Raw genomic sequence first — 57,263 nt, 5'->3', positions numbered from 1 at the left:
GCCGGCGCCGGGCAGAACCCGGCACGCCAGGCCGCGATCAAGGCCGGCTTGCCCTACAGCGTACCGGCGCTGACCCTGAACAAAGTCTGCGGCTCGGGCCTCAAGGCCTTGCACCTGGCCGCCCAGGCCATTCGTTGCGGTGATGCCGAGGTGGTGATTGCCGGTGGCCAGGAGAACATGAGCCTGGCCCCCTATGTGATGCCTTCGGCCCGCACTGGGCAGCGCATGGGCCATGGCCAGCTGATCGACAGCATGATCACCGATGGCCTGTGGGATGCCTTCAACGACTATCACATGGGCATCACCGCCGAGAACCTTGTGGACAAGTACGGCCTCAGCCGTGAGCAGCAGGACGCTTTTGCCGCCGAATCGCAACGCAAGGCCGTGGCGGCCATCGAGGCCGGCCGCTTCCTTGATGAGATCACCCCAATCGTGCTGCCACAGAAAAAGGGTGAGCCCAAAGTGTTCGCCCAGGACGAACAGCCACGCCCGGACACCTCCGCTGACTCCCTGGCCAAACTGCGTCCTGCGTTCAAGAAGGATGGCAGCGTTACCGCTGGCAACGCCTCCAGCCTGAATGACGGCGCCGCTGCCGTGCTGCTGATGAGTGCCGCCAAGGCCAAGGCCCTGGGCTTGCCAGTACTGGCGAAGATCGCCGCCTATGCCAGTGCAGGGGTAGACCCGGCAATCATGGGCATCGGCCCGGTTTCAGCGACTCAGCGTTGCCTGGACAAGGCCGGTTGGCAACTGGCCGAACTGGACCTGATCGAAGCCAACGAAGCCTTTGCCGCACAGGCGCTGGCAGTGGGCAAGGTGCTGGAATGGGATGCTGCGCGGGTCAACGTGAATGGCGGGGCCATTGCCCTGGGCCACCCGATTGGCGCTTCCGGGTGCCGGGTGCTGGTGACCTTGCTGCACGAGATGATCAAGCGGGATGTGAAGAAGGGCTTGGCCACCTTGTGCATTGGTGGCGGGCAAGGGGTCGCGCTGGCGATCGAGCGCTGAGTCAGGATTGATGCAAGCAGGCCCGGCCCTATCGCCGGCAAGCCAGCTCCCACAGGGACCGCACACATTTCAGAGTTTGTGCAGTATATGTGGGAGCTGGCTTGCCGGCGATAGGGCCGGGCCTGTCTACGTGGCCAACTCAGCCTTCAGAACCGCTCATCAGCAATAGCCGGCAAGGTCAGCTCCCGAACATAACTGGCCGCCGAAAGCTCCAGTAGCGTACGCACCATCAGCACCACATCGTGCAGCGGTATCAGCCCCCCCTCCCCACGCGTCGCAGCCTCGGCCACCGGCACGTCCAGGCTGTCTTCGGTATTCAGGTACCCCAGGTTCAGGCAAGTCACCCCAAGGCCCTGCTCCCGATAGCCTTCGCGCAACGCTTCGGCAATGCCGCGCAGGGCGAATTTCGAGGCAGCGAAGGTCACTTCCGGGCGACCACTCTGGGGCAGGCCCGAGGTTGAACCGGTGAGAATGATCCGTGGTTTTTCGCTTTTGAGCAGCAGCGGCAGCAGGCGCTTGATCAGCAGGATGGTCGCGGTGATGTTGCAGTCGACCATGCGCTGCAGCTGCGCATCATGGTCATCAAGGAAGCTGTAGTGGGCCTCGAAGGCTTCGGCCTCCCACAGGCCGAGGTTATAGATCAGCGTATCCACACCACCCTCGGCCAGGGCCCGGAAAATTGTCTCTACGGCGGTGGACGGCTCGCCGAGGTCGGCTTCGATCCACTGGGCCTGGACATCCTTGCCCACGTCCACTGCCGCTGGCCGGGTGCGCGACACCCCAATCAACGTATCGCCCGGTTTGCCCAGCCCTTGCATGAACGCCATGCCCAGGCCCTTGCTGGCGCCGACTACCAGAACTCGCATCGCATCACTCCCTGTCGATTTGAACCAGAGTCGGCATTCTAGGGAGTTTTGCAGTGCCTGTGCCGGCCTCTTCGCGGGTGAACCCGCTCCCACAGGGGCCGCATTTGTTTCAAGGTTTGTGCTGTACCTGTGGGAGCCAGAGACCGCAGGAATTTCAAGGTTTGCACTGTACCTGTGGGAGCCAGAGACCGCAGGAATCTCAAGGTTTGCACTGTACCTGTGGGAGCGGGTTTACCCGCGAAGAGGCCGGCACAGGCAGCCGATGATCAAGCCGCAGCCCGGTTCTGTTCCAGCGCAGCAGCCAGCATCGCGACTTCATGGCACTTCTGCAGAGCCAGGTCCAGCGGGCAGCTAAACAGCGCGCAAGATGGCGCCAGCCACAGCCGCTCTCCCAGGCGCTCATGGGCATCGTGCAGCAGGTCCAGGGTCTCGCCCAGGTCGCAAGGCGCGGCGTTGCCGCCGTCGACCAGGCCCAGTGACAGCACTTTGTAGGCCGGCAGGCGGTCGAGAATGGTCACGTACTGGTCGGGTGCCTGCACCAGGTCGATGTGCAGGCCGTCGACCGGCAGGTTCGCGGCCAGGCCGAGGTTGCCGCCAAGGCCACCCGAGTAGGTGGCAATCAGTTTCTTCAATGGCGCGCGCTGAAGGATGTTATAGACGCGCTCGAAAGCGTTTTTCCAGTCCTGCGGAAGGTCTTCGGCGAGAATCGGCTCATCGATCTGCACCCACTCGACACCCAGGGTAGCCAGGCGGTTGAGATGCTGGTCATACAGCGGCAGCAGGCGTTCGAGGCGCTCCAGCGTGTCGATGCCGTCGTTGGTTTCGCCCTGCCACAGATAGGTCAATGGGCCGATCACCACTGGCTTGACCGCATGACCCAAGGCCTTGGCCTGTGCCACTTCGTCGAAAAGTTGCGCCCAGCTCAGGTCGAACGATTGGTCAAACCAGGCAAAGTCGCCCACTGGCAGCAGTTCGATGCCGGCCTCTCTCTGCACCTGCCAGTGGCGGGCACGCAGCTCGCTGTCGTGGTCGATGCGTGGAAAGCCCAAGTTGTGTGCCAGTGCCATGTCTTGTCCCTTCAGCCTGCATAAATGAATGAGGCGATTGTCCGGTTGAGACCGGTTTGAGACAAACTCATTAAATTTGAGATGAACCCAAGATTTTTTCATGATCATGATGATGTCTCATTCAGAGCACCACCCTGCGCATCCGGACATGACCCCGCCCGCCTTCTGCCGCACAATGCCACCCTGACCACACCAGGTGCCCGGCCACATGAGCCTGCTGAAAACCGCGCTGCGCGAACAGAACTTCGTCTGCGTCATGGAGTTCGTCCCCAAGCCTTCTGCAGAACGCTTCGCCGCCATGGAAGCGATCATGGCCCGCGCGCACCTGTGCGGCTGGCCAATGACCGTGGCCATCGGCGATCGCGTCGGCAGCCCGCTGGACATGTCGCCGCTGGACGCCCTCGCCTCGTTCAGCAACCCGGTACCTGCCCTGCCGCATTTTTCCGGCAAGGACCGCGAGCGTCACCACCTCCTTGCCCAACTGCAGCGCATGGACGCCGCGGGCCTCGACCAGCTGTTGCTGCTGACGGGCGACCGCCTGCCCGGCCACGAGCCCGGCCAGCGCCCGGTGCGCTACCTGGAATCGGTCGCCGCCCTGCTGATTGCCCGCCAGGCTTGCCCGCACTGGCTGCTGGGCGCTGCACTGAACCCGTTCAAGTACTGTGAGGAAGAAGGCGGCGCCCAGTATTTCAAGGCCGAGAAAAAACTCGCAGCAGGCGCCGACTTCCTCACCCTGCAACTGGGTTTCGATGCCGCCAAGCATCAGGAAGCCATGCACTGGATGCGTCGCCAGCCCACGCCCAAGCCGATGCTGGCCTGCCTGATGAGCCTCACCCACGGGCGCGCGGCAATGCTCGACCACGTGGCCGGGGTCACTGTCACACCGTCCATGCGTGGCATGCTCGAAGCGGAGACCGCGCAGTCCAAGGCCTTTGCCCAGGCACGCAGCGTCGACCGCCTGGCGTTGCAGATCATTGGCGTGAAACTGATGGGCTACGCCGGTGTGCACCTGTCAGGGGTTCACGAACTGAAACAACTGCTTGCCCTTGAAGGCCGTATCGAGCACTGGCAAAACCAGGTCCACACGCTGGAGCAGTGGGCGCCCGCCTGGCAGGCCAGTTGGCAGATGCCCGGGCTGCCGGCAGTGATATTCCACCCGCCACAAGCGGCCTGGCGCCAGGGCGAGTCGCGGGTCGATGCCTCGTTCAAAGAGAAAGCACGCTATCACCTGATGCACGGCATGCATTCACTGCTGTTCAGCCGCCGCAACAGCCTGAGCAAGGCATTTGGCTGGGCGGTACGCCGGCCGCTGTGGGCTACGCACCTTGGCGCACAAGTGCTGCATAAGGTGGAACGTGCGGTGAAACGGCCGCTGGTGGGTTGCGATACCTGCGGCCGCTGCCGCCTGGAAGACACCCTGTACGTCTGCCCGGAAACCTGCCCCAAAGGCCTGGCCAATGGCCCCTGCGGCGGTACCGCGCTGAACCGCTGCGAATTCGGCGACCGCGAGTGCATCCACAGCGTCAAATACCGCACGGCAAAGGCAGTGCGGCAAACGGCGGTGCTGACCGAACGCCTGATCCCGTGCATCGAGGTGGAAACCCGCCACCGCAGCTCATGGCCGCAGTGGTTCCAGGCCGCAACGCCGCGCCGGCTCAGCCCGCAGCCAGCGCCTCGAAGCCAGCCCGAATCGTAGCCTCGGGCAGTTCATCGGCGATGAACACCATTACACTCTCGCGGGCTTCACCCTCGGCCCATTCTGCATCCCAGTCGAAACCGTAAAGCTTGAGCACGCCCTGAAACACCAGCTTGCGGTCTTCACCGGCAATGTTCAGCACGCCCTTGTAGCGCAGCAGCTGTTTGCCGTGGGTTTCCAGCAGCTCATTCATGAAGCCGCTGAGGCGGTCGATGTCCAGCGCGGTTTCCGTGCGCAGCACCATGGTGGAGATACGGTCGGGGGTGGCGGGCTTGAGCACCGGGCGAAGCATCGGTTTCAGGTTCGCGCCCAGGTCAGGGTTGAGGTTGAAACCACGCACATCCAGTAGCTCCGCCAGGTCGATACGGCCGTGCTCGACCACACGGATTGCAGCCCGGCCATTGATGCGGGCCAAGCGTTCGCAAAGGGCTTCTACCGTAGCCGGCTCGACCAGATCGGTCTTGCTCAGCAGCAGGCGATCGGCAAAGCCGACTTGGGCCTGAGCGATGGTCTGGGTCAGGTGCAGTTCGGCATGAACAGCGTCGACCAGGGTGATGATGCCGTCGAGGATGTAGCGCTCACGCAAGTCCTCGTCGATGAAAAAGGTTTGCGCCACCGGCGCCGGGTCGGCCAGGCCGGTGCATTCGATTACCAGCCGGTCAAAGGCGATCTCGCCTGCGTCAAGGCGCTCAAGAAGCAGGTACAAGGCGCGGGTGAGGTCACCATGGATGCTGCAGCACACGCAGCCATTGGCCAGGGTCATCACCTGCACCGGCTCGTCGCCCAGCAACTGGCTGTCGATGCCGGCCTCGCTGAATTCGTTTTCGATCACGGCAATCTTCAGGCCGTGCTCGGCCTTGAGCATGTGCTTGAGCAAGGTGGTCTTGCCAGCGCCGAGGAAGCCTGTGAGTACGGTTACGGGAATAGGCGTCTGCACGCAAAACATCTCCTGTGCGGAAAAAACAGTGGCCCCATCGCCGGCAAGCCAGCTCCCACAGGTACTGCACAGACTGGTGGCCTATGGAGCACTTGTGGGAGCTGGCTTGCCGGCGATGAGGCCGGACAGGTCAACGCTTAGGGTTCAACAGCATTTGGGCCCGGACTTGCCGCCGTAACGGGCTTCCTGGCGTTCGCGGAAGAACGCCTCGTAGCTCATCACCGGCTTGTCCGGATGCGTCTTCTGCATGTGTTCGACATAGTTGTCGTAGTCGGGCATGCCGACCATCAGGCGGGCTGCCTGCCCCAGGTATTTCCCCAGTCGACCCAAGTCGTTGAACATAACTGCAGTCCTCTCGATTACGCGTCAGGCAGGGCCTGGAACGGGGTTTCCTTGTCGCTGCGCTCCTTGCGGCCCCAGGCGCCGTAGCCGACCTTGAGGGCGAAGAACAGGATGCTGAAAACCACCAGCAGGAACAGAATCGTCAGGCCCGCGTTGGTGTAGGCGTTGAAGATAACGTGCTGCATCTGCCCGATGTCCTTGGCCGGGGCCAGGACCTGGCCGGCGTCCAGCGCAGTGCTGTACTTCTTGGCCAGGGCCAGGAAGCCAACGGCCGGGTTCGGGTCGAACAGCTTGATCAGCCCTGCAGCAGTGGTGCAGATCAGCAGCCAGACGGCCGGCAGCAGGGTGACCCAGATGTAGCGTTGACGCTTCATCTTGATCAGCACCACAGTACCGAGCATCAAGGCGATACCGGCGAGCATCTGGTTGGAGATGCCAAACAGCGGCCAAAGGGTGTTGATGCCACCCAGCGGGTCGATCACGCCCTGGTACAGCAGATAGCCCCACATTGCCACGCAGCCAGCGGTGGCGAGCAGGTTGGCCCCCCACGATTCGGTACGTTTGAGTGCCGGTACGAAGCTGCCCAGCAGGTCTTGCAGCATGAAGCGCCCGGCACGGGTACCGGCGTCGACTGCGGTGAGGATGAACAGTGCCTCGAACAGGATCGCGAAGTGGTACCAGAAGGCCATGGTGTTTTCACCTGGCAACACCTGGTGCAGGATCTGCGCGATACCGACTGCCAGGGTTGGCGCACCGCCGGCACGGGCCAGGATGGTGTGCTCACCAATGTCACGGGCGACGGCTTCAAGCTGCTCAGGGGTAATCAGGAAGCCCCAGCTGCTGACCGTCTGCGCCACCGACGCAACGTCTGCGCCCACCACGGCGGCCGGGCTGTTCATGGCGAAGTACACGCCCGGCTCGATCACCGAAGCAGCGACCATGGCCATGATGGCCACGAACGACTCCATCAGCATGCCGCCGTAGCCGATGTAGCGGGCGTTGGTTTCGTTGTCCAGCAGCTTGGGCGTGGTGCCCGAAGAGATCAGCGCATGGAAGCCGGACACCGCACCACAGGCAATGGTGATGAACAGGAACGGGAACAGGGTGCCCTTCCACACCGGGCCTGTGCCGTCGGTGAACTGGGTCAGCGCCGGCATTTTCAGCTCGGGCGCAATGATCAGGATACCGATGGCCAGGCCAACGATGGTGCCGATCTTGAGGAAGGTCGACAGGTAGTCACGCGGCGCCAGCACCAGCCACACCGGCAGCACCGCGGCGACGAAGCCGTAGCCCACCAGCATCCAGGTGATCTGCACGCCGGTGAAGGTGAACGCCGGGCCCCAGACCGGATCCGCAGCGATCACGCCGCCCAGCCAGATCGAGGCCAGCAGCAATACCACGCCAACCACCGAGATCTCGCCAATGCGGCCCGGGCGGATGTAGCGCATGTAGATGCCCATGAACATCGCGATCGGGATGGTCGCCATCACCGTGAACATGCCCCACGGGCTCTCGGCCAGGGCCTTGACCACGATCAGCGCCAGCACCGCAAGGATGATGATCATGATCAGGAAGCAGCCGAACAGGGCAATGGTGCCCGGAATGCGGCCCATCTCCTCGCGCACCATGTCGCCGAGCGAACGGCCGTTGCGGCGGGTGGACATGAACAGGACCATGAAGTCCTGCACCGCACCGGCCAGCACCACGCCGGCGATCAGCCACAGCGTGCCGGGCAGGTAGCCCATTTGCGCGGCGAGCACCGGGCCGACCAGGGGGCCTGCGCCGGCGATGGCAGCGAAGTGGTGACCGAAGAGGATATGTTTGTTGGTCGGGACGTAGTCCAGGCCGTCGTTGTTGAGCACCGCCGGGGTGGCGCGGCGCGGGTCCAGTTGCATCACCTTGGTGGCGATGAACAGGCTGTAGTAACGGTAGGCAACCAGGTAGATGGCCACCGCCGCGACCACGATCCACAAGGCGTTGATTGCCTCACCGCGACGCAGGGCGACCACACCCAGCGCGCAGGCCCCTATGACTGCCAGCGCCAGCCACGGAATGTGGCGTAGCAGGCTATTATTGTTGTTCATGGTTAGCTTCCAGCTGGTGGATTGGAAAGACCGCCCACCGAGTCTAGGGCGAGTCAAGGCGCATTGCCACACTTGCTTTGGTCTAGAGCCTCTGCGGCCAGATTGCAGTACCTGATGCACATACCCTTCTAACTATAGTCAGGATGTCACTTTAGGACCTACCCGAGGATCCACGCCATGAGCGATCACGACGAACGCCGCCGTTTCCAGCGTATCCAGTTCGACGCCCCGACCAGGCTGTGCCAGGGCGAGCGTTGCTGGGAGGTGAAACTGCTCGACCTGTCCCTCAAGGGCCTGCTGGTCGAATGCCCTAAACCCTGGGATCCCGACCTGAGCCAGGATTTCGAAGCCTACATCCTGCTCAACGACGAAGTGACCGAGGTGCAGATGCAGGTCGAACTGCGCCACGAAGAACCGGACCGGCTGGGCTTCATCTGCCTGTACATCGACATCGATTCGATGAGCCACTTGCACCGTCTTGTGGAATTGAACGTGGCCGACAGCACCGAAATGATGCGTGAGCTGCGCGAACTCATCGAATAATGAAATCTCTTAGCTAGCTAATAGCCTCCCTGCGATGTGTTTCCTGTCTACCCAGACAGCTTTAAGCCTGGGTAGCAGCACTTTGTACACACCCCTCTAATACAGCATTTGATGAGTTGGTACGCCTTCTGCATTGGGTTTTCGCACATCCGGCGGTCGCCCTTGTGCGCGCTCCGATCAAAATATTGTATACAATTCTTGTGGTAATCATTTGCCGGAACTGTCTACAGTAGCGACACAAAAATAAACAGAGAGCCTGCTCCATGACTACGTCCCCTAGCACGTCTCCCGCCAAGCGCCCCGAGGATGAAAACCTCGGGCTTGGTGCCAACCTGGCTTACGGTCTGCAGCATGTGTTGACCATGTACGGAGGGATCGTCGCGGTACCCCTGATCCTGGGGCAGGCCGCAGGCCTCAACGGCGCCGAAATAGGCATGTTGATTGCTGCCTCGCTGTTTGCCGGTGGCTTGGCCACCCTGCTGCAAACCCTCGGCCTGCCGTTCTTCGGCTGCCAGTTGCCGCTGGTGCAGGGCGTGTCGTTCGCCGGTGTGGCGACCATGGGGGCGATCCTCAGCAGCGAGGGCGGCGGTGGCCTGCCAGGCGTGCTCGGCGCCGTCATGGCAGCATCGCTGATCGGCTTCCTGATCACCCCGGTGTTCTCGCGCATCACCAAGTTCTTCCCGCCGCTGGTGACCGGTATCGTCATCACCACCATCGGCCTGACCCTGATGCCGGTGGCTGCACGCTGGGTGATGGGTGGCAACAGCGCCTCGCCGGAATTCGGCAGCGTGGCCAACATCGGCCTGGCGGGGCTGACCTTCGCCATCGTGCTGCTGCTGAGCAAGCTGGGCAGCGCGACCATCTCGCGCCTGTCGATCTTGCTGGCCATGGTGCTCGGTACCCTGATCGCCTGGGCGCTGGGCATGACCGACTTCAGCAAGGTCACCGAGGGTGCGATGTTCGCCTTCCCCACGCCGTTCCATTTCGGCATGCCGGAATTCCACATCGCCGCGATCCTGTCGATGTGCATCGTGATCATGGTCACCCTGGTGGAAACCTCGGCCGACATCCTCGCCGTGGGTGAGATCATCGACACCAAGGTCGACTCCAAGCGCCTGGGCAACGGCCTGCGCGCCGACATGGCATCGAGCATCCTGGCGCCGATCTTCGGCTCGTTCACCCAGAGCGCGTTCGCCCAGAACGTTGGCCTGGTGGCCGTGACCGGGGTCAAGAGCCGTTACGTGGTGACCACGGGCGGTGTGATCCTGGTGGTGCTCGGCCTGCTGCCGGTCATGGGCCGGGTGATTGCTGCAGTACCGACCCCGGTACTGGGCGGTGCGGGCATCGTGCTGTTCGGAACGGTGGCGGCCAGTGGTATCCGCACCCTGTCCAAGGTCAGCTACAAGAACAACGTCAACCTGATCATCGTCGCCGCTTCGCTGGGCTTCGGCATGATCCCGATTGCCGCGCCAACCTTCTACCACCACTTCCCGAACTGGTTCGAGACCATCTTCCACTCGGGCATCAGTTCGGCGGCGATCATGGCCATCCTGCTGAACCTGATCTTCAACCACTTCACCACCGGCAACTCGGAAAACCAGTCCGTGTTCGCCGCAGCGTACGAACGCACCATCCAGTACTCCGACATTTCCGCACTGCGTGATGGCGACTACTTCAAGGATGGCAAGCTGTTCGATGCCGAAGGAAACGAAGTGCCATTGCTGGAACTGGACGAGCATGGCAACCAGACGGTCAGGCGTGCGGCAGTTGCCGAACATTGACCGCTGACTGAGCGGTGAGAGGGGGGCCGACGCGCATCGTCGGCCCCTTTTTCGTTTGCCTGTACTGGCCCTTTCGCGGGCTTGCCCGCTCCTTGTAGGAGCAGCCTTGTGCTGCGAAGAGGCCATTGCTGCCCATACAAATCTGCTGGCCATATCGGCCTCTTCGCAGCACAAGGCTGCTCCTACAGGTACCGCGCCATCCTGAGGCGGCGAGTCCCCTGACAAGTCATGAATTACTCGAACAATGCATCCAGGGCCTGTTCCAGGCGGGTGACGGCAATAACCTGCAGCCCCGCCGGCGACTCTTTCGGCGCATTGCCCTTGGGCACGATGGCGCGCTTGAAGCCATGCTTGGCCGCTTCCTTCAACCGCTCCTGGCCACTGGGCACCGGCCGCACCTCGCCCGACAGGCCGATCTCGCCAAACACCAGCAGCCCATGGGCCAGTGGCCGGTTACGCAAGCTGGACATCACCGCCGCCAGCAATGCCAGGTCCGAAGCCGTCTCCAGCACCTTCACACCGCCCACCACGTTGAGGAATACGTCCTGATCATGGGTGGGAATACCGCCGTGGCGGTGCAGCACCGCCAGCAACATGGCCAGGCGGTTCTGGTCCAGGCCCAGGGTTACCCGGCGCGGGTTTGCCAAGTGGCTGTCGTCGACCAGTGCCTGTACCTCGACCAGCATTGGCCGGGTGCCCTCCCAGGTCGCCATCACCACACTGCCCGGCACTTCTTCCTGGGTACGGTTAAGGAAGATAGCCGACGGGTTGGACACCTCTTTCAGGCCCCGGTCGGTCATGCCGAATACGCCCAGTTCGTTGACCGCGCCAAAGCGGTTTTTCACCGCTCGCAACAGGCGCAGGCGGCCGTCGGACTCACCTTCGAAATACAGCACGGTATCGACCATGTGCTCCAGTACCCGCGGGCCGGCCAGCGAGCCTTCCTTGGTCACGTGGCCGACCAGGAAGATCGCCGTGCCGCTCTGCTTGGCGTAACGCACCAGCAGCGCCGTGCTCTCACGCACCTGGGCCACGCCGCCGGGTGCCGACTGCAATTGCTCGGTGAAGATGGTCTGGATCGAGTCGATCACCATCACCCGCGGTTTCTCGACGCGTGCCGTGGCAATGATGGTTTCGATGCAGGTTTCGGTCATTACCTTGAGCTTGTCCTGGGGCAAGCCCAGGCGCCGCGAGCGCATGGCCACCTGCTGTTGCGACTCCTCACCCGTGACATACAGCGCCGGCATGCCCACGGCGATGTTGCACAAAGTCTGCAGCAGGATGGTCGACTTGCCGATGCCCGGGTCGCCACCAATCAGCACCACCGAGCCATCCACCAGGCCGCCGCCCAACACGCGGTCCAGTTCGGTGCTGCTGGTGGTGAAGCGCGGGATTTCCTCGACGCTGACTTCGGCCAGGGTCTTGATCTGCGCTTGCTGCCCGGTCCAACCGGCGCGGCCAGTACTGGGCGCAGCAGCACCGCCGCTCTCGATCATGGTTTCGACCAGGGTGTTCCAGGCCCCGCATTCGCCGCACTGGCCGGCCCATTTGGGGAAGGTCGCGCCGCACTCGGTGCAGCCATACAAGCGCTTGGCCTTGGCCATGGATGGGGTCTCCTGGAAAAAACCGCCATGATAGCCGAGCCGGAAGTGTCTCGAACGCTTCGGGATGCGACAAAACTATTCGTTCTAACCGCAGTCACTACCCCTGAACACGACGCATGAAGCGTTTAAGTGGCTTACACTGCGTTAACCTTACCTTTTGTTACAAGGAACCAAACATGGGCATGATCAGTGAGTTCAAGGCCTTCGCGGTCAAAGGCAATGTCGTCGACATGGCGGTCGGTATCATCATCGGCGCAGCCTTCGGCAAGATCGTATCGTCCTTCGTCGGAGACGTGGTCATGCCGCCACTGGGTCTGCTGATCGGTGGGGTGGACTTCAGCGATCTGGCGATCACACTGAAGGCTGCCCAAGGTGACATTCCAGCGGTGGTGCTGGCTTATGGCAAGTTCATCCAGACCGTGATCGACTTCGTGATCGTTGCCTTTGCCATCTTCATGGGGGTGAAGGCAATCAACAGGCTCAAGCGCGAAGAAGCTGTGGCACCGACTGTGCCGCCAGTGCCTTCGGCTGAAGAAACCCTGTTGACCGAGATTCGCGATTTGCTCAAGACGCAAAACCAGAATCGGCTGCCTTGAGGTTGCTGGGGGCGCTGTGCGCCCCTATCGCATTACCAGTAGTTTTCCACAGCCACCTGCCCCGGCCGCTTGCTCAGGCTCAGTTGCAGGTCACGCGCCTTCAGCACCTTGCGCGTCTCGTCGATCATCTCCGGGTTGCCGCACAGCATCACCCGCGAATGTTCCGGCGACAGCTCCAGCCCTGCTGCCTTCTCAAGCTCGCCATTCTCGATTAGCGTGGTAATGCGCTCATTCAGGGCCCCCGGGTGCTGCTCACGGGTCACCACCGGAATGAACTGCAACTTGCCGGCGTACTCAGCCAGGTAATCGCGCTGCTCCAACCCGGCGATTTCATCCACGTAGGCCAGCTCTTTCGCTTCGCGCACCGAATACACCAGCTTTATGCTGTCGAAACGCTCCCAGGCCTCGAAGTCCTGCAGGATCGACATGAATGGCGCAATTCCGGTCCCGGTCGCCAGCAGCCACAGGTCGCGGCCACCCACGAAGCGGTCAAGGGTAAGGAAGCCAAAAGCCTGGCGGTCGATCAGCAAGGTATCACCCGCCCCCAGGCGGCTCAGCTCACTGGTGAACTCCCCGCCTGGCACCACTATGGAGAAGAAGTCGAGGTGCTCGTCATGCGGTGCGCTGACCATGGAGTAGGCGCGCCACACCACGCTGCCATCGGCCTTGGTCACGCCCAGGCGGGCGAACTGGCCGGAACGAAAGCGGAACCCTGCATCGCGCGTTACCCGCAGGCTGAAGAGGTTCGGCGTGAGCGGCTGAACATCGAGCAGGGTCTGGCGGGTGAACTTTTCGGCGCTAGCGGTCATATCGGGCTCCAGGTTTGACGTGCGCACAGTGTCGCGCAAAGTGGCCCGGATAAAAACCACTGCTTTGTAGGGCCTCATCAAGGGTGATCGTGCCGAAGTTGCAGAAAAACCTGATCGCTATAACAAAATAATCCCAACGCCATGGTAGGTCTTTTCCTACAATGACCCCGGTACCCAAATGGATTGGGTCCGACACCCCGAGGAGTTTCAGATGCTTCAGTGGAATCCCGAACACCTTCAGGCGTTCGTCAACGAGCGCAGCCCACGGAAGCTGTTCGACATCGCGGTACATCTGGCACAAGACCTGGGCATGGAATACCTCGGCTTGAACATGCGCATCCAGATCGCCACTCAGACACCCAGGGTGTACCTCTACAGCAACTATCCGGCTGAGTGGATCGAGCGCTACCAGCGCGACGAGTTCTATAAGCAGGACCCGGCCGCCAACGTCAGCCATAGCTCGACCATGCCGGTGCTGTGGACCGACGAACTGTATCGTGAAGCCCCGCAGTTTCGCGAAGCGGCGTGCCTGTACGGCTTGCGCCATGGCTGGACGCAATCACTGCACGACCTGCAGCACAACGAGAGCCAGATCAGCGTAGCCAGGCCAGCCGAAAAGATCGACATCGTCGAGCTTTACGGCAAGGCCGGCAGTGTGCAGTGGCTGTGCCATACCCTGCATGCGGTACTCGGCGAGCACCACCTGAATGCACTGTGCCCATCGCAACCCAAAATGAGCGAGCGTGAACTGGAAGTGCTGAAATGGTCCGCCGCCGGCAAGACCGCAGCCGACGTGGCCTGCATCCTCTCACTGTCGCAGAGCACGGTGAACTTCCACATTCGCAGCGTGATCACCAAGACCAACGCCGCCAACAAGGCAGGCGCCATCGCCATCGCCGCCCTGCGTGGCTGGATCTGACCTTCAAACCTGCGACCTTGGGCAAAGCCCTGTAGAATTGCCCGGCAAAGCCCGGGGCGAACCGCATCGGGCAGTTTATACCCGAGCCAGACGCCATGCCCCTGTTGACCACCCCCTACGCCGAACTCGACCTGATCCGCCAGCCGGAACAGGCCAACGACCCGTTGCAGGCTTTCGATGCCGCCGACGAGTACCTGCTTGCGCAGTTGCACGCACAGGCGCCCGACGCCAACTGCCGGGTGCTGGTGCTCAATGACAGCTTCGGTGCCTTGGCGGCCAGCCTGGCAGGCCGGCTGCAGGTGGTCAGCAGCGGCGATTCGCACCTGGCGCACCTGGCCCTGGAAAAGAACCTGGCGCGCAACGGCTTGCCGTTCGACAGCGTCCCCTTCGTACCGGCCAGCGAACGCTGGCAAGGCCCGTTCGACCGGGTGCTGGTGCGCGTGCCCAAGACCCTGGCCTTGCTTGAAGAACAACTGATCCGCCTGCAGGGCCACCTGGCGCCTGGCGCGCAAGTGATTGCCGGGGCGATGATCAAGCACTTGCCACACGCAGCCGGCGACCTGATGGAAAAGTACATTGGCCCGGTGCAGGCCTCGCTGGCCCAGAAAAAGGCCCGTCTGCTGACCGCAACGCTCGCCGAACGGCCGGTAGCCCGCTCACCCTACCCGAGCCGCTACCGCCTCGACGCGCCGGCACTGGAGCTGGTCAACCACGCCAACGTGTTTTGCCGTGAAGGCCTGGATATCGGCACCCGGGCATTCCTGCCGCATTTGCCACGCGACCTGGGCAACGCGAGGGTGGCAGACCTGGGCTGCGGCAATGGCGTGCTGGCCGTTGCCAGCGCCCTGACCAACCCGGATGCCCAGTACACGCTGGTCGACGAATCGTACATGGCGGTGCAATCAGCGCAGGAAAACTGGCAAGCCGCGCTGGGCGAGCGCCCGGCGACTTTTGTCGCGGCTGATGGGTTGGCAGGGGTTGAGAAGCAGTCGCTCGATGTGGTGCTGTGCAACCCGCCGTTCCACCAGCAGCAGGTGGTGGGCGATTTTCTCGCCTGGCGCATGTTCCAGCAGGCGCGTGAGGCGTTGGTGGTAGGTGGGGCGTTGTATATCGTGGGTAACCGGCACCTGGGCTATCACAGCAAGCTGGCGCGGTTGTTCCGGGGGGTGGAGCAGGTGGCGGCGACGCCCAAGTTCGTCATCCTGAAAGCCCGTAAATAAGCGTTTGGGGCTGCTTTGCAGCCCATCGCGACACAAGGCCGCTCCCACAAGGGCCCGCGTTCGCCGACAATGTGGGAGCGGCCTTGCGTCGCGATGGGGCGCAAAACGCCCCCATTTCAATGGGTGGTAAGGCCCGCAGCCCCCATGAAAAGCCGCATCACCCATGCTGCCACCCCCAGGGCCGCAACGCTCATTGCCCAGATCAGCACCAGCCAACCCAGTCGCTGCCACAGCGGTTTCTTCTCTTCCAGGCCATGTTTGCCGGTCATCATGCGGCCCTCCTAGTGATAGCCGTCTTCGTGGGTCACCTTGCCGCGGAACACGTAGTAGCTCCAGAAGGTGTACATGAGGATGAACGGCAGGATGAACAGTGTGCCCACCAGCATGAAGCCCTGGCTTTGCGGTGGCGCTGCGGCATCCCAGATCGAAATCGACGGCGGGATGATGTTCGGCCACAGGCTGATGCCCAGGCCGCTGTAGCCGAGGAAGATCAGCACCAAGGTGAGCAGGAACGGCGTGTAGTTCGCATTGCGTGCCACTGCCTTGAGCAGCCCGTAGAAGGTCACCACTACCAGCAGCGGCACCGGCATGAACCAGATCAGGTTAGGCATGCTGAACCAGCGGTCGGCGATCTGTGGATAAGCGATCGGCGTCCACAGGCTGACGATACCGATTACTACCAGCAGTACCAGCGCCAGAGGCCGGGCCAGGTCATGCATCTTTTGTTGCAGCGGCCCTTCGGTCTTCATGATCAGCCAGGTGCACCCCAACAGGGTGTAGGCAACGATCAACCCCACGCCACAGAACAGGCTGAACGGGGTGAGCCAGTCGAGGGTGCCACCGGCAAAATGACGGTCGACCACTTTGAAGCCCTCGAGGAAGGCACCCAGGGCCACGCCCTGGAAGAAGGTGGCGACCAGGGAGCCGCCGATGAACGCCTTGTCCCAGATATGCCGCTTGTCGGCCGTGGCCTTGAAGCGGAACTCGAAGGCCACGCCGCGGAAGATCAAGCCCATCAGCATCAGGATCAGTGGCAGGTACAGGGCTTCAAGTACCACGGCATAGGCCATAGGGAACGCCCCGAACAGCCCGGCACCACCCAGGATCAGCCAGGTTTCGTTGCCGTCCCACACCGGGGCGACGGTGTTCATCATTACATCACGGTCCTGCTCGCCCTTGACGAAGGGGAACAGCATGCCGATCCCCAGGTCGAACCCGTCCATCACCACGTACATCATGACGCCGAAGATGATGATCACGGCCCAGATCAGCGGAAGGTCGATACCCATGGCTCAGTCCTCCTTGCTCAGGCTGGCAGTTTTGGCCTCATGGCCATCATCGGCGGCAGACAATGGCCGCGCCGGCGTGCGTTTCTGGCCAGGGCCGCCCGGTGTGTGCTCGTCGCCTTCGCCGGTCTGCGGCCCTTTGCGCACCAGGCGCATCATGTAGCCAAGGCCGGTGCCGAACAGGGCGAAGTACACCACCACGAAAGCCACCAAGGTGAAACCAAGCTGGGCGTAGCTGTGGTTGGACACACCGTCCGCCGTGCGCATCAGGCCATACACCACCCAGGGCTGGCGGCCGATCTCGGTGGTGAACCAGCCGGCCAGCAACGCAATCAGCCCCGAGGGCCCCATCCATAGCGCCACATACAGGAACGGGCGCGAGGTGTAGAGCGTGCCACGCTTGCGCAGCCAGAGGCTCCAAAGGCCAACGAAGATCATCAGCAAGCCCAGCCCGACCATGATTCGGAACGACCAGAAGACAATGGTGGAGTTAGGCCGGTCCTCAGGCGGGAATTCCTTCATCGCCGGCACCTGCTTGTCCAGGCTGTGGGTCAGGATCAGGCTGCCGAGCGCCGGGATCTCGACCTTGAAGCGCGTGGTCTCGGCCTTCATGTCGGGGATACCGAACAGGATCAACGGCGTCGGCTCGCCAGGCACATTCTCCCAGTGGCCTTCGATTGCCGCGATTTTCACCGGCTGGTGCTTGAGCGTATTGAGGCCGTGGAAGTCGCCGATTACCGCCTGGATCGGGGCAACGATCAACGCCATCCACATGGCCATCGACAGCATCTTGCGTACCGCCGGGTTGTCACGCCCGCGCAGCAGGTGCCAGGCCGCCGAGGCGCCAACGAAGAACGCCGTGGAAACGAACGCGGCCGTGGCCATGTGCATCAGCCGGTAGGGGAACGATGGGTTGAACACCACCGCGAACCAGTCCACCGGCACCACCCGGCCATCGATGATTTCGTGGCCTTGTGGGGTCTGCATCCAACTGTTGGAGGCCAGGATCCAGAACGTGGAAACCAGCGTACCGATTGCCACCATCACCGTGGAGAAGAAGTGCAGGCCGCGGCCGACACGGTTCCAGCCGAACAGCATGACGCCGAGGAAACCGGCTTCAAGGAAGAAGGCAGTGAGTACTTCGTAGGTGAGCAGCGGGCCGGTGACGGCGCCAGCAAAGTCGGAGAAGCGGCTCCAGTTGGTACCGAACTGGTAGGCCATGACCAGGCCCGAGACCACGCCCATGCCGAAGTTGACGGCAAATATCTTTGACCAGAAATGATAGAGGTCACGGTAGACCTGCTGGTGGGTCCGCAGCCAGAGGCCTTCGAGGACTGCCAGGTAGCTCGCCAGGCCAATGGTGATGGCCGGGAACAGGATGTGGAACGAAACGGTAAAGGCAAACTGCATTCGGGCGAGCTCTAAGGCCTCTATTCCGAACATGGTGCTTCCTCTTCAGATAATCCGGCGTCCGGGCTTGTGGCCCCAGTCGCCCACTGCCCCCACTTGGTCGAGTACGGCGCGTTGGAATTGTTCTGTTCGATCGCAGGGATTCCGGCCCAGAGGGCCAATTCGTTGAATCTGGAACGATTGACCCAGATCAACGAATGCTAGGAAGCATAGTCCCGAATAGACCGGCGGGCCGTGTGGCTGTTTGCCGCGTGACCGGTTGCCCCACCCTCTTTCATAACGCGTGAAAAAGTGCAGATCCGGGCAAACAGTAACCGCTTGTTACAAACAGGTGATACGCTGCGCCCCCCTCTACTGCGCCGAGGCCCCTGGTTTCCGATGTCCGATTCCGCACCGCAGTTGTTGCGTCACCACCGCCCCTTCCTGGCCTTCTGGCTGGCCCGTGTATTCACCGCCAGTGGCTTCCAGATGCTCACCGTGGCCATTGGCTGGCACCTCTACCAGTTGACCGGCAATGTGCTGGACCTGGGCCTGGTCGGCCTGGTCGAGTTCGCCCCGCGAGTGCTGTTCATGCTGCACACCGGGCATGTGGCCGACCGCTATGACCGGCGCAAGGTTGCCGCCCTGTGCCAGAGCCTGCAGGGGTTGATCGCCCTGGCGCTGGCGGTGGGCAGCGCCACCGACAACGTCACCCGCGAGCTGATCTTCGCCCTCGCCTTCCTGCTGGGCGCCACGCGTTCGTTCGAAATGCCGGCGACCCAGGCGCTGTTACCTAACGTGGTGCCGCCCGGGCTGTTCCCGCGGGCGGTGGCGGCTTCGGCGTCGGCTACCCAGTCGGCAACCATCGTGGCGCCGGCGGTGGGCGGCTTCCTGTATGCCTTTGGCAGCCTCTGGGTGTATGGCCCCACCGTGGCCCTGTATGCCATCGCCTGCGTGCTCACCCTGAGCCTGCAGGCGCGCGGCCAGGTGGTGCAGCGCGGGCGTGCCAGCATCGAATCGCTGCTGGCCGGCATTCGCTTCATTCGCAGTCGCCCCGACATCCTCGGCGCCATTTCGCTGGACCTGTTCGCCGTACTGCTGGGTGGGGCCACCGCGCTGCTGCCGGTGTTCGCCAAGGACATCCTGCTGACCGGCCCACTGGGCCTGGGCCTGCTGCGCTCGGCGCCAGCGGTGGGGGCGTTAGCCATGTCGCTCTGGCTGGCACGCTTCCCGTTCGAGCGCAACGTCGGGCGAACCATGTTCACCGCAGTCGGCGTGTTCGGCGTGGCCACCATCGCCTTCGGCCTGTCGACCTCGTTCTGGTTCTCGCTGGCGGTACTGGTGGTGCTGGGCGCGGCGGACATGATCAGCATGGTCATTCGCAGTTCGTTCGTGCAACTGGAAACCCCGGACGAAATGCGCGGGCGCGTGAGCGCGGTCAACGGCTTGTTCATTGGTGCCTCGAACCAGCTCGGCGAGTTCGAATCGGGGGTGACGGCGCACTGGTTTGGCACAGTGCCGGCGGTGGTGATGGGCGGGGTGGGCACACTGGTGGTGACGGGGCTGTGGATAAAAATGTTCCCGACACTGGCCAAGCGGGACCGGTTGCATAACGGTTGATCAGTTGCCTGTGCCGGCCTCTTCGCGGGACAAGCCCGCTCCCACAGGGCCGGTACCGGCTATGGAAACCCATTCCCCAACGGCCATAGGCCCCTGCCAAGCATGCTGGTATGATGCGCGGCTTTTTTCCTCCCCACACAAAACCACGGCAACCGGTACGGTCTGTGCTTTGCTGATGGGGTCGATACATTCATGGCGCCGGGGGCGCCTTGGGGAGCGGGCATGCTGGAAAGGCTGTTTCAACTAAGAGCACACAACACCAACGTGCGCACCGAGATTCTCGCGGGCGTCACCACCTTCCTGGCCATGGCCTACATCCTGTTCGTCAACCCGAGCATCCTCGGCGAGACCGGCATGGACAAGGGCGCGATCTTCGTCGCCACCTGCCTGGCAGCGGCCATCGGCTCTGCGACCATGGGCCTGATTGCCAACTACCCGATCGCCCTGGCGCCGGGTATGGGCCTGAACGCGTTCTTCACCTACACCGTGGTGCTGCACATGGGCCACACCTGGCAAGTGGCGCTGGGCGCGGTGTTCCTGTCGGCGGTGATGTTCTTCCTGTTGTCGATCTTCCGCATCCGCGAATGGATCGTGAACAGCATCCCGCTGCCGCTGCGTTCGGCTATTGCCGCCGGCATCGGTCTGTTCCTGGCATTGATCGCCCTGCATAACGCCGGCATCGTCGTTGATAACCCGGCCACCTTGGTGGGCATGGGCGACCTCAAGCAGCCGTCGGTGATTCTCGCCACCCTGGGCTTCTTCCTGATCGTCGGCCTGGAGTCGCTGAAGGTGCGCGGCGCGGTGTTGATCGGCATCCTGGCCGTCACCGTCGCGTCGATCGCGATGGGCGTCACGCCGTTCGGCGGTATCGTGTCGATGCCACCTTCGCTGGCACCTACCTTCCTGCAACTGGACATCGCCGGAGCCCTCGATGTAGGCCTGATCAGCGTGATCTTCGCGTTCCTGTTCGTCGACCTGTTCGACAACTCCGGCACCCTGATCGCCGTGGCCAAGCGCGCCGGCCTGATGGGCAAGGACGGCCACATGCCAAAGATGGGCCGCGCCCTGATAGCCGACAGCACCGCCGCCATGGCCGGTTCCCTGCTGGGCACCTCGACCACCACCAGCTACATCGAGTCCGCTGCGGGCGTGAGCGCCGGTGGCCGCACCGGCCTGACTGCCATCGTGGTTGCCGTGCTGTTCCTGCTGGCGCTGTTCTTCGCCCCCCTGGCTGGTAGCGTGCCGGCGTTCGCCACCGCGCCGGCGCTGCTGTTCGTCGCCGTGCTGATGGCCTCTGGCCTGGCAGAAATAAACTGGGACGACGTCACCGAAGCCGCACCTGTGGTGGTGACCGCCCTGGCCATGCCGCTGACCTACTCGATCGCCAACGGCATCGCCTTCGGCTTCATTTCCTGGACCGCCGTCAAGCTGATCTCCGGCCGCCACCGCGACCTGAACCCGGCCCTGGTGATCCTTTCCATCCTGTTCGTCATCAAGCTGGGCTGGTTCAACGCATGAGTGCTGCTTTCGACCCCTCCTCCTACGCCACCCAGCTGGACGCCAAGGTGGCCCGGCTGCGCGAGCTGCTGGCGCCATTTGGCGCGCCGGAACCGGCTGTTTTCGACTCGCCGCGCGAGCACTACCGCCTGCGCGCCGAGTTCCGCCTGTGGCGCGAGGATGGCCAGCGCCACTACGCCATGTTTGCCCCGGGCGACAAGCACAAGGCGATCCTGATCGAGGATTTCCCCATCGCCAGCCAGCGCATCAATGCACTGATGCCGCGCCTGAAGGCGGCATGGCAGGCCAGCGAGGAACTGGGCAACCGCCTGTTCCAGGTGGAGTTCCTCACCACCCTGGCCGGCGATGCGATGATCACGATGTGCTACCACCGCCCGCTGGACGAGGCTTGGGAAGCAGAAGCCCGGCAACTGGGTGAAGCGCTGGGCGTGAGCGTGATCGGCCGCTCCAAGGGCAAGCGCCTGGTGATCGGCCGCGACTACGCGGTGGAAAAACTCGACGTGGCTGGCCGTGTGTTCAGCTATCGCCAGCCGGAAGGCGCGTTCACCCAGCCCAACGGCGCGGTGAACCAGAAGATGCTGAGCTGGGCCTTCGAGGCCATTGGCGAGCGCCAGGACGACTTGCTGGAGCTGTACTGCGGCAACGGCAACTTCACCCTGCCGCTGGCCACCCGCGTGCGCCAGGTGCTGGCGACCGAAATCAGCAAGACCTCGGTCAATGCCGCGCTCAGCAACCTCGACGAGAACGCTGTGGATAACGTGCGCCTGGTACGCTTGTCGGCCGAAGAGCTGACCCAGGCGCTGAATGAGGTGCGGCCGTTCCGTCGCCTGGAAGGCATCGACCTGAAAAGCTACGACTTCGGCACGGTGTTTGTCGACCCGCCGCGCGCGGGGATGGACCCTGACACCTGCGAGCTGACCCGGCGTTTCGAGCGGATTCTGTACATCTCCTGCAACCCCGAGACACTGGCGCAGAACATCGCCCAGCTGCAAGATACCCACCGTATCGAACGCTGCGCGCTGTTCGACCAGTTCCCGTATACCCATCACATGGAAAGCGGCGTGTTGCTGGTCCGGCGCTGATCCGCTACCCGGTGGGGCCTGCAAGGCTCCACCGGGCGCTTCAGGAGAGCTGTACCGATGGACCAGTTGAACGCCATGCAGGCCTTTCGCCGGGTCGTCGACCTCGGCAGCTTCAGTGCCGCCGCCAGTCAGGCAGGCATGTCCCACACCGTGCTGTCACGCCAGGTGAAACAGCTGGAACGCCAGCTGGGCACGCAACTGCTCACCCGCACCACCCGCCGCCTGCACCTGACCGAAGCAGGAACACTCTTCTACCGCCACTGCGTGCAGATCCTCGAACAGATGCAGGCAATGACCCTGGAGCTTTCAGAGCATCAGCAGCAACCCACGGGTACCCTGCGCCTGGGCGTGGCAACTGCGTTCGGCGAACTTGAACTGGGGCGCTGGCTACCGGACTTCGTCGAGCGCCACCCACAGCTGCAGGTCGAGCTCAATTGCAGCGATCGCTTCATCGACCTGCTGGAAGAGCAAATCGATGTCTGCCTTCGGATTACCGATCATCTGCCCGACTCCAGCCTGGTAGCCCGCCTGCTGGCCCACAGCGAGGTGCTACTGGTGGCGGCACCTCGCTACCTGGAACGCCACGGCACGCCAACTTCCCTCGACACACTGGTTGATCATCCCCTTCTCGGCTACAGCAACCTGCCTCACCCACAGCGTCTGTATCTGACCAACCCAGAGGGTGAACAGCGCGATATCCTGATGCCCCGGCGCCTAAGCGCCAACTCGCCGATGGCCCTGCGCGCTGCTGCCATTGGCGGGCTGGGCATTGCCAGCTTTGATCGTTTTATCGTGCATGACGCCTTGCTGGACGGGCGCCTGGTGCCGGTGCTCCAAGACTGGAAACTGCCCCCACGCAACCTGTATGCGGTGTACCCGCAAAGCCGCTACCTGGCGCCCAAAGTGCGGGCGCTGCTGGACTACGCGCAAACCTACTACGCGCAGCCGAGATGGCAGGCCTGATCTGTGCAAGTTATGAACAAGTCATGCGCACCGAGCCCCGTATTTGTGCAGAAAGTGTTTGGTTAGGCTTCGTTGCACTGTCACTCAACGAAGGAACACCACCATGAAGGCATTGCAGGCAATCATTGCGGGCGTGGCGCTCGCCACCCTGGCCGTTGGCATCAACGCAGCAGAAAAAACCGTGTCAGTACCCGATAGCGCCGCATTGAAGTGGCAGGACGTACCCAACACCAACGGCGCAGTCAGCTACGCCAACGTTGAGGGGGACATTTTCGGCAAGGCGCCTTACTCGGCCTACGTGAAATTCAGGAAAGGGACCGACAACGGCCTGCACCAGCACAGCCAGGCACTGCCGACCGTGGTGCTGAAGGGTACTTTCTACGCGGTAATCGATGGCAAACGCACCGAGTTTTCAGCCGGGTCCTACTACAGGCTGCCGGCCGACCTGGTGCATGAAAGCGGATGCACTGCGGCGGCCGATTGCCTGCTGTTCCAGTACCAGGCCGATGCGTTTGACCTGAAGCCTGTGAACGGCTGATAGCCCCGGGGCCGCTGTGCGGCCCCGGGTTTCCATCAGAAGTCGAAGAACACCGTCTCGCCTTCCCCCTGGATACGGATATCAAAGCGATACGCCGTCTTCCCGTCCACTTCGCAACGCTTGGCAATCAAGGTTTCACGCCGCTGTGGCTGCTCGATCAGGTTGAGCACCGGGCACTTGGCGTTGGCCTGGGCTTCGTCATCGAAATACAGGCGCGTGTGCAGGTGGATGTTGATACCACGGGCAAACAGGCTGATGTTGATGTGCGGCGCCATCGGTACACCAGCCGAGTTGTTCACCACACCCGGCTTGACCGTGTGCAGGGTCCATTCACCGGCATCGAAGGTGGTAGCGGTGCGGCCAAAGCTGTTGAAGGCGTTTTCCAGGTTGTAGGCATCCTGGTACTCGCCATTGGCGTCGGCCTGCCACACTTCCAGGAACGAGTCGCGCACCAGGTGGCCGTTACCGTCATACACCTGGCCGAGCAGCAGGATGTGCTCGCCTGGCGCGTCTGGCTTGGCCAGGCGGTTCCAGATTTCCTGATCGCGGGTCGGGTTGCCGGCCGCTTCCAGGGCCAGGCCGATGTGCACGTAGGGGCCGGCGGTCTGCGAAGGGGTTTCCGGCAGCAGTTCGATTGGCATGGCGGGTTCCTCAGCAGTTTTCGAAGTGGGTCTTGCGCTGGCCGCGCAGCACGATGTCAAAGCGGTAGGCCAGGCAGTCCATCGGGTTGGCGTTGCTCATGTCGAGCTTGGCGATCAACTGCTGTACAGCTTCAGGATTGGCGATCGACTTGACGATCGGGCACATCGGGATCAGCGGGTCACCCTCGAAATACAGCTGGGTGATCAGCTTGGTGGCAATCGACGGGCCGCTGATGCCGAAGTGGATGTGCGCCGGGCGCCAGTCGTTCGGGCCGTTGCGCCATGGGTACGGGCCCGGCTTGATGGTGCGGAAGCTGTAATAGCCGTCACTGTCGGTCAGGCAACGGCCGACACCACCAAAGTTCGGGTCCAGCGGTGCCAGGTAACGGTCGTTCTTGTGCCGATAGCGGCCACCGGCGTTGGCTTGCCACATCTCCACCAGGGTGTTCGGCACAGGCTTGCCGTACTGGTCGACCACGCGGCCGGCAACGATGATGCGCTCGCCGATTGGCAGGCCACCGTTGTTGAAGTTCAGCAACAGGTCATGGTCGTGGGCGCCAAAGCCCAGGTGGGAGAAGTTCGGACCAGTGGTTTCGCTGATCGACTGTGGAATGCTGACCAGTGCCTGACGCGGCGAGCGGGCAATGGACGTTTTGTAGTCAGGCGTAAGGGCTTTGGGGTGCCAGTTGCGATCACGGATCACGAAGCGGCTGTTGTCCTGTGCGGGCATGCCGGTTTCCTCTCTTGGAATTATGTGAACGCCTGGGCGTGGCAGGCGGACTTACAGTTTCCGGCAGGTCGCGCGCGATGAATATTGAAATCGACCACCTTATACATAACCAAATGGTTATGGGTTAACACTTTGGCCTGACGCCTGCCGCCGTCGTGGACTAATCTTTGTCTTCTTGTTTCACGCTCCGGAGAGCATTCATGGAATGGCGAAAAGGCCGACGCAGCGACAACGTGGTCGATGCCCGAGGCGAAGGTGGCAGTGGCGGCGGTGGCATGCGTTTCGGCGGCGGCAAAGGGCTGGGGCTCGGGGCGATTCTGCTGATCGTTGGCATCGGCTGGCTCACCGGGCAGGACCCGTTGCAGATTCTTGGCCAGCTCACCGGCCAGATGGAACAGCAGCAACAGCAAACGGCACCCAGTGGCACAGGCGCCAAGGCGCCACCGGCCAACGACCAGCAGGCGGAGTTCGTTGCCTCGGTGCTGGGCGATACCGAGGACACCTGGAAAGCGCTGTTTGCCGAAGCCGGCAAGCAATACCGCGACCCCAAGCTGGTGCTGTTCAGTGGCCAGGTCAATTCGGCCTGTGGCTTTGCTTCGGCGGCGGTGGGGCCGTTCTACTGCCCGGCTGACCAACGGGTGTACCTGGACATGTCGTTCTTCCGCGAAATGGAAACCCGCTTCGCTGCGGCAGGCGACTTCGCCCAGGCCTACGTGATCGCCCACGAAATCGGCCACCACGTACAGACCCTGCTGGGTGTTTCGGCCAAGGTCGATGCCGCACGCCGCAACGGCCAGCGCATGGAGGGCGACAACGGCCTGTTGGTGCGCCAGGAACTTCAGGCCGACTGCCTGGCCGGCGTGTGGGCCTACCAGGCGCAAAAGCGCCTGAACTGGCTGGAACCGGGTGACGTCGAGGAAGCGCTGAACGCCGCCAACGCCATTGGCGATGACCGCCTGCAGCAGCAAGGCCGCGGGCGCGTGGTGCCGGACTCGTTCACCCATGGCACCTCGGCACAGCGGGTGCGCTGGTTCAAGGCCGGGTTTGCCCAAGGTGAGGTGAACAGCTGCGATACCTTCAGCGCACGCAGCCTCTGAAACTGCAGGGGCTGCTTTGCAGCCCCTGATTATCCAGTTACAAATCTGCTGAAAAAGCGTTTCAGCTTCCCTGATCATTGCCGATAACCCCTGCACGAATCAGCGGGCAGCCAGAACAACAACGCCTTGCGATCGAAGATCAAGAGAGCGAAAACTACTTCTGGAGAGCGTGCATGAACAGCTGGTTCGCTAACATCAGCGTCAACCTCAAACTTGGACTGGGCTTCGGCCTGGTGCTGATCCTCACCGGCCTGCTGGCCCTGACCGGCTGGACCAGCCTGGGCAGCCTGATCGACCGCAGCAACTGGATGGGTGACATCGGCCAGCTCAACAAAGACCTGACCGACCTGCGCATCGCGCGCCTGCAGTACATGATCGCCAACGGCGACGATGCTGCCGCCGCCAACACCCAGACCAAGCTGGATGCCTTCAGCAAGCAGCAGGCCTACCTGGCCAGCACCTTCAAAAGCCCGGACAACGTCAAGCTGCTGAACGAGCTGGGCGCAACCATCAGCGCCTACAAGGTGTCGCTGAACAAGATGCGCCAAGGCTACGACGCCACCCGCGCTGCGCGCGTTGCCATGGACGGTTCGGCCACCCGCGCCGACCAGGCCATGGACGCCCTCAGCCAGGAAGTCATGGCGCGCCCAGAGGCCGACAGCGTGCGCCTGGCCCAGTACCAGCTGATCAGCAAGGCCCGCCAGCAACTGCTGCAGGTGCGCATCGACGTACGCGGCTACATTGCCGACAACAGTGCTGCCAACGAGCAGGCCGCCCTGCGCCAGCTGGATGCAGCGCTAGCCGATATCGACAACCTCAAGCGCCAGCTGCCCGCCGAAGACGCCCGCCTGCAACAGTTCGAACGCTCGGTACTGGCCTACCGTGATGCCGTGCGCCAGTTCCGCGACGCGGTCGCCAACATCACCACCTCACGCGCCGAAATGACCGTGCAGGGCGCCGATATCGTCAAGCGCAGCGATGCGCTGTACCAGATCCAGCTGGAACGCCGCGACATCGAAAGCACCCAGGCCCGCACCCTGCAGGCCATCGCTACCCTGCTGGCACTGCTGGTCGGCGTACTGGCAGCGGTAATGATCACCCGCCAAATCACCGGCCCACTGCGTGAAACCCTGGTAGCGGTAGAAAAGATCGCCAGCGGCGACCTCACCCAGCATGCGCGCATCACCCGCCGCGACGAACTGGGCGTGCTGCAGCAAGGTATCGCGCGCATGGGCACCACGCTGCGCGAGCTGATCAGCGGCATCCGCGATGGCGTCACCCAGATTGCCAGCGCCGCCGAAGAGCTGTCGGCAGTGACCGAACAGACCAGTGCCGGCGCCAACAGCCAGAAGGTCGAGACCGACCAGGTGGCCACCGCCATGCACGAAATGGCCGCCACCGTTCAGGAAGTGGCGCGCAATGCCGAGCAGGCCTCGCATGCCGCCACCGGTGCCGACGACGAAGCCCGCGCCGGCGACCGAGTGGTAGGCGAGGCGATTGGCCAGATCGAGCGCCTGGCCGAGGACATGCACCGCTCCACCGAAGCCATGAACATGCTGCAGCAGGAAAGCCAGAAGATCGGTAGCGTGATGGACGTGATCAAGTCGGTGGCCGAACAGACCAACCTGCTGGCGCTCAATGCGGCGATCGAGGCGGCACGTGCTGGCGAGGCCGGTCGTGGTTTTGCCGTGGTCGCCGACGAAGTGCGCGGCCTGGCGCAGCGCACGCAGAAGTCCACCGAAGAAATCGAAGCGCTGATTGCCAGCCTGCAGGATGGTACCCAGCAAGTAGCGAACGCCATGCAGGGCAGCCGTACCTTGACCGACAGCAGCGTCGAACTGGCACGTAAGGCCGGGGCCTCGCTGGAGAACATCACCAGCACGGTGTCGAGCATCCAGTCGATGAACCAGCAGATTGCTGCGGCGGCGGAGCAACAGAGTGCAGTGGCGGAAGAGATCAGCCGCAGCATCCTGAATGTGCGTGATGTGTCCGAGCAAACGGCGGCGGCCAGTGACGAGACGGCGTCGGCCAGCGTTGAGCTGGCGCGGTTGGGTGGGCAGTTGCAGACGCTGGTCAGCCAGTTCCGCGTCTGACCTGGGTAACCCGGGGCCGCTTTGCGGCCCTTTCGCGGCACAAGGCCGCTCCTACAGGAGATCGCGTTCCCCTGTAGGAGCGGCCTTGTGCCGCGAAAGGAGGGCAAAGCCCTCCCAGCAATCTGGCAGGCATTACTTGACGATCATCCCCACCCCACGCCCACGCGGATCGGAAGCGGTCTCAAGCTTCGCCCCATCCACCCGGATCGCCTGGATATCGCCCATCTCCCAGCCTTGGTCCTCAAGCACGTAGCCCATCTTCTTCAGCTCGTCCGCCACCGGCCCGGTCAGGGGTGCATAGCTGTCAAAGTAGATAGTGTTCTTGGGCAGCAACTGATGGTGCACGCGCTGTGCCGCCACCGCCTTGTCCAGCGGCATACCGTAGTCGTACAGGTTGTTCATCACCTGAAAGATCGAGGTGAAGATCCGCGAACCGCCCGGGGTACCGATGACCAGCTCGACCTTGCCATCACGGGTCATCAAGCTGGGGCTCATCGAGGACAGCATGCGCTTGCCCGGCTCGATTGCGTTCGCATCACCGCCCACCACACCAAAGGCATTGGCAGCGCCGGGCTTGGCGCTGAAGTCGTCCATCTCGTCGTTGAGCAGGAAGCCTGCGCCCTTCACCACCACGCCACTGCCGTAATCGAGGTTGAGGGTGTAGGTGTTACTGACCGCGTTGCCCTGCTTGTCGACGATCGAGAAATGCGTGGTCTGATGCGGCTCAAGGCCCGGCTTGACCTTGTCGGTGTCGGAAATGGCTTTCGGGTTGACCTGCGCGGCGCGCTTGGCCAGATAGTCCTTGGCCACCAGTTGGTCCACCGGCACCTTGGTGAAGGCCGGGTCGCCCAGGTAGTCGGCACGGTCGGCGAATACGCGCTTCTCGATTTCGGCCAGCAGGTGGATGTACTGCGCCGAGTTGTGCGCCACCCCCTTGAAGTCCGCCGCGCGGTCTTCCTTGATGCCCAGCAACTGGGCCAGGGCGACGCCGCCAGAGCTTGGCGGTGGTGCGGTGTAGACCACGTTACCACGCCAGCTCACCGCCATCGGCTCACGCCATACGGCTTTGTAATCCTTCAAGTCATCCTTGGTGATCAGGCCCTTGTCAGCCTGCATCTGCGCCACCAGCAGGTCGGCAGTCTTGCCCTGGTAGAACTCGCTCACGCCCTTGTCGGCGATGCGTTCCAGGGTCTGGGCCATTTCTGGCTGCTTGAACAGCTCGCCGACCTTCATGTTGCCGAAGTAGTCATTGAAGTTGGTCGCAGTCTTGAACATGCCCTGGGCATCGTTGCGGTACTGGTACTGCTTTTCCGCCACTTTGAAGCCGTTTTTCGCATAGCCGATGGCCGGGGTCAGCAGCTCGCTCCACGGCAGCTTGCCGAACTTCTGGTGCGCCTCCCACAGGCCCATCACCGTGCCAGGCACACCCGCGGCGCGTACCCCGACCAGGCTGAGGTTTTCGATGACCTCGCCCTTGTCGTCCAGGTACATGTTGCGCGTGGCAGCCTTCGGCGCGACCTCGCGGTAGTCCAGGAAGTAGGGCTTGCCGTCGACGAACAGGGTCATGAACCCACCACCGCCGATGTTACCGGCCTCCGGGTAGGTCACAGCCAGGGTGAAGGCGGTTGCCACGGCGGCGTCTACCGCGTTGCCGCCCTTTTTCAGAATATCGGCGGCTACCTGTGCACCATATTGATCGGGCGCAGCCACTGCGCCGCCCTCCAGCGTGGCGGCATAAACCGAGGAACAGCTCAGGATCGCGGCTGCGAGAGCCAGGTACTGGAACGGGACGATACGCATGACACTTCCTTGGTGTTGTTTTTGTTGAGCAGTCAGTAAGGCCGAAGCGTTTCGACTGTGCAATCAACCAAAGGAAATTTCGCCGCCTGTGGACAGGATCTGTCGCGTTCAGGCAACTCAGCAGGCGTACATCGCCAGCTTGCGCTGGATGAAATCGAGGAAGCACTGGATACGCAGCGCCAGCTGGGTATTGCGGTAGTACACCGCGTGGATCGGCTGGCGGTAGCCATTGTTGGCCGCGGCCAGGACCACTTGCAGGCGCCCGGCGCGGATGTCCTCATGGGTCATGAAGTGCGACAGGCTGACGATGCCCTCGCCGGCCAGTGCCAGCTGGCGCAGGGTCTCGCCACTGGAGGCGATCAGTGCCGGGCGGATGCTGAAGCGGTCACCCTGGGCGTGGCGCAGCGGCCAATGGTTGAGCGATTCGGGCTGGCTGAAGCCGAGCAGGCAGTGGTTGGCCAGGTCCTCGACCCGCTGCGGCGTGCCGTGCTGCGCCAGGTAGGCCGGGCTGGCCAGTACCTGCACCGGGCTGCAACCCAGGTTGCGCGCGTGCAGGCTGGAATCGGCCAGTTCGCCGATGCGGATCGCCACATCGGTGCTTTGCTCCAGCAAGTCGATGATCAGGTCATCGGTGTTCAGTTCCAGCTCGATGCCCGGGTACTCGCGACGGAACTCACCGATCCACGGCAGGATGGCATGCAGCATGAACGGCGCAGCGGCGTTGATGCGAAGGCGCCCGGTGGGCGTCTGGTGGTTCATCGACAGGCGCTCTTCCATCTCGTCCATCTGCTCCAGGATCAGCCGTGAGCGCTCAAGGAAGTAGCGGCCCTCTTCGGTGAGGTCCATGCGCCGGGTGGTACGGTTGACAAGAGTGGTACCCAGCTTGCCCTCCAGGCGCGACAAGGTGCGGCTGACGGCGGACGGGGTCTGCCCCATCTGCTCGGCAGCGGCAGAAATCGAGCCGCAGTCGATGACGGCGACGAATACCTGGAGTTCTTCGGATCGGGTTTTCACATTCGCGCCTGTGATGGGTACCTGCCTGGATTAGATCGCCTTGCCGAACACCTTGTCCAGATGTGCTTCGTAGGCCGCCAATGCCGCCGGCACATCCGGGCGCTTCATCACATCCACCGCCAGGTAAGTCGGCAGGCCGGTCATGCCAAGGAACTGGTTGGCCTTGTGGAACGGGAAGTACACGGCATCCACACCCTTGCCTTCGAAGAAATCACTCGGGTCATCGAACGCCTGCTGCGGCGCATTCCAGGTCAGCGACAGCATGTACTGCTTGCCGTGCAACAGGCCACCGCTGCCGTACTTCTGCGAATGATCCGAACGGGTACGGCCATCGTTGGCATAAAGGCTGCCATGGCCAGCGGTAAAGACTTCGTCGATGTACTTTTTCACGGTCCAGGGTGCGCCCATCCACCAGCCCGGCATCTGGTAGACGATCACATCGGCCCAGAGAAACTTCTCAACCTCGGCCTGCACGTCGTAGCCGCCATCGATAAAGGTTTGCTGCACATCGAAGCCCGCGCGGTCCAGGTGAGCGATTGCTGCTTCGTGCAAGGTCGCGTTGAGGCGGCCTTCGGAGTGAGCGAACTGTTTACCACCATTGAGCAGAAGGATCTTTTTCATGCTGGCCTCCCGGGCCGAGTCAAAATTTGATGCCGGCAGGTTAGAGGCTCGCGGGGGCGGGATACAGGGGTGACTGGGCAAAATACAATTGACCGGAAGTCACGAATGAGCAAAGTATTATTGCCGTAGAATCGACTCACCACCCATCACCGAGTAGCGCCCCATGAGTGAGCAGTTCGCCTTTATCCTCAAAGCCAAGACCCGCCCGGAAATGGCTGATGCGTTCGAAACCCTGTTCCGCCCCTTCGTCGAGCCCAGCCGCCAGGAGCCGGGCTGCATCGAGTACCACATGCTGCGCGACCAGCAGGACCCGAGCCTGTTCGTGTTCTTTGAAGTGTGGGCCGACCAGGCCGCGCTGGATGTGCACTCGGCCTTGCCGCACATGAAGGCGTTTTTTGAAAAGCGCATGGACTACCTGGAGCGCGATTTCGATATCCAGCGGGTCGACATGCTCAGCGCATCAAGCGCTAGCCGTTGATCAGCAAGTGGCCGCCCAGGGCGGCCAGGCCGATGAAGAAGCAACGTTTGAACAGCAGCGCGCTGATGCGCTGACGCAACCACTGCCCGGCCAGCATGCCGAGCAAGGCGGGCGCCAGCATCAGCAGCGAAGCCCCCAACGCCTGGCCACCAAGGGCATCCTGCCCGGCCAGGCCAACGGCCAGCGCCAAGGTCGACACCGTGAACGACAGGCCCAGGGCCTGGATCATCTGTCCACGGCTCAGGCCCAGGCTTTGCAGGTAGGGCACAGCAGGTATCACGAAAACCCCGGTTGCCGCCGTGAGCACCCCCGTCAACAGCCCGCAGACCGGCCCAAGCCAACGCTCGTGCGCCGGCGCCAGGTGCAAGCCCGGGCCGACCAGCCCGTACAACGCATACACCAGCAAAGCCGCACCCAGCGCGTGGATGGCCCATGGGCCACTGTCGATCCCCAGCCAGGCACTGCCCAGCAAGGTGCCAATGAAGATCAGCGCCAGCATCGGCCCCAGCCGCATCAGCAACGCCCGCAGGTGCCCGCCGCTGGCCAGTTGCCAAAGGTTGGTGAGGGTCGACGGCACAATCAGCAGCGCAGCTGCCTGCGCCGGCGGCATAGCCAGCCCCAGCAGGCCCATGGCGATGGTCGGCAGGCCCAGGCCGATCACCCCCTTGACCGCGCCGGCCAGCAGGAAGGTAAGCACTACCAGCAGCGAAAGGGCTGGGCCAATGTCCTGGTAGAAAGCTAGCAAAGTAGTCATGGGCTGATGATGGCGGTTTCCGGCCAGCGGGAAAATCTGCCATATACTCAGCCAGACTCTTGTAAAGACAGAGCCACATGCATTTCGACCTGATCGACCTCAAGCTGTTCCAGCACACCCTGGAGTGCGGCAACATCACTGCCGGCGCCAGCCGCAGCCACCTGTCGCTGCCGGCAGCCAGCGCACGCATCCGCGCCATGGAGGCATCGCTGGGTATCCCGTTGCTGCAGCGCAACCGCCGTGGCGTGCAGCCGACACCGGCGGGTCAGGCACTGCTGCAGCATGCACGCCTGATAGCGCAGCAGGTCGAGCGCTTGCAGTTTGATCTGGGCCAGTACGCACAAGGGCAGCAGGGCCAGGTACGCCTGCTGTGCAACACAGCAGCACTCACGGAGTACCTGCCAGAACTGCTGGCCAGCTACCTGGCTGCACATCCCGGGGTCAGCGTAGATGTGCAGGAACTGCCGAGCCTGCGCATCGTGCAGGCGATTACCCAGGGCATGGCGGACCTTGGCATCGTTTCGACCGCAGCGCCCAACGAACACCTGCAAACCCGGCCGTTTCGCGACGACCCGCTGGTACTGGTGACGCCCTTGGGCCACCCGCTGGCCAGCGCGGTCGCGCCCAGTTTCATCGACAGCCTGGTGCATGGCCATGTCGGGCTGGGTGCCAGTAGCGCGTTGGCGTTGTACCTGGAAGAACAGGCCCTGCGTGAGGGGCGCCGTATGCGTGTGCGGGTGCGGGCCGAGGGTTTCGATGGGGTAATCCGCATGGTTGCAGGCGGGGCCGGGGTCGGGGTGGTACCGCTGGCAGCCGTGAAGCGCTGGCAAGGCGTGCTGCCGTTGCACTGGGTGGCGCTGGAGGAGGCGTGGGCCAACCGCAAGTTGCTGGTGTGCGCGCGGGACTTTGCGGCGTTGCCGGGCTATGCCGCAGCATTGGTGACCACCCTCACCCGTTGAAGCGTCAGTTCCTGCAGAGTGGGTGCATTTTTTCGGCCGGTCGCACACAATCCCCCATCGCACCACGAAAAAGGATTTTCCAGTGGCATCGATCTACCAGCTCAAACCGCGCTTCCAGGCCCTGCTGCGCCCAGCAGTCCAGCGCCTTTACGACCGCGGTGTCACCGCCAACCAGGTTACCGTCGCCGCCGCCGTGGTGTCGGTCCTGCTGGGCTTGCTACTGGCCGCCCTGCCCCACGTCACCTGGCTGTTCATCCTGATACCGGTGTGGATGCTGCTGCGCATGGCACTGAACGCCGTCGACGGCATGTTGGCCAGGGAGTTCGGCCAGCAATCTACCCTCGGCGCCTACCTCAACGAACTCTGCGACGTGATCGCCGACGCTGCCCTGTACCTGCCCTTCGCCCTGCTGGCCGGGGTTTCTCCGGTGCTGGTGGTGCTGGTGGTGCTGTGTGCCACCTTCAGCGAATACGCCGGCGTCATGGGCCCGCTGGCTGGCGCCTCGCGCCGTTACGACGGCCCCATGGGCAAAAGCGACCGGGCCTTTGCCTTCGGCGTGCTGGGCACCGGGGTCGCCTTTGGCCTGCTGAACGGCAGCTGGATCAATGGCCTGCTGCTGGTCATCCTCGCGCTCTCGCTCTATACCCTCTACAACCGGGTTCGCCAGGGGCTGGCCGAAACCCGCTGAGCCCAAAGCCGCCGCAAAAAGGACGTTGATAATGCGCCAAGCGCAAGCGCTGCACTTCTCCACCCATGACGGTGTCGAGTTGCACTACCGTCATTGGCCTGCCACCCGCAACGAGCACCAGCCACGCCGGGCCGTGGTGATGTTCCACCGCGGCCATGAACACGGCGGGCGCATGGCCCACCTGGCCGATGAACTGGACATGCCGGGCTATGATTTCTTCGCCTGGGATGCCCGCGGCCATGGCCAGTCGCCAGGCGCACGCGGCGACAGCCCGGGGTTTGCCACCAGCGTGCGCGACGTGCAGACCTTCATCGAACATATCCAGGCCCATCACGGCATCGCCGAGCACGACCTGGTGGTGCTGGCGCAAAGCGTCGGCGCGGTGCTGATTGCCACCTGGGCCCACGACTACGCGCCCAAGGTACGCTGCCTGGTGCTGGCCTCGCCCGCGTTCAAGGTCAAGCTGTACGTGCCATTTGCCCGTCCTGGCCTGAAGCTGCTCAAGGCCTTGCGCGGCAACTTCTTCGTCAACAGCTACGTCAAGCCACGCCTGCTCACTCACGACCCCGAGCGGGTGATGTCGTACGTGGCCGACCCGCTTATCAGCCGGCCGATTTCGGTGACCATGCTGCTGGGCCTGTACGAAGCCGCTGACCGGGTAGTGGCGGATGCCCAGGCCATTCAGGTACCCACCCAATTGCTGGTATCCGGGGCCGACTTCGTGGTCGAGCGCCAGCCGCAGGAGCGCTTTTTCGAACGGCTGGGCAGCACGCGCAAGGAAATGCACATCCTGCCGGGCTTCTTCCACGACACCCTCGGTGAGCGTGACCGGGCCCACGCCCTGAAGCGCATCGAACGGTTCGTAGAGCACTGCTTCGCCAGCCCCGCCGCCCTGCCGTCACTGCTTGATGCCGACAAGACGGGCGCCAGTTGCGCCGAAGCCGAAAGCCTGGCCGCACCGTTGCCGCGCCACTCGCCGCGTGACCTTTACTGGCGCGCCACCCGCGCCGGGCTTAGCCTGGGCAAGGGGTTGTCTGCGGGGGTGAAACTGGGCTTCGACACCGGCTTCGATTCGGGCAGCACGCTCGACTACGTGTACCGCAACCAACCAACCGGCAAGGGCAAGCTGGGCCGCCTGGTCGACCAGAACTACCTCGACGCCATCGGCTGGCGTGGCATTCGCCAGCGCAAGCTGCACGTCGAGGAACTGCTGCGCCTGGCCATCGCCCGGCTGCGCGAACAACAGCGGCCCGTGCACATTGTCGATATCGCCGCCGGCCATGGCCGCTACATCCTCGAAGCACTGCAAGACCTTGAGCAGTTGCCGGACTCGATCCTGCTGCGCGACTACAGCGAGCTTAACGTGCAGCAAGGCAGCGCGCTGATCACCGAGAAGGGCCTGGCCGACATCGCCCGCTTCGTCCAGGGCGATGCCTTCGACCGCCAGAGCCTGGCCACGCTGGAGCAGCCGCCGACCCTGGCGGTGGTCTCGGGGCTCTACGAACTGTTCCCCAGCAACCAGCTGGTGGGCAACTCGCTGGCCGGCCTGGCCGATGCCGTGGAAGATGGCGGTTATCTGGTCTACACCGGCCAGCCGTGGCACCCGCAACTGGAGATGATCGCCCGCGCCCTTACCAGCCACCGGGGTGGCGAGGCCTGGGTGATGCGACGCCGCAGCCAGGCCGAAATGGACCAGTTGGTAGAGGCAGCCGGTTTCCGCAAGCTGGCCCAGCGCATTGATGAATGGGGGATTTTCAGCGTCAGCCTGGCACAGCGGGTGCGCTGAATGAACCCATCACGCGAGCCAGGGCTGATCCGCCGGGGCGTGTTCTGGCTTCTGCTGCTGGGGCCGTTGTTTTTCCTCAGCTATGGGCTGGCGAACAACCATACCGCCGGGCGTAGTGATGTCGGCAGCCTGGTGTTCGGCTGGGAGCGCAGCATGCCGCTGTGGCCCTGGACGATCATCCCGTACTGGTCGATCGACTTGCTCTACGGGCTGTCCTTTCTGCTGCCGCGCACACGCCAGGAAATGGACCGGCACGCGCTGGCACTGCTCAGCGCACAGGTGATCAGTGTCACCTGCTTCCTGCTGTGGCCGCTGCGGTTCACCTTCGAACGGCCAGAGCTGGGTGGGCTGTTCGGCTGGCTGTTCGATGTACTGATGGGCTTCGACAAACCGTTCAACCAGGCGCCATCGCTGCACATTGCGCTGCTGGTGATCATCTGGACGATGTTTGCCCGGCATGTGCAGCGCCAGCCCTGGCGATGGCTGATGCATGGCTGGATGGCGTTGATCGGAGTGTCGGTACTGACCACCTGGCAGCATCATTTCATCGATGTACCCACGGGTGCATTGGCGGGGTTTGCCTGCGTGTGGCTGTGGCCGCATCAGGGGCGACTGCCCTGGCAACAGGCGCGCCTGGCACAGGATGCCAAGCGCTGGCGGGTGGCGTTTTATTATGCCGTCGGCGCTGTTTTGTGCGCTGTGCCTGCCGTTGTGTCGGGCGGCGCCTGGTTGTGGTTGGCCTGGCCGGCCGTGTCGCTGGCACTGGTTGCGCTGAACTATGGTGTGTTGGGTGCACGCGGGTTTCAGAAAGGCGCCGATGGGCGCTTGTCGAATGCGGCCAGCTGGCTGCTGGCACCGTATTTGGTCGGAGCGTGGGTCAATTCGCGGCTCTGGACCCGGCACCACCCACAGGCCGATGAAGTGTGCGATGGCGTGTATCTAGGGAGGATCCCAGAGCACAGCGCACCATTCGCTGCGATTGTGGATTTGTGCGCCGAGCTGCCTTGCGCTGTCAGCCGCCCTGCTGCGGACATTTGTGGGAGCGGCCTTGTGTCGCGAAAGGGCTGCGCAGCAGCCCCGGCAATGTCTGCTGCGAAGCTGAAAAACCGGGGCCGCTTCGCGCCCCTTTCGCGGCACAAGGCCGCTCCTACAACGGCCGAGCCAGCCTTTGGGTATCAGTGTTTCCCTACCCTGGATCTGATAGCGCCGGACGTTGCCCTGCTACGGCAGGCCGCCGAAGCCATCGAACGCCTGCGCGCCCAAGGCCGCTTACTGGTCTGCTGTGCTCTGGGCTATTCACGCAGCGCCAGCGCCGTGGCCGCCTGGCTGCTGCTCTCCGGCCGCTGCAGCGACGCCCAGCAGGCCGAAGCACTGATCCGCAAAGCCCGCCCCGGCATCGTTCTGCACCCGGCACACCGCCTGGCCTTGCAACAGCTTGGAGCACAGCCATGAACCTGCGTGTGGTGGCCAGCCTGCTGGGTCGCGGCAAACAGCTGGAACGCTTGTCCGACGGCCTCACCCTGCTGGCCCTGGCCTACGGCCTTGCACCTTTGTTGGGTGCCCCACTTCAACCGCTGGCCAGCCTGCTGTGCGGCGTGCTGCTGGTGCTTGGCGTGATGCACAAGTACTGGGCCATCCGCGTGGCCATAGATGCCGAACTGTTCACCCACCTCGCCAGCAGCAACCACCTGGCAGCGGACACCCAGGCCCTGGACCGCGCCCTGTTCGAGCTGAAACTGAAACCGCAGGCCACGGACGCCCGCGCCTGGCCTGACCGCAGCCAGGCCGCACTGAACCTGTTGCGCCGCCAGGCAGTGTGCCTGGGCCTGCAGTTGTCGCTGGCCTTGGCTACCCTGCTGACACTGCCTTTGAAGGGATGACCTCCGATCCATGCTCGCCAACCTGACCGCCTACCTCATCACCTCCGCCGCCCGTCTGATCACGGGTGCCCGCGCCCTGTGGCTGGGTTGCACGCCGCTGCCAGTGCAGCGCCTGTACTTCGCCAACCACAGCAGCCACGGTGACTTCGTGCTGCTGTGGGCTTCACTGCCGCAGCCCTTGCGCAAACGCACCCGCCCGGTGGCCGGCGCGGATTACTGGGCCAAGCCGGGCATCCGCGATTTTCTCATTCGCAAGGTGTTCAACGGCGTATTGATCGACCGCCAACGCAGCGAAGGCCAGGGCAGCCCGCTACAGCCGATCCTTGAAGCCGTGGCTCAAGGCGACTCGCTGATCTTCTTCCCGGAAGGCACGCGTAACCTGGGCGACGAGCCACTGATGCCGTTCAGAAGCGGGTTGTACCACCTGGCCGCGGCCAACCCCGACGTCGAGCTGGTACCGGTATGGATCGCCAATCTCAACCGGGTGATGCCCAAAGGCCGCGCCCTGCCCCTGCCGTTGCTGTGCACACTGAGCTTTGGCGAACCGCTGCACCTGCACGCTGACGAAAGCAAGCAGGCCTTTCTCGAGCGGGCCAGCCAGGCCCTGCTGACCCTGGCCCCGAAGGATGCCTGACATGGACGACAACACCCTTTCCCTGTTTGCCGGCATTGGCGCCCTGCTGCTGCTCGCCAGCGTGACCGGCCGCCTGCTGAAGTGGCGCGCCGGCCCGGCGCCACACGCGGTGATCGACAACCTCAACGCCCGCATCAACGCCTGGTGGGTGATGGTGCTGGTGATCGGCATCGCCTTCCTCTTCGGTAAATACGGCGTGATCGTGCTGTTCTATGGCGTGTCGTTCTATGCCCTGCGCGAATTCATGACCCTCACCCCGACCCGGCGCAGCGACTACCCGGCGCTGGTGGCAGCGTTTTATGTGGCACTGCCGGTACAGTACGTGCTGATCGCCATGGACTGGTACGGCCTGTTCAGCATCTTCATCCCGGTGTACCTGTTCCTGCTGCTGCCGATTTTGGCCAGCTTCGGCGGCGATACCACGCGTTTTCTCGAACGTGCGTCGAAGGTGCAGTGGGGGCTGATGATTGCGGTTTACTGCGTATCGTCGGTGCCCGCCTTGATGACCCTGGACATCCCCGGCTACGAGGGGCGGAACCTGCTGCTGATCGCCTGGCTGATCCTGGTGGTGCAGATCAGCGACGTGCTGCAATACGTGTGCGGCAAGCTGTTTGGCAAGCACAAGGTGGCCCCCAACCTGTCACCGTCCAAGACCGTAGAGGGGTTGGCCGGCGGCGTGGCACTGGCCACCCTGATCGGCGCCCTGTTGTGCTGGATCACCCCGTTCACCTTCTGGCAGGCCGCGCTGATGGCGTTGGCGGTCAACGCCATGGGCTTCTTCGGCGGGCTGGTGATGTCGGCGATCAAGCGCGACCGCGGGGTGAAGGACTGGGGCCACATGATCGAAGGCCACGGCGGCATGCTCGATCGCATGGACTCGGTGTGCTTTGCCGCGCCGGTGTTCTTCCACTTTGTGCGGTACTGGTGGGCGTAACGAATGCACGCGTCCGCGATCAGTGTGAAAGCGCCAATTCTCGCAACGCAGCCGAAGCCAGAAAACCGGAGCGGGATGCATAACGGTGATCACGCTTCACTTTGTCGTCTATCCGCTGAAGCAGGTTTTCCGGCAGCGTTGCATTGAAGCGAACCGCTTTGCCCAGATAGGGGGTGACGTCAAAATCCACTACGGCCCACACCCCGCCTTCATAGTCGGGGTTCGCCACATGGACATCGACTTCCTGTGCCTGCGGCAACGGCTCGTTATCTGCTACCAACCCTTCGAAATGAAGCGCCAGCGCCTCCTGAACGTTCTCCAGCGCCTGTGCGACTGTAGCGCCGGCGGAGAAGCAACCGGGCACATCGGGAACGGTCACGCCGTAATCCGAGCCGGTGTCTTTGTGTAATACAACCGGAATCTTCATTGATTACCTCCGTTGACGCTCGTGCTGGCAACGCTACCGGTTTGAATCAGACCGGCCTGTTTCAGAATGCTGCGTACCGTGCCTTTGGGCAGCTCGGTCTTGGGATGAGGAACTGTTACTCGCCCCTTTTTTGTGGGGTGCCGAAATTGGTGATGACTGCCTTTTACCTCGACCTCATACCACCCGTCAGCTTCGATTAGCTGGATGACTTCACGACTGCGCATGCACACTTCCTTCGGCAGTCGATGTGTATCATACACACCGAATTAACCAGAACAAAGCGCAGTACACACTATGCATACGTCTTGAGACTCGCGGACAGTCTGGATGAATCTGTAGGGACATGCGGAGTGACATGAAGGAAGTATCACCCTGCCACCGATGTCCTTGGAATCGTTGCCGACTCATGCCGCCGCAAGCGCCGACAGTGTGCACGTTGGGCTTGCGCACATCACTGTCGAGGTAAACCGCCTAGCATAGCGCGAGCAGACAGCTGGACGTCGAGCCCAGGCAACTGCGGCTCGGCCGATGGCCCTATGGTGACCAGTCATTCAGCCAGTCACCAGGAGTTGTCCCATGTCCGATTTCATCACCGTCCTGCGCGAAACCTGCCCGACGCCGGTCGTGGACGCCACCAAGTGGAAGCGCATCGGCGGCGATCCGCACACCGTCAACCTCAATGCCTACCTGTCGGCCGACGGCAGCAAGATCATGGGCACCTGGATCTGCACCCCGGGCAAGTTCGAGGTCAACTACGAGAAGTGGGAGTTCTGCCACTTCCTCGATGGCTACTGCATCATCACCCCGGAAGGCGAAGAGCCTAAGCACCTGAAGGCCGGCGATGTGTTCGTGATCGAACCGGGTATGAAAGGCACCTGGGAAGTGGTCGAGACCGTGCGCAAGTATTTCGTCTTCGCCTGATCCCTGAAGCTACACATAGCCCTGTGTAGGAGCAGCCTTGCGCTGCGAAGAGGCCAGTTCAGACACAGCAGTTGTGTTGTCTTGGCTGGCCTCTTCGCAGCACAAGGCTGCTCCTACAAACATTTGTAGCCTGAAATACGGGCAAAAAAAATCGCGGGGCAGGTGCCCTTCCCTCTGGTGCGCAGTTACAGAGGGAAGGCCGCCTGGCCCGCGATGAAGCCCACCTCTTGCGTCAATCTTTCTTGCGATAACCCTCGACGATGGCCGAGAAGTCCTTGCCTCCCTCGCCACGCAGGCTCATGGCCTGATACAGCTGCTGGGCCACGGCGCCGAGGATCACCGGTTGGTGAGCCTGGCGTGCCGCTTCAGTGGCCAGCCCTAAATCCTTGAGCATCAGTTCGGCGCCAAAGCCGCCGGTATAGCCACGCGATGCCGGTGCCGTTTCGATAATGCCCGGCCACGGGTTGTAGGTGTCCGAACTCCAGCAACGCCCGGTCGAGCTGTTGATAATGCCGGCCAGCACCTTGGTGTCGATGCCCAGCGCGTTGCCTAGGGCCATGGCCTCGGACACGCCGATCATCGAAATACCCAGCAGCAGGTTGTTGCAGATCTTGGCGATCTGCCCGGTGCCGACTTCACCGCAGTGCACGATGTTGCGGCCCATCTGCTCCAGTACCGGCTTGAGCGTGGCGAACAGCTCGGCGCTGGCACCGACCATGAAGGTCAGGGTACCCGCCGCCGCGCCGCCAGTGCCACCGGACACCGGCGCGTCGCCCAGGTCCACGCCCTTGGCCGCTGCTGCCTTGGACACATCACGGGCGGTCTGCGGGTCGATGGTGCTGCAGTCCACGGTAGGCGTACCGGCACGAATACCAGCCAGCACGCCATCCTCGTTCAGGTACACGCTGCGCACATGGGCCGCAGCTGGCAGCATTGTGATCACCAGCTCGCTGTTGGCCGCCGCGTCCTTGGGCGACGGGCTGATCTGCCCACCCAGTTCTGCCAGCTCGGCCAGCACGGCCTTATTGAGGTCGAACAGGTTCAGTTGGTGCCCGGCCTTGATCAGGTTGCGGGCCATGGGCGCGCCCATGTTGCCGAGGCCGATGAATGCGATACGCATGACTTCTCCTTAGCGCAGGCTGATGGTGGTGTTCACACCGTCATTGATGCTGTCGTCATCAAACCAGCGGGCGGTGACGGTCTTGGTCTGAGTGTAGAACTGCACCACTTGCTTGCCGTACGGGCCGAGGTCGCCGAGCTTGGAGCCACGGGAGCCGGTGAAGCTGAAGAACGGTACCGGTACCGGGATCGGGATGTTGATGCCGACCTGGCCGATATCGATTTCGCTCTGGAACTTGCGCGCTGCCGCGCCGCTCTGGGTGAACAGGCCGGTGCCGTTACCGAACGGGTTGGCGTTGACCAGCGCAATGGCCTCGTCGAGGGTATCGACCTCCAGGGTGACCAGCACCGGGCCGAAGATTTCCTGGGTATACACCTGCATGTCGGTCTTCACGCCCGAGAACAGGGTTGGGCCAACGAAGTTGCCTTGCTCGTAGCCCGGCACCGTGACCTCGCGGCCGTCGAGTTCCAGCTTGGCGCCTTCCTTGATGCCGCTTTCGATCAGGCCCAGCACACGCTCCTTGGCGCGCTTGGAAACCACCGGGCCCACGTCGGTGCCCGGTTCGCAGCCGGCATTGACCTTGAGCTTGCTCGCCGCGTCCTTGATGTCGGGCAGCCACTCACGGGCCTTGCCCACCAGCACCGCCACCGAGGTGGCCATGCAGCGCTGGCCCGCCGCGCCGAAGGCGGCACCGACCAGGGCGTTGACGGTTTGCATGCGGTTGGCATCGGGCAGCACCACGGCGTGGTTCTTGGCGCCCATCATCGACTGCACGCGCTTGCCGTGTTGGCTGCCGAGGTTGTACACATGGGTGCCGACTTCGGTAGAGCCGACGAAGGAAATTGCCTTGATGTCCTGGTGCGTGCAGATGGCATCCACCACTTGCTTGCCACCGTGCACCACGTTGAGCACGCCTGCCGGTACGCCGGCTTCCAGCGCCAGCTCGACCAGCAGCATGGTCGACAGCGGATCCTGCTCGGAAGGTTTGAGCACGAAGGTGTTGCCGCAGACGATGGCCATGGGGAACATCCACAGCGGGATCATGGCCGGGAAGTTGAACGGAGTGATACCGGCGCATACGCCGATTGGCTGGCGCAGGGTGTAGGTATCGACACCGCCGGCGACGTTCTCGGCGAACTCGCCCATCTGCAGGGTACCAATGGACGCAGCGTGTTCGACCACTTCCAGGCCGCGGAAGATATCGCCTTCAGCATCGGCCAGGGTTTTGCCCTGCTCGGCGCTGAGCACCTGGGCAATGCGTTTGGTGTGTTCGCGGATCAGCGCCTGCAGCTTGAGCATGATGCGCATGCGCGCGCCAATCGGGGTGTTGCGCCAGGTCTGGAAAGCGCTGTGGGCAGCAGCCACGGCAGCGTCGACTTCCTCGACGGTGGCGAACGGCACGCGCGCCAGCACCTCTTGGGTGGCCGGGTTGACGATGTCGCGCCACTCGGTAGTTTTCGATTCGACCCACTGGCCGTTGATCAGCAGCTTCACCTGCTCGACCTTGGTGCTGTTAGGGGACTGCGGTGCGTTCATCTGCGTTCTCCTTGGAATTATTGTCGGGACGAGATCGCCAGCGCCAAGCAAACGCGAGGTGGCGTCCTGAGGCTTGTTTCGAGTATAGATGTGCAAACATCCAACAAGAACGCACAAAAAAACCGGATCATCATGCAAAAAGACCTCACATCCCTGAGCGCGCTCAACTGGGACGACCTGAAGTTTTTCCTTGAAGTGGCCCGCACCCGCAAGGCCAGCAGCGCCGCCAAACGCCTGAGCGTGGACTACACCACGGTGTCGCGGCGCATCAGCTCGCTGGAGGGGGCGCTGGGCACGTTGCTGTTCGAAAAGTCGCGGACCAACGGCTTTGTCCTCACCGCCGAGGGCCAGCGCTTGCTCGGTTATGCCGAGTCGATCGAAAGCACGCTACACATGGCGTGCGAGCAGGTGTCCGGGTCGGGCGTAGCATTGTCGGGGCATGTACGCATGGGCTGCACCGAGGGCTTCGGCAGCTTTTTCATCACCCCACAGCTAAGCCACTTCGTTGATGCCTACCCGGCGATTTCTGTGGATATCCTGCCACTGCCGCACTTCATCAGCCTGTCCAAGCGCGAGGCGGACATCGTCATTGCCCTGGAGCGGCCGGAGCATGGGCCTTATGTGTGCTGCAAGCTGTGCGATTACCGCTTGCGGCTGTATGCGACCCAGGATTACCTGGACGGCCATGCGCCGATCCGCCAGGTAGCGGACTTGGCCAAACACCCGTTCATCAGTTACGTGGATGACCTGGCGTTCAGTTCGGAGCTTTTGTACCTGGCCAACCTGATTCCCGGTGCCAACGCGCACTTGCGCAGTACCAGTGTGATTGCGCAGTACACCGCCGCGTTGCAGGGGCGTGGGCTGGCGATACTGCCGTGCTTCCTTGCGGCGCAAGACCCGCGGCTGGTGACGGTGCTGCCCGAGGAGATCGAGGTGACGCGGCAGTTCTGGATGTACTGCCGGGAGGATTTGCGCAAGTTGAAGCGGATTACCCTGTTGTGGGATTACATCCGCGGGGTGACCGAGGCGAATGCACCGTTGTTGATGGGGGAAACCCGCGACATACGCTTTGCCCAGGAGTGATGCTGCTGCGTAGCTCCTTTGCAGGAGCAGCCTTTTGCTGCGAAGGGGCCGGTCATGGCAATACAACTGCTGTGCCTGGTCTGGCCTTTTCGCAGCACAAGGCTGCTCCTACAGAGAAATGTGATAGCTCAGCGGACAGCGATCAGTAGGACGCCACCACGATCGACACCCGACGGTTTTCGGTGCGCCCGGCACTGGTGCGGTTGTCCGCCACTGGCTGGCTGCTGCCCAGGCCGCGGCTCTGGATGTTCTGCGCCTGCATGCCAACCCCGACCAGCGCCCTGGTCACGCTCTGCGCACGGCGCTCGGACAACTGCTGGTTGTACGCCGCTTTGCCCGACGAATCGGCATGGCCGTCCACCCGCACGCCCTGGATGCCAACGCCAAGCAGCGCCTTGCCAATGCGCTCGACAATTGCCTGGCTCTGGCCGTTGAGGCCATCCAGATCGCTACCGAACAGCACTTTGCCGGACAAATCATAGGCCCAGCCTTCATCGGTGGGGGTAAAGCCTTCGCGCTTGAGCACGGCGATCTGTTCGGGGGTCAGGCCTTTTTTGGGGGGGCTCTGGCAACCGGTCAGCGCCAGCACGGCGAGCAACAACGCCCAAAGGGGGAAACGTAAAGCGTGTATCACGGGTTCAACTCCTGTTCTTGATTTCATTGGCGGACCGTTCCGTCTGCGCCACTTGCCAATGGCCACGGCGTTTGCGCTTGGCCTGGTACATCGCCGCATCGGCGGCATTGAGAAGACTGGCGGGGTCAGCGCCGTCATCCGGGTAATAGGCAATACCGACACTCAGTGAGGTGGCGATACTGCGGCCACTGTCCAGCTGCACGGGCAGCTTCATGCTGGCAACAATCTTCTCGGCAATGAGCTCGGCGTCCTCGCGCGACTGCAAAGGTGTGAGCAGTACCGCAAACTCATCACCGCCCAGGCGTGCCACCAAGTCGTGCTCACGCAGTTGGGCACGCACGCGGTCGGCCACGCTGATCAGTACTTCGTCACCCACGGCATGGCCGAGGGTGTCGTTGATCTGCTTGAAGTGGTCGCTGTCGAGGAACAGCAGCGCCAGGTGGTCTTGCTGCCGCGCAGCGTTTCGCACGCTGCGGTTCAGGCGCCCTTCGAAGAAGGCGCGGTTGGGCAGGCCGGTCAGGCTGTCGTGGCTGGCCTGGTGGGCCAGGGTCTGGTTTTCGTTCTGCAGGTGGCTGTGCCATACCTCCAGCTCGTCGAGCAGGGCGTTGAAGTCGTTGCCCAGTTCGTTGAGTTCGGCAATCGGCGCTTCCGGCACGCGCCGGTCGAAACTGCGCTCGCGGCGGGCGGCGTGGGCGACGCTGGCCAGGCCACGCAGCGGGCGGACGATATCGCTGAGCAGTCGCCGCGACAGGTATTGCGCCGCCAAGGCACTGAGTACTGTGCAGAACAGGATGCCGGCCAAGCCGCTCAGCAGGAACAGCAACAGGCTACGGCCCTGGCCCACCAGTTCGATGTGCCCGACCTGCTGTTGCTGGTGCAGGATCGGCAGGTTCACCGGCTCATCCAGCAAGGCGGTGGCTACCTGCACTTCAAGCTTGGCGAGCATGCCAGTATCGGCGCGTTGCCAGTGCGCCAGCAGCTCGCCTTCGTCGTTGAAGACCTTGGCCTCGGCCACCTCCTCGCGACTGGCGATCAGCGCCAGCGATTCATTGGCCGCAGCACTGTCATCGAATACCACCGCCGCTTCCACGGTGTAGTTGATCGACCGGGCGATCAGGTGCAGGTTGTGATTGGCGTAGACGCGCAGGGCGAGCACGCCCAGCAGAGTAAGTGAAATACCGGCCAGGCCCACGGCGAGCAAGGCAACGCTGAGGTGGCCACGGCCCAGCACCGAGCGCAGGGTCGGGCGCACGCCCTGCTTGCGGGTCGGCTTCATGGCTGCACCGCCCGGCGCCGCGACAACTGCAGCACACTGGGGTGGATGCGTACGCCGGAACGCGCCACCGAGTCGAGATTGACGTCAAAGGCCACCTGCTGGTCGCTGACCCGCAGGCAGAACAGGCTGCCAACCGTACACGGGTCGTTCGCTTCGCTGATGCTCAGTACCGGGTGGCCGCTGACGCGCTCGAACAGCCGGTCACGCTGGCCCTGGTCGAGTTTGCCGATGTAGATGGCATCGCAGGCTTGAGCGACCTGAGTGTCTTCTGCCAGCAGGCGCCGCACCTGCAGCGGGCGGCCGGACTCCTGCACATGGCCTTTGATCAGGTCATCGGCGTATTCGGTCGGGCCGACCAGGCACAAGCGCAAGGGTGAAGGTTCGACAGGCCAACGGGCGTAACTGAAGATGCCGAGTACCACTTGGGTGACGGCCTTGGCGCGTTGCTGCACCTGGGCGGCGGTTGTGGCGGTTTCTGCCTGGGCGGGGCCTGCAGAAAGGAACAGGACGGCCAGCAATAGCGAAAGCGCACAGCTTGTCACTCGCCTTGCGGCCACGTTCATGTGGGAAATCTCTTAAAGTCCTTACCACTATCGGCGCAAAGATAGCACATGGCCGCATCGTTGTAGGAATGAGCTGGTTCATGTGTCGGGGTTGATGGCCCAATCGCCGGCAAGCCAGCTCCCACAGGTGCAGCACAGCTTTCAAAGGCTGTGGAATCCCTGTGGGAGCTGGCTTGCCGGCGATTGGGCCTGGTGGTCTTACACCTGTTCCAGCATCAACCCGGAAATACGCCGCACCTTGCGCGCCACCGCTTCTTCGAAAATGCCCTGGCGTGGCTCGACCAGGCTGAAGCAGTGCTTGGCCCGGGTGATGCCGGTGTATACCAGCTCCTTGGTCAGCACCGGGTTGAGCGCATCCGGCAGCACCAGGGCCGTGTGGCTGAACTCCGAGCCCTGGGACTTGTGCACGGTCATGGCAAATACCGTTTCCACTTCATTGAGCCGGCTGGGCAAGACGAAACGCACACCACCACTGCCGTCGTTCCGCGGGAAGGCCACCCGCAGCAGCGGCTCACCGCGCTCGTCCGGCAGGCGCAAGGCAATGCCGATATCACCGTTCATCAGGCCCAGGCCGTAGTCGTTGCGGGTCACCAGCACCGGGCGCCCTTCGTACCAGGGCTGCTGGCTGTCGATCAGGCCGGCATTGTGAAGCACCCGGGCCACCCGTTCGTTGAGGCCTTCGACACCCCAGGCGCCCCGGCGTACCGCGCATAGCAACTGGAAGTCTTCAAAGCTGTGCAGCACCTTGCCTGCCCATTGTTCCCACGCAGGGTTGTCAAAGGCGGTTTCCAGTGCAGGCCGGTAGCGGCCAAGGGTGCGCAGGTAGCTGCGATAGCCCTGCGGGCCTTCGGCACCGCGGTTGAGGCCGTCGAGTAGCAGGCGGTCGAAAGCACGGTCCTGCTCGTGCTTGAGGGCAAGGCTGTGCACGTCGGCCGGCGGCTTGGCCAGCAGGTTGCGCGCCGCGTGGGAATCCTGGCGATTGACCAGCCGCGCCAGCTGGCCGATGCCGCTGCCTTCGCCGAAGCGCCGTGAGAAGCGCAGCATCACCAATTGCTGGGCCAGCGGATTGCGCTGCCCATCACCGGCCTTGAGGCCGCTGGCGGCCAGCGACTCGCCACTGATCTGCTCCAGCCACGCAGCGGTCGCTGGCGAGTAATAACCCTCTTCGGCATCCCGGCACAGGTCGCCCAGTACCGCACCGGCCTCGACCGAGGCCAACTGGTCCTTGTCGCCCAGCAGCACCAGACGCGCCCGGGGTGGCAAGGCGTCGAGCAGGTTGGCCATCATTTCCAGGTCGATCATCGATGCTTCGTCGACCACCAGCACATCCAGCGGCAGCGGGTTGCCGGCGTGATGGCGGAAGTGCCGGGAGCCGGGGCGGCTGCCGAGCAGGCGGTGCACGGTGCTGACGTCAGTGGGGATTTGCCCGCGTACTTCGGCACTGACTTGCAGGCGCTCGACTTGCTGGCCAATGGATTCGGTCAGGCGCGCAGCGGCTTTGCCCGTCGGCGCGGCCAGGCGGATGCGCAGCGGCCTGCCCTGCTCCACCGCCGGGCCTTGCAGCAAGGCCAGTAGGCGCACCACGGTGGTGGTTTTACCCGTGCCGGGGCCACCCGTGATGATGCTGAAACCGGCACGGGTGGCCAGCGCACAGGCGAGCTTCTGCCAGTCCACCTGGCCATCTGGTGCACCGCCCTCGAACAGCTGTGCCAGGCGATCTGACAGGTCGGGCAGCGGTGCTTCGGCCTGGGTCAGGCGCTGACGCAAGGTATGGTCGATACGCCGCTCGTAGCTCCAGTAACGGCGCAGGTACAAGCGCTCACCGCTGAGTACCAGTGGCCGGGCTTGTTGGCCCGGGGTATCGCCAGCGGCCACCAGCGAGCTGGCGGCGATGCGCTGGCGCCAGGCATTCAGATCGAGGTTGGCCAGCAACTGCGACGGCAGCAGCAAGGGCCCGATCAGGGCATCGCCTTCAGGCGGCAGCGACAGGGCGAAGTCGGGCTCGGCCAGGGTTTGCTGCAGGTCGAGGCAGACATGGCCGTGGCCCAGTTGGTGGCTGGCCAATGCTGCCGCCAGCAACAGCAAGGGATCACTGCCGGGGGCGCGCTCTTCGAGGAACGACACGAACGCACGGTCCAGGGCCCGCAGCCAGCCCCGCTCTACCCAGCGGTCGAGCAGTTGCAGCAGGTCACCGCTGTCATGCTGCGGCGCCAGCGCCAGCAAGTGCTCGGCGTGCAAAGGGGTGGGCAACAGGTCAACCAGGTTTCGGCTCATATCTCGGCTCCGGCAAACAGGTCCTGCTGTGCCGGTGGGTGCTCGCCACGGAACAGCGCATCAAGGCTTTCGATCAGCTCGCGCGGTGGCTTGGTGTGGTACACGCCGTGGCCGCTGCTGCTCGCGCCGCGCAGGAAGATGAACAGGGCGCCGCCGACATGGCGGTCGTAATCGTAGTCCGGCAGGCGAGCGCGCAACTGGCGGTGCAGGGCCAGCAGGTACAGCACGTACTGCAGGTCGTAGCGGTGCTCGATAATGGCCTTTTCCATGGCCATGGCGTCGTAGGCCTGGATGTCCGGGCCCAGCCAGTTGGACTTGTAGTCGGTGACGTAGTAACGCCCGTCCAGCTCGAACGCGAGGTCGATGAAACCTTTGAACATGCCGTTGAGCACGGTCGGCTGCGCCGCCGGGCGTGCCAGGCCCGGATGGGTGTGGCGTGCCACCAGGCGGTCGAGTTGTTCGGCGTCGACCTGGTGGCTCGCGAACCAGAACTCCATTTCGATCTGGTAATGACGCAACTGCCCCAGCGTCACGCCCTGGTCGCTGCCCGGCAACGGGAGCGCCTCGCCCAGCAGGCGTCGCATCCACTGGCTGAGGGTGGGGATCCAGCCGGTCCAGTCGCGGCGGTTGCAGCGCTGGCCAACGGTGCGCTCGATCAACTGCGGGTCACTGCTGACCTGGCTGAAGCCCTCGCGGCCCGCCCATTCCAGCAAGCCATGCAGGAAGGTGCCGGGGTTCGGCCCCCGCGGGAAGCGGTGAATGTCGCCACTGTCGGCAGGCACCTCGCGCAGTACCTGGGCATCGACCACTTCGTCATCCAGCAGTTGCTGGGCCTGCGAACTGTCGGCAACCAGCGCCTGATCGCCGATACGCAGGGCGCTGTACGAAGCAATCCACCAATGCTCGGCCGCTGCGCGGCGCGGCTTGCGTGCGGGCAGCAGCTCACGGTCGGCATGGGGCATGCGATATACCTGCTCATCTGCCGGCGGCAGGCCCGGGCAAGCGATGTGCGGGCATGTCGCGGCCAGCGCCTGCAACCACTGGGTAAGCTGCTGCGAGCCTGCCAGGGCAAGGCCACCACCCAACAGATAGCCAAGTGCCGAGCGGTGCAGTTGTGAACTCTTTTGATTGCCGCGCTTCAGGTCGGCAACACCCAGCCAGCAAGCATGCTGGGCACGGGTCAGGGCCACGTAGAGCAGACGCAGGTCTTCGGCCAGGCGCTCGTCGTCGGCGCGCTCGATCTGCGCCTGGTCCGGGGTAAGGGTGAGGTGGGCGTCGCCGTGGCTGTCATGCCAGGCCAACGGCAGGCGGCTGCCGTCCACCGGTTTGCTGGTGCAGATGAACGGCAGGTAAACCAGGGGATACTCCAGGCCCTTGGACTTGTGGATGGTCACCACCTTGACCAGCTGTTCGTCGCTCTCCAGGCGCAGGATCTGCTCTTCACCGGCCTGCCCGGAACTGGCCAGGTGCTCGGCCAGGTGGCGAATCAGCGCCTGTTCACCGTCCAGCTCACCCGCCGCCTGCTGCAGCAGTTCGGCCAGGTGCAGCAGGTTGGTCAGCACACGTTCGCCGTCACTGCGGCGGATCAGCGTGCGCGGCAGTTGGAAGTCGTGCAGCAAGTGCCGCAGCATGGGCAGTACACCTTGGCGTTGCCAGGTATCGCGATAATGGCGAAAACGCATGACCCAACCTTCCCAGACCCGTTCGTCCTGGTTCAGCCGATCCAGCGCGGCCAGCGACAGGCCAAGTGTCAGGCTGGCCAGTGCGGCCTTGAGCAGGCGCTCCGAGTCTGGCTCGGCGCAGGCCTTGAGCCAGGCCAGCAGGTCGTGGGCTTCCTGGGCGGAAAACACCGAGTCCTTGTCGGACAGATACACACTGCGCACATCGCGTGCGGCCAGCTCGGCGCGGACCATCTGCGCTTCATGGCCGTCACGCACCAGGATGGCGATGTCTGAGGGCAGGCACGGGCGCAGTTCGCCTTCGCCATTCTGGAAGCCCGCTGTGCCCTGCTGACCGCCATTGAGCAAGGCGACGATATGGCTGGCGCAGCTGGCCGCCAGCTGCTGGCGGTAGACACTGCTGGAGACTGGCTCTTCGCTCGCCAGCTGCCAGCATTGCAGGGCTGCGCTGGCTTCCCCGTCAATCAGCAGCTGTTCGCCACGACCCTTGGCGCGGACTTCGATGAACGGCAGCGGGTTGTCATCGGGCTCGCGGAACAGGAATGCCCCGCGCCCCGCATCACGCGCCTCGGCTTGCAGGAATACCTGGTTGACCGCCGCGACCATGGCCGTGCTGGAGCGGTAGTTGGTGTCCAGGCTATGCAGCCGGCCGCTGGTGGCGCGCCGTGCAGCGAGGTAGGTGTAGATGTCGGCACCGCGGAAGGCGTAGATCGCCTGCTTGGGGTCACCGATCATGAACAGGCCGGTTTCTGCGCGGTTTTCGCTGATCTGGTAGATGCGCTCGAAAATGCCGTACTGCAGCGGGTCGGTGTCCTGGAATTCATCGATCAGGGCTACCGGGAACTGCTCGCGGATCAGGCCGGCCAGGCGTTCACCGGCCTCGCTGGCCAAGGCGTGCTGCAGGCGCACGAGCATGTCGTCGAAGCCCATTTCCGCACGCCGGCGCTTCTCGATTTCGAACCGCGCCGATACCCAGTTGGCGGCATGCTCGAGCAAGGGCGCCTCTGGGCTGTCCAGGGCCTGCAATTGTTGCGGCAGTGTCTGCATCGCGTTGAGGGCCGGGTGCTCGGGTGGTTCGCCCTTCCAGGCTTCGGCCATGCCGTCTGGCGTCAGGCGGGTGAAACCGGTACCCAGGTCGAGCTCCACGAGTTGCTCGTCGCCGGCCCAGGCAGAGAGCTTGTCGAACCAAGGCTCGAAGTAACGGGCCTGCATCTTGCGGCCATCGACCTGCTTGGCGGCCAGCGCATCGCGGCAGATTTGCCGCAGTTCGTCGGCCCACTGCGCCCACGGCGCCTTGAGCCGGGCCAACTGTTCGCCACGTTGCTGCAGCGATGCCTGGATCAGGGCTGCGGGCTCTGGCCCGTCCTGCTGGGCGCGCACGCGGCCGAACAGTGGGCGAATGCGCGGCAGCAAGGCATCGGGGCTGCCCCAGTTGCCACGCACCCAGACCAGTGCGTCACCTTGCATGCCATAGCAGAAGCGCCGCCAGTAATCACGCATGACCTGGCCGAGCAGCTCACTGTGGTCGGTTTCCAGGGTCTGGGTGAACAGGCTGCCGCTGTCGAAGGCATGCTCGCGCAGCATGCGCTGGCACCAGCCGTGGATGGTCGATATCGCAGCCTCGTCCATCCACTGCACGGCGATTTCCAGGCGGCCTGCACAACGCGGCCAGGCCTCTTGCGGATAATCGTCACGCAGCTGATGCAGCAGTGGGTCGGCGCGTTCCAGTTCGCCACGGAAGAACCGTGCAGCCTCTGCCAGACGGGCGCGGATACGTTCGCGCAGTTCCTTGGTGGCTGCGTCGGTGAAGGTGACCACGAGGATCTGCGGTGGCAGCAGCTCGCGACCAAAACCCTGCTCACCTCCATGGCCGAGGATCAGGCGCAGGTACAGCGCCGAAATGGTAAAGGTCTTGCCCGTACCGGCGCTGGCCTCGATCAGCTGGCTGCCGTGCAGGGGGAAACTCAGTGCCAGAGGACGGTCCTGGGTCATGCGCCTTTCTCCGGGTTGCCCAGGGTCTGCCAAGGGGCGGTGAACAATGGGCGGTACAAGGTTTCGCACCAGCCTTCAAAGGTTTCGTCAGCGGTGAGTGCGGCGAAGTCGCGGTACTGTCGGGCCAGGGCGATGCTTTCCGTGCGCTCACCGAAACTGGTACGCTCGTCGCCCTCATAGGCACGGGCAGCTGCGGCCAGGGCTTTGTCGGCATCGTCCTGGGCCAGCCAGGCGAACGCGGTCTTGGCTGCAACCGGCAGCGGCGCGTTCATCGCCGCCTGGCGGGCCACCAACAGGTCGCCCAGCAGTTGGGCGGCCTGGTCTTGCGGCAGCGGTGCGAGCAGCAGAGTCAGGTCACTGGCCACCAAGGCACTGTTGTAGTGGTAGCCCGCCGCGCAGGCCGCCAGGTGCGTAACCCAGGGCGCAATCAGGCGGTGCCACTTGAGGTTGTTGCGCCCGGCGCTGATGGTGTTAGGCACGGTGGTGATGCTCAGCAGGCTCTGGTCATCAGCCTGGAACACACGGCCCAGCCAGCCTTCGAGCCGATGTTGGCCGTGCTCGAAATGCACCGGCAACGCGCCCTCGACCAGCTGGGGCCAGCGTTGCAACAACTGGCGGTGGCGTTGCAGCAAGTCTGGTAGAGGTTCGATCAACTCGCTTTGCAGCAACTCGCCAAAGCCGGCCAGCGGCAGCAAGCCACAGGCCTGCAGACGTCGGGCCTGTGCCTGCAAGGCTTGCTCGGCATTGTCCGGCTCGGACAGCGCCGCACCCAGCAGGCTTTCGCTGGCGCCGTAGCGTTGCAGGGTATCGAGAACGAACGGTTCTTCATCTGGGGTTGGCGCTTCCAGCGCTTCGAAATACACCTTCAGCCGCTGACTGAAGAAATGCCGCACCGGGTGGCGCAGAAAGTCATTCAGTTGGGTGAGGCTCAACGCTTCATTGTCCTGGTAAGGCGGCAGGTCGGAGTCGCCCTGCTCATCCTCCTCACTCTGCCGGTGCAGCACCTGCCATTCGTGGGCGAAGCTGAACAGCGGGCTGCCCTTCTCGAAGTAACGCGAGCTGAACGGTTGCAGCGGGTGCTCCTGGGTCAGGGCGTGTAAAAACTGCTCGCCCGGTTGTGCAGGCTGCCCTTGCTCTGCGCCGGCCAGATGCCAACCGGCGGCGAGGTGATCGCGCAACTGGCCGATCAGTACCGAGGCCGGGCGTTCGCTGTTGTCGCGGATACTGCGCCCGATCCAGCTGATATACAGCTGGTCACGTGCCGACAGCAGCGCTTCGAGCAGCAGGTAGCGGTCATCTTCGCGCCGCGAGCGGTCACCGGGTCGGTAGTCGCTAGCCATCAGGTCGAAGTCCAGCGGTTGCTGGGCGCGGGGGTAGTCGCCATCGTTCATGCCCAGCAGGCAGACCACGCGAAACGGGATGGCGCGCATGGGCATGAGGGTGCAGAAGTTCACCGAACCGGCGAGGAAACGTTGCGACAGCTTGCCCTGGTCGAGGCCCGACAGCCAGGCTTCACGGACTACGGTCAGCGGCAGCGGGTCTTGCAGGTCAACGGCCTCGCACACTTCGAGCCAGCTGTCGCGCAGCTCCTGCAACTGCATCAGCAGGAATTCGTCGTGCTCGCCCTCCGCGAGGAAGAACACTTGCAACAAGGCATTCAGGCGCTCCCCCCACTGGCTGACGGTAGCAGGCTCGGACAAGGCTTGATAGGCCACTTCGAGCGCGTCGAGCAGCGCGGCCAGCGGGCCGATCAACGCCGCGTCCAGGCCACCGATTTCATCGTAGGGTTCGATGCCATCACACGCTTCACCCACGCCCACCGCGTAGCCCAGCAGCATGCGCCGCAAGCCAAAACGCCAGCTGTTCTGTTCGAGCCCTGCGGGCAAGCCCAAGCTGGCCCGCTGCTCGGCATTAAGCCCCCAGCGAATGCCGGCGCCCTCGATCCAGCGGTGCAGGGTAGGCAGGTCGTTTTCGCGAATGCCAAAACGTGCCCGCACGGCCGGTACGTCCAGCAGGTCGAGCACTTCGCTGACCGCGAAACGGCTGTCCGGCAACTTCAGCAGGTGTTCGAGGGCGATCAGCAGAGGCTCGCGACCGCGCTGGCCCTGGTCGGTGAGGGTGAACGGAATGTAGCGCGGGTCATTGCGTTGCAACTGGCCGAACACCGCGCGGATATGCGGCGCGTAGGTGTCGACGGCCGGCAGCATGACGATCACGTCACGCGGGCGCAAGGTAGGGTCGGCGCTGAAGCGGGCCAGCAGCTGGTCGTGCAGGATCTCCACTTCGCGTTGCGGGCTGTGGGCAATGTGGAAACGTACCGAACGGTCTTTCACCGTGTCGACTGCCGGCCAAAGCTCGCGGGTTTCGGCGAGCGGGCGCAGCTCGAGAATGTCGTCCTGCAACTGGTTTAGCAGCGTTGTGGGCGAGCCATCACTGAATAGATCGATGCGGCCATCGCTGAACACACCCTGGTAGCTGCCTGGGTCGTCATAACTGTCGAGCAGGTTGATGTAGTCGCGGCCTTGTTTGCCCCAGGCTGCCAGCAACGGGTGGGCATGTTGATGCAGCGACTGGTCGTCCAGTTGCAGGGGCATGCCCTGCTTGCGCTGCTGGCGCTTGTACTGATGGCGCAGCAAATCCTTGTCGGCAACGATATCGGCCCAGTGGTGGCGGCAGGGGTTGTGCACGCACAGCAGCACCTGACTGAAGCGTGCCAGGCCCGCCAATGCTTCCAGGGCCTGGGCTGGTAGCGAAGAGATACCGAACACGATCACCCGCGGTGGCAGCCCGGCCGGTGCCTGCTGCAGGCTGTTGATACGCTCGATGAAGCGCTGATGCACCCCGGCGCGGCTCTGTGCCATGCCCGCTTCACCGACATCATCCAGCAGCGCACGCCACAATTCGGCCTGCCAGCGATTACCCGGGGGCAGCGCTTTACGCTCGCCGCGGGCGGTGTTGAGAATGTGCTCGCCCGCCGCCCAGTCCTTGAGCCAATCAGCGCGGTAGACCTGGTACTGGTCAAACAGGTCGGCCAACCGCTCGGCGAGCTGGTAACGCTTGCGCAGGTCGCTGTCGTCGGTAAGGAAGCGCCGCAGCGGTTCGAAATGCGGTCGCTCGATCAGGGCCGGCAGCAGGCGCATCAGGCGCCAGGTCAGCGGGGCCTTGTCGAGCAGGGAAACTTCAGGAATTTCGTCGCGGCCCAACACGCTTCTGTATAACTGCCACATGAAGCTGCCGGGCAGTTGCACATCGATTGCGGCGGCGATGCCACAACCACCCTGGTCGTCTTCAAGCGGATCTTCGGCTAGGGCGAGCTTGAGCCATTGGGCGATGCCATTGCTTTGTACCAGGGCGATTTCGTTTTCCAGCGGCGCCAAGGGGTAGCGACGCATCCAGCTCACCACCAGACTGCGCAGGTCGTCGAGGCGGTTGCCGTGGACGATCATGAAGCCGGGGTGGAGAGTGGTAGTAGCCATTGAGCATTCCCTGGGAGGCGGTTGATTCCGATGCGGAACCATATCACGGGGCATGCCGTGGACCATGGCATGCATGGAGACAAATCTTTTCCTGGGCGGAAAAGACAAAACCCCTACCTGCATGCGCAGATAGGGGTTTTGCGAAATGAATCTTGACGATGACCTACTCTCACATGGGGAAACCCCACACTACCATCGGCGATGCATCGTTTCACTACTGAGTTCGGGATGGGATCAGGTGGTTCCAATGCTCTATGGTCGTCAAGAAATTCTGTAGCCAGAATGTCCAGATGGACAGCCCAGCGAAT

General features: G+C 63.3%; 49 protein-coding genes, 1 rRNA gene and 1 pseudogene (1 of these 51 running past the window's edge). 24 read left to right on the top strand and 27 right to left on the bottom strand.

Annotated elements, in window-relative coordinates; all coding sequences use genetic code 11:
- Positions 1–1,005 carry the 3' portion of an acetyl-CoA C-acetyltransferase gene (locus E8E78_RS13425; protein WP_061202805.1) on the top strand. It extends 174 nt beyond the left edge of the window, so the window shows 1,005 of its 1,179 coding nt (coding positions 175–1,179); its start codon lies beyond the left edge, outside the window; it ends in the stop codon at positions 1,003–1,005.
- A 146-nt stretch (positions 1,006–1,151) separates the two neighbouring features.
- Here E8E78_RS13425 and E8E78_RS13420 read toward each other — a convergent pair whose 3' ends face one another.
- Positions 1,152–1,871: an SDR family NAD(P)-dependent oxidoreductase gene (locus tag E8E78_RS13420; protein WP_280313146.1), complete on the bottom strand. Its 720-nt coding sequence runs from the start codon at positions 1,869–1,871 to the stop codon at positions 1,152–1,154.
- Positions 1,872–2,161: 290 nt separating this feature from the next.
- A pseudogene (locus E8E78_RS13415) lies at positions 2,162–2,938 on the bottom strand (5-methyltetrahydropteroyltriglutamate--homocysteine methyltransferase); the annotation flags it as partial.
- 208 nt (positions 2,939–3,146) lie between these two features.
- On the opposite strand from E8E78_RS13415, the gene E8E78_RS13410 reads away from it, so the two are divergent.
- Complete coding sequence (locus E8E78_RS13410; protein ID WP_061202767.1) at positions 3,147–4,634, top strand: methylenetetrahydrofolate reductase C-terminal domain-containing protein; 1,488 nt, start codon at positions 3,147–3,149, stop codon at positions 4,632–4,634.
- Here the strand turns inward: E8E78_RS13410 and yjiA are convergent.
- From yjiA to E8E78_RS13395, 3 genes are all read right to left on the bottom strand, one after another.
- On the bottom strand, positions 4,594–5,571 hold the full coding sequence (yjiA, locus tag E8E78_RS13405) for a GTPase (RefSeq protein WP_049275842.1): 978 nt from the start codon (positions 5,569–5,571) through the stop codon (positions 4,594–4,596). The two genes, E8E78_RS13410 and yjiA, sit on opposite strands and share 41 nt — an antisense overlap.
- 144 nt (positions 5,572–5,715) lie before the next feature.
- A complete protein-coding gene (locus tag E8E78_RS13400; protein ID WP_003251633.1) occupies positions 5,716–5,913 on the bottom strand; it encodes a YbdD/YjiX family protein in 198 nt (65 codons plus the stop codon).
- A gap of 17 nt (positions 5,914–5,930) precedes the next feature.
- Positions 5,931–7,997: a carbon starvation CstA family protein gene (locus E8E78_RS13395; protein WP_016497932.1), complete on the bottom strand. Its 2,067-nt coding sequence runs from the start codon at positions 7,995–7,997 to the stop codon at positions 5,931–5,933.
- 177 nt (positions 7,998–8,174) lie between these two features.
- Between E8E78_RS13395 and E8E78_RS13390 the strand changes: the two genes are divergently transcribed.
- Positions 8,175–8,540, top strand: a complete 366-nt coding sequence (locus E8E78_RS13390; RefSeq protein WP_061202768.1) for a PilZ domain-containing protein — start codon at positions 8,175–8,177, stop codon at positions 8,538–8,540.
- 263 nt (positions 8,541–8,803) lie between these two features.
- Complete coding sequence (locus tag E8E78_RS13385; RefSeq protein ID WP_280313150.1) at positions 8,804–10,321, top strand: nucleobase:cation symporter-2 family protein; 1,518 nt, start codon at positions 8,804–8,806, stop codon at positions 10,319–10,321.
- Positions 10,322–10,554: 233 nt separating this feature from the next.
- On the opposite strand, the gene radA is transcribed toward E8E78_RS13385, so the two are convergent.
- Complete coding sequence (gene radA, locus E8E78_RS13380) at positions 10,555–11,925, bottom strand: DNA repair protein RadA (protein ID WP_016497929.1); 1,371 nt, start codon at positions 11,923–11,925, stop codon at positions 10,555–10,557.
- 176 nt (positions 11,926–12,101) lie between these two features.
- Here radA and mscL point away from each other — a divergent pair, with 176 nt between their 5' ends.
- Entirely contained in the window at positions 12,102–12,521 is a 420-nt protein-coding gene (gene mscL, locus E8E78_RS13375; protein WP_049274566.1) for a large-conductance mechanosensitive channel protein MscL, read from the top strand.
- 32 nt (positions 12,522–12,553) lie between these two features.
- Here the strand turns inward: mscL and E8E78_RS13370 are convergent, their stop codons facing one another.
- Positions 12,554–13,330, bottom strand: coding sequence for a ferredoxin--NADP reductase (locus E8E78_RS13370; protein WP_026034600.1), 777 nt, complete (start codon positions 13,328–13,330; stop codon positions 12,554–12,556).
- A 211-nt stretch (positions 13,331–13,541) separates the two neighbouring features.
- Here E8E78_RS13370 and E8E78_RS13365 point away from each other — a divergent pair, with 211 nt between their 5' ends.
- On the top strand, positions 13,542–14,249 hold the full coding sequence (locus E8E78_RS13365; RefSeq protein WP_049274565.1) for an autoinducer binding domain-containing protein: 708 nt from the start codon (positions 13,542–13,544) through the stop codon (positions 14,247–14,249).
- Between the two features lie 95 nt (positions 14,250–14,344).
- On the top strand, positions 14,345–15,469 hold the full coding sequence (locus E8E78_RS13360) for a methyltransferase (protein WP_059395200.1): 1,125 nt from the start codon (positions 14,345–14,347) through the stop codon (positions 15,467–15,469).
- 116 nt (positions 15,470–15,585) lie between these two features.
- Here the strand turns inward: E8E78_RS13360 and E8E78_RS13355 are convergent, their stop codons facing one another.
- From E8E78_RS13355 to E8E78_RS13345, 3 genes are read right to left on the bottom strand one after another with little or no spacing between them, the layout of a single operon-like run.
- Positions 15,586–15,741, bottom strand: a complete 156-nt coding sequence (locus E8E78_RS13355; RefSeq protein WP_016489104.1) for a DUF2474 domain-containing protein — start codon at positions 15,739–15,741, stop codon at positions 15,586–15,588.
- Between the two features lie 9 nt (positions 15,742–15,750).
- Positions 15,751–16,758 (bottom strand): cytochrome d ubiquinol oxidase subunit II, encoded by a 1,008-nt coding sequence (gene cydB, locus E8E78_RS13350; RefSeq protein ID WP_016497924.1) that lies wholly within the window; start codon positions 16,756–16,758, stop codon positions 15,751–15,753.
- Positions 16,759–16,761: 3 nt separating this feature from the next.
- Complete coding sequence (locus tag E8E78_RS13345; protein WP_049275004.1) at positions 16,762–18,198, bottom strand: cytochrome ubiquinol oxidase subunit I; 1,437 nt, start codon at positions 18,196–18,198, stop codon at positions 16,762–16,764.
- 345 nt (positions 18,199–18,543) lie between these two features.
- Here E8E78_RS13345 and E8E78_RS13340 point away from each other — a divergent pair, with 345 nt between their 5' ends.
- The 5 genes from E8E78_RS13340 (at position 18,544) to E8E78_RS13320 (ending at position 23,865) form a co-directional block, all read left to right on the top strand.
- Entirely contained in the window at positions 18,544–19,764 is a 1,221-nt protein-coding gene (locus E8E78_RS13340) for an MFS transporter (RefSeq protein WP_016497922.1), read from the top strand.
- Positions 19,765–19,986: 222 nt separating this feature from the next.
- Positions 19,987–21,282 (top strand): NCS2 family permease, encoded by a 1,296-nt coding sequence (locus E8E78_RS13335; protein WP_016497921.1) that lies wholly within the window; start codon positions 19,987–19,989, stop codon positions 21,280–21,282.
- Positions 21,279–22,364, top strand: a complete 1,086-nt coding sequence (trmA, locus tag E8E78_RS13330; RefSeq protein WP_084967077.1) for a tRNA (uridine(54)-C5)-methyltransferase TrmA — start codon at positions 21,279–21,281, stop codon at positions 22,362–22,364. The genes E8E78_RS13335 and trmA overlap by 4 nt, the downstream gene beginning before the upstream one ends.
- A 57-nt stretch (positions 22,365–22,421) precedes the next feature.
- The gene (locus tag E8E78_RS13325) at positions 22,422–23,327 is read left to right on the top strand and encodes a LysR family transcriptional regulator (RefSeq protein ID WP_049275002.1); all 906 of its coding nucleotides are present in this window, start codon (positions 22,422–22,424) and stop codon (positions 23,325–23,327) included.
- Positions 23,328–23,430: 103 nt separating this feature from the next.
- Positions 23,431–23,865 (top strand): cupin domain-containing protein, encoded by a 435-nt coding sequence (locus E8E78_RS13320; RefSeq protein ID WP_049275001.1) that lies wholly within the window; start codon positions 23,431–23,433, stop codon positions 23,863–23,865.
- Between the two features lie 35 nt (positions 23,866–23,900).
- Here the strand turns inward: E8E78_RS13320 and pcaG are convergent, their stop codons facing one another.
- Together pcaG and pcaH are read right to left on the bottom strand one after the other, a co-directional pair.
- Positions 23,901–24,506, bottom strand: coding sequence for a protocatechuate 3,4-dioxygenase subunit alpha (gene pcaG / locus E8E78_RS13315; protein WP_084967076.1), 606 nt, complete (start codon positions 24,504–24,506; stop codon positions 23,901–23,903).
- Positions 24,507–24,516: 10 nt separating this feature from the next.
- Positions 24,517–25,236, bottom strand: coding sequence for a protocatechuate 3,4-dioxygenase subunit beta (gene pcaH, locus E8E78_RS13310; protein WP_016489110.1), 720 nt, complete (start codon positions 25,234–25,236; stop codon positions 24,517–24,519).
- A 200-nt stretch (positions 25,237–25,436) separates the two neighbouring features.
- Between pcaH and E8E78_RS13305 the strand changes: the two genes are divergently transcribed.
- Positions 25,437–26,333 (top strand): neutral zinc metallopeptidase, encoded by an 897-nt coding sequence (locus E8E78_RS13305; protein WP_049275000.1) that lies wholly within the window; start codon positions 25,437–25,439, stop codon positions 26,331–26,333.
- Between the two features lie 173 nt (positions 26,334–26,506).
- Positions 26,507–28,426, top strand: coding sequence for a methyl-accepting chemotaxis protein (locus tag E8E78_RS13300; RefSeq protein ID WP_059395205.1), 1,920 nt, complete (start codon positions 26,507–26,509; stop codon positions 28,424–28,426).
- 132 nt (positions 28,427–28,558) lie between these two features.
- Here E8E78_RS13300 and ggt read toward each other — a convergent pair whose 3' ends face one another.
- The 3 genes from ggt to E8E78_RS13285 all read right to left on the bottom strand — a co-directional run bounded on the left by ggt (position 28,559) and on the right by E8E78_RS13285 (position 31,861).
- Entirely contained in the window at positions 28,559–30,226 is a 1,668-nt protein-coding gene (gene ggt / locus E8E78_RS13295; RefSeq protein WP_084967075.1) for a gamma-glutamyltransferase, read from the bottom strand.
- Between the two features lie 117 nt (positions 30,227–30,343).
- Positions 30,344–31,240, bottom strand: a complete 897-nt coding sequence (locus E8E78_RS13290; protein ID WP_016497915.1) for a LysR family transcriptional regulator — start codon at positions 31,238–31,240, stop codon at positions 30,344–30,346.
- A gap of 30 nt (positions 31,241–31,270) precedes the next feature.
- Positions 31,271–31,861: an NAD(P)H-dependent oxidoreductase gene (locus tag E8E78_RS13285; RefSeq protein WP_049274996.1), complete on the bottom strand. Its 591-nt coding sequence runs from the start codon at positions 31,859–31,861 to the stop codon at positions 31,271–31,273.
- 163 nt (positions 31,862–32,024) lie between these two features.
- On the opposite strand from E8E78_RS13285, the gene E8E78_RS13280 reads away from it, so the two are divergent.
- Positions 32,025–32,339: a putative quinol monooxygenase gene (locus E8E78_RS13280; protein WP_016497913.1), complete on the top strand. Its 315-nt coding sequence runs from the start codon at positions 32,025–32,027 to the stop codon at positions 32,337–32,339.
- Here E8E78_RS13280 and E8E78_RS13275 read toward each other — a convergent pair.
- A complete protein-coding gene (locus E8E78_RS13275; RefSeq protein WP_084967074.1) occupies positions 32,329–33,093 on the bottom strand; it encodes a sulfite exporter TauE/SafE family protein in 765 nt (254 codons plus the stop codon). The genes E8E78_RS13280 and E8E78_RS13275 overlap by 11 nt on opposite strands.
- A 77-nt stretch (positions 33,094–33,170) precedes the next feature.
- Here E8E78_RS13275 and E8E78_RS13270 point away from each other — a divergent pair, with 77 nt between their 5' ends.
- From E8E78_RS13270 to E8E78_RS13240, 7 genes are all read left to right on the top strand, one after another.
- Entirely contained in the window at positions 33,171–34,052 is an 882-nt protein-coding gene (locus E8E78_RS13270) for a LysR substrate-binding domain-containing protein (RefSeq protein ID WP_016497911.1), read from the top strand.
- Positions 34,053–34,134: 82 nt separating this feature from the next.
- The gene (locus E8E78_RS13265) at positions 34,135–34,740 is read left to right on the top strand and encodes a CDP-alcohol phosphatidyltransferase family protein (RefSeq protein WP_016497910.1); all 606 of its coding nucleotides are present in this window, start codon (positions 34,135–34,137) and stop codon (positions 34,738–34,740) included.
- Positions 34,741–34,771: 31 nt separating this feature from the next.
- Entirely contained in the window at positions 34,772–36,526 is a 1,755-nt protein-coding gene (locus E8E78_RS13260) for a bifunctional alpha/beta hydrolase/class I SAM-dependent methyltransferase (RefSeq protein ID WP_016497909.1), read from the top strand.
- On the top strand, positions 36,527–37,978 hold the full coding sequence (locus tag E8E78_RS13255) for a phosphatase PAP2/dual specificity phosphatase family protein (RefSeq protein WP_280313167.1): 1,452 nt from the start codon (positions 36,527–36,529) through the stop codon (positions 37,976–37,978). It abuts the gene before it with no gap.
- A complete protein-coding gene (locus E8E78_RS13250; RefSeq protein WP_016497907.1) occupies positions 37,975–38,406 on the top strand; it encodes a hypothetical protein in 432 nt (143 codons plus the stop codon). Before E8E78_RS13255 ends, E8E78_RS13250 begins: the two co-directional genes overlap by 4 nt.
- Before the next feature lie 10 nt (positions 38,407–38,416).
- Positions 38,417–39,040 carry a lysophospholipid acyltransferase family protein gene (locus tag E8E78_RS13245; protein WP_016497906.1) on the top strand — a complete coding sequence of 208 codons (624 nt, stop codon included), beginning with the start codon at positions 38,417–38,419 and terminating at the stop codon, positions 39,038–39,040.
- Between the two features lies 1 nt (position 39,041).
- Complete coding sequence (locus E8E78_RS13240; RefSeq protein WP_016489124.1) at positions 39,042–39,974, top strand: phosphatidate cytidylyltransferase; 933 nt, start codon at positions 39,042–39,044, stop codon at positions 39,972–39,974.
- Positions 39,975–39,993: 19 nt separating this feature from the next.
- Here E8E78_RS13240 and E8E78_RS13235 read toward each other — a convergent pair whose 3' ends face one another.
- Both E8E78_RS13235 and E8E78_RS13230 read right to left on the bottom strand, forming a co-directional pair.
- Positions 39,994–40,401 carry a type II toxin-antitoxin system HicB family antitoxin gene (locus E8E78_RS13235; protein ID WP_049274991.1) on the bottom strand — a complete coding sequence of 136 codons (408 nt, stop codon included), beginning with the start codon at positions 40,399–40,401 and terminating at the stop codon, positions 39,994–39,996.
- On the bottom strand, positions 40,398–40,625 hold the full coding sequence (locus tag E8E78_RS13230; RefSeq protein WP_019473103.1) for a type II toxin-antitoxin system HicA family toxin: 228 nt from the start codon (positions 40,623–40,625) through the stop codon (positions 40,398–40,400). Before E8E78_RS13230 ends, E8E78_RS13235 begins: the two co-directional genes overlap by 4 nt.
- Positions 40,626–40,977: 352 nt before the next feature.
- On the opposite strand from E8E78_RS13230, the gene E8E78_RS13225 reads away from it, so the two are divergent.
- Positions 40,978–41,322 (top strand): cupin domain-containing protein, encoded by a 345-nt coding sequence (locus E8E78_RS13225; RefSeq protein ID WP_003258412.1) that lies wholly within the window; start codon positions 40,978–40,980, stop codon positions 41,320–41,322.
- Between the two features lie 232 nt (positions 41,323–41,554).
- Here E8E78_RS13225 and mmsB read toward each other — a convergent pair whose 3' ends face one another.
- Both mmsB and E8E78_RS13215 read right to left on the bottom strand, forming a co-directional pair.
- Positions 41,555–42,442 (bottom strand): 3-hydroxyisobutyrate dehydrogenase, encoded by an 888-nt coding sequence (gene mmsB, locus E8E78_RS13220; RefSeq protein ID WP_016497903.1) that lies wholly within the window; start codon positions 42,440–42,442, stop codon positions 41,555–41,557.
- Between the two features lie 9 nt (positions 42,443–42,451).
- Positions 42,452–43,978: a CoA-acylating methylmalonate-semialdehyde dehydrogenase gene (locus E8E78_RS13215; protein WP_049274989.1), complete on the bottom strand. Its 1,527-nt coding sequence runs from the start codon at positions 43,976–43,978 to the stop codon at positions 42,452–42,454.
- Between the two features lie 132 nt (positions 43,979–44,110).
- Between E8E78_RS13215 and E8E78_RS13210 the strand changes: the two genes are divergently transcribed.
- Positions 44,111–45,061 (top strand): LysR family transcriptional regulator, encoded by a 951-nt coding sequence (locus E8E78_RS13210; RefSeq protein ID WP_084967072.1) that lies wholly within the window; start codon positions 44,111–44,113, stop codon positions 45,059–45,061.
- Positions 45,062–45,203: 142 nt separating this feature from the next.
- On the opposite strand, the gene E8E78_RS13205 is transcribed toward E8E78_RS13210, so the two are convergent.
- The 7 genes from E8E78_RS13205 to rrf form a co-directional block, all read right to left on the bottom strand.
- Positions 45,204–45,695 (bottom strand): OmpA family protein, encoded by a 492-nt coding sequence (locus E8E78_RS13205; protein ID WP_049277953.1) that lies wholly within the window; start codon positions 45,693–45,695, stop codon positions 45,204–45,206.
- 4 nt (positions 45,696–45,699) lie between these two features.
- Positions 45,700–46,971, bottom strand: a complete 1,272-nt coding sequence (locus E8E78_RS13200; protein WP_049277956.1) for a diguanylate cyclase — start codon at positions 46,969–46,971, stop codon at positions 45,700–45,702.
- Positions 46,968–47,534 carry a YfiR family protein gene (locus E8E78_RS13195; protein WP_016497897.1) on the bottom strand — a complete coding sequence of 189 codons (567 nt, stop codon included), beginning with the start codon at positions 47,532–47,534 and terminating at the stop codon, positions 46,968–46,970. The genes E8E78_RS13200 and E8E78_RS13195 overlap by 4 nt, the downstream gene beginning before the upstream one ends.
- Positions 47,535–47,732: 198 nt before the next feature.
- Positions 47,733–49,808, bottom strand: coding sequence for an exodeoxyribonuclease V subunit alpha (gene recD, locus E8E78_RS13190; RefSeq protein ID WP_049277958.1), 2,076 nt, complete (start codon positions 49,806–49,808; stop codon positions 47,733–47,735).
- Positions 49,805–53,479, bottom strand: coding sequence for an exodeoxyribonuclease V subunit beta (recB, locus tag E8E78_RS13185; protein ID WP_049277959.1), 3,675 nt, complete (start codon positions 53,477–53,479; stop codon positions 49,805–49,807). The genes recD and recB overlap by 4 nt, the downstream gene beginning before the upstream one ends.
- On the bottom strand, positions 53,476–56,955 hold the full coding sequence (recC, locus tag E8E78_RS13180; protein WP_049277962.1) for an exodeoxyribonuclease V subunit gamma: 3,480 nt from the start codon (positions 56,953–56,955) through the stop codon (positions 53,476–53,478). The genes recB and recC overlap by 4 nt, the downstream gene beginning before the upstream one ends.
- A 150-nt stretch (positions 56,956–57,105) precedes the next feature.
- Positions 57,106–57,221: ribosomal RNA gene (gene rrf, locus E8E78_RS13175) — 5S ribosomal RNA — on the bottom strand.
- Positions 57,222–57,263: the final 42 nt, after the last annotated feature.

Origin of the sequence: Pseudomonas sp. BN505 (assembly GCF_029873175.1) — a bacterium.
Taxonomy (GTDB): Bacteria; Pseudomonadota; Gammaproteobacteria; order Pseudomonadales; family Pseudomonadaceae; genus Aquipseudomonas; species Aquipseudomonas putida.
Note: the sequence above shows the minus strand (reverse complement) of the source record. Positions and strands in the feature narration are given on the sequence as shown.

Bases quoted from the DNA above. Each gene is read 5' to 3' on its own strand.
- E8E78_RS13420 (WP_280313146.1), bottom strand. From the start codon at position 1,871: ATGCGAGTTCTGGTAGTCGGCGCCAGCAAGGGCCTGGGCATGGCGTTC.
- E8E78_RS13410 (WP_061202767.1), top strand. From the start codon at position 3,147: ATGAGCCTGCTGAAAACCGCGCTGCGCGAACAGAACTTCGTCTGCGTC.
- E8E78_RS13400 (WP_003251633.1), bottom strand. From the start codon at position 5,913: ATGTTCAACGACTTGGGTCGACTGGGGAAATACCTGGGGCAGGCAGCC.
- E8E78_RS13395 (WP_016497932.1), bottom strand. From the start codon at position 7,997: ATGAACAACAATAATAGCCTGCTACGCCACATTCCGTGGCTGGCGCTG.
- E8E78_RS13390 (WP_061202768.1), top strand. From the start codon at position 8,175: ATGAGCGATCACGACGAACGCCGCCGTTTCCAGCGTATCCAGTTCGAC.
- E8E78_RS13385 (WP_280313150.1), top strand. From the start codon at position 8,804: ATGACTACGTCCCCTAGCACGTCTCCCGCCAAGCGCCCCGAGGATGAA.
- radA (WP_016497929.1), bottom strand. From the start codon at position 11,925: ATGGCCAAGGCCAAGCGCTTGTATGGCTGCACCGAGTGCGGCGCGACC.
- mscL (WP_049274566.1), top strand. From the start codon at position 12,102: ATGGGCATGATCAGTGAGTTCAAGGCCTTCGCGGTCAAAGGCAATGTC.
- E8E78_RS13370 (WP_026034600.1), bottom strand. From the start codon at position 13,330: ATGACCGCTAGCGCCGAAAAGTTCACCCGCCAGACCCTGCTCGATGTT.
- E8E78_RS13365 (WP_049274565.1), top strand. From the start codon at position 13,542: ATGCTTCAGTGGAATCCCGAACACCTTCAGGCGTTCGTCAACGAGCGC.
- E8E78_RS13360 (WP_059395200.1), top strand. From the start codon at position 14,345: ATGCCCCTGTTGACCACCCCCTACGCCGAACTCGACCTGATCCGCCAG.
- E8E78_RS13355 (WP_016489104.1), bottom strand. From the start codon at position 15,741: ATGATGACCGGCAAACATGGCCTGGAAGAGAAGAAACCGCTGTGGCAG.
- cydB (WP_016497924.1), bottom strand. From the start codon at position 16,758: ATGGGTATCGACCTTCCGCTGATCTGGGCCGTGATCATCATCTTCGGC.
- E8E78_RS13345 (WP_049275004.1), bottom strand. From the start codon at position 18,198: ATGTTCGGAATAGAGGCCTTAGAGCTCGCCCGAATGCAGTTTGCCTTT.
- E8E78_RS13340 (WP_016497922.1), top strand. From the start codon at position 18,544: ATGTCCGATTCCGCACCGCAGTTGTTGCGTCACCACCGCCCCTTCCTG.
- E8E78_RS13335 (WP_016497921.1), top strand. From the start codon at position 19,987: ATGCTGGAAAGGCTGTTTCAACTAAGAGCACACAACACCAACGTGCGC.
- trmA (WP_084967077.1), top strand. From the start codon at position 21,279: ATGAGTGCTGCTTTCGACCCCTCCTCCTACGCCACCCAGCTGGACGCC.
- E8E78_RS13325 (WP_049275002.1), top strand. From the start codon at position 22,422: ATGGACCAGTTGAACGCCATGCAGGCCTTTCGCCGGGTCGTCGACCTC.
- E8E78_RS13320 (WP_049275001.1), top strand. From the start codon at position 23,431: ATGAAGGCATTGCAGGCAATCATTGCGGGCGTGGCGCTCGCCACCCTG.
- pcaG (WP_084967076.1), bottom strand. From the start codon at position 24,506: ATGCCAATCGAACTGCTGCCGGAAACCCCTTCGCAGACCGCCGGCCCC.
- pcaH (WP_016489110.1), bottom strand. From the start codon at position 25,236: ATGCCCGCACAGGACAACAGCCGCTTCGTGATCCGTGATCGCAACTGG.
- E8E78_RS13305 (WP_049275000.1), top strand. From the start codon at position 25,437: ATGGAATGGCGAAAAGGCCGACGCAGCGACAACGTGGTCGATGCCCGA.
- E8E78_RS13300 (WP_059395205.1), top strand. From the start codon at position 26,507: ATGAACAGCTGGTTCGCTAACATCAGCGTCAACCTCAAACTTGGACTG.
- ggt (WP_084967075.1), bottom strand. From the start codon at position 30,226: ATGCGTATCGTCCCGTTCCAGTACCTGGCTCTCGCAGCCGCGATCCTG.
- E8E78_RS13285 (WP_049274996.1), bottom strand. From the start codon at position 31,861: ATGAAAAAGATCCTTCTGCTCAATGGTGGTAAACAGTTCGCTCACTCC.
- E8E78_RS13280 (WP_016497913.1), top strand. From the start codon at position 32,025: ATGAGTGAGCAGTTCGCCTTTATCCTCAAAGCCAAGACCCGCCCGGAA.
- E8E78_RS13275 (WP_084967074.1), bottom strand. From the start codon at position 33,093: ATGACTACTTTGCTAGCTTTCTACCAGGACATTGGCCCAGCCCTTTCG.
- E8E78_RS13270 (WP_016497911.1), top strand. From the start codon at position 33,171: ATGCATTTCGACCTGATCGACCTCAAGCTGTTCCAGCACACCCTGGAG.
- E8E78_RS13260 (WP_016497909.1), top strand. From the start codon at position 34,772: ATGCGCCAAGCGCAAGCGCTGCACTTCTCCACCCATGACGGTGTCGAG.
- E8E78_RS13255 (WP_280313167.1), top strand. From the start codon at position 36,527: ATGAACCCATCACGCGAGCCAGGGCTGATCCGCCGGGGCGTGTTCTGG.
- E8E78_RS13250 (WP_016497907.1), top strand. From the start codon at position 37,975: ATGAACCTGCGTGTGGTGGCCAGCCTGCTGGGTCGCGGCAAACAGCTG.
- E8E78_RS13245 (WP_016497906.1), top strand. From the start codon at position 38,417: ATGCTCGCCAACCTGACCGCCTACCTCATCACCTCCGCCGCCCGTCTG.
- E8E78_RS13240 (WP_016489124.1), top strand. From the start codon at position 39,042: ATGGACGACAACACCCTTTCCCTGTTTGCCGGCATTGGCGCCCTGCTG.
- E8E78_RS13235 (WP_049274991.1), bottom strand. From the start codon at position 40,401: ATGAAGATTCCGGTTGTATTACACAAAGACACCGGCTCGGATTACGGC.
- E8E78_RS13230 (WP_019473103.1), bottom strand. From the start codon at position 40,625: ATGCGCAGTCGTGAAGTCATCCAGCTAATCGAAGCTGACGGGTGGTAT.
- E8E78_RS13225 (WP_003258412.1), top strand. From the start codon at position 40,978: ATGTCCGATTTCATCACCGTCCTGCGCGAAACCTGCCCGACGCCGGTC.
- mmsB (WP_016497903.1), bottom strand. From the start codon at position 42,442: ATGCGTATCGCATTCATCGGCCTCGGCAACATGGGCGCGCCCATGGCC.
- E8E78_RS13215 (WP_049274989.1), bottom strand. From the start codon at position 43,978: ATGAACGCACCGCAGTCCCCTAACAGCACCAAGGTCGAGCAGGTGAAG.
- E8E78_RS13210 (WP_084967072.1), top strand. From the start codon at position 44,111: ATGCAAAAAGACCTCACATCCCTGAGCGCGCTCAACTGGGACGACCTG.
- E8E78_RS13200 (WP_049277956.1), bottom strand. From the start codon at position 46,971: ATGAAGCCGACCCGCAAGCAGGGCGTGCGCCCGACCCTGCGCTCGGTG.
- E8E78_RS13195 (WP_016497897.1), bottom strand. From the start codon at position 47,534: ATGAACGTGGCCGCAAGGCGAGTGACAAGCTGTGCGCTTTCGCTATTG.
- recD (WP_049277958.1), bottom strand. From the start codon at position 49,808: ATGAGCCGAAACCTGGTTGACCTGTTGCCCACCCCTTTGCACGCCGAG.
- recB (WP_049277959.1), bottom strand. From the start codon at position 53,479: ATGACCCAGGACCGTCCTCTGGCACTGAGTTTCCCCCTGCACGGCAGC.
- recC (WP_049277962.1), bottom strand. From the start codon at position 56,955: ATGGCTACTACCACTCTCCACCCCGGCTTCATGATCGTCCACGGCAAC.